Here is a 56,552-nt window from a genome sequence, read left to right on the forward strand (position 1 = left end):
CGCCGCGCGCGAAGGCCAGCGCGAAACCGGTGACGATGGCAGGCGCCAGTCCGGGTAGTAGAACGCGGCTGATGATCTGGAAGCGGTTGGCGCCAAGGGTGGCGGCCACTTCCTCGACCTCCTTGTCGATCTCCTCCATGATTGGCTGGACGGTGCGCACGACGAAAGGCAGGCCGATGAAGATCAGCGCGATGACGATGCCGAGCGGCGTATACGCGACCTTGATGCCGAGCGGCGCCAATAGGCTGCCGACCCAGCCATTCGGCGCGTAGAGCGCGGTCAGCGCGATGTCGGCGACCGCCGTCGGCAGCGCGAAGGGCAGGTCGACCATGGCATCGACGATGCGGCGGCCGGGAAAGCTGTAGCGCACCAGCACCCAGGCGACGATCGTGCCGAAGACGACGTTGACGGCGGCGGCAATGAAGGCGGTACCGAAGCTGATTTTAAGCGCGTTGATGGTACGGCGATCGGTGACGATCGCCCAGAAATCGGTCCAGCCGAGCGCCGCCGATCGCCAGACCAACCCTGAGAGGGGGATGAGGATGATGGCGTGAGGTAGGCAAGCGAGAAGCCGAGCGTCAATCCGAAACCCGGAATGACGCTCGGCTGTCTGAACCGCCACCCCGCCTTGGCGGGTGTCGTCCGGATCTAGATTTTATCTTACTGCGCTGGCTTGTAGATCTGGTCGAATATACCACCGTCGCCGAAATGGTAAGGCTGCGCCTTCGTCCATCCGCCGAAAATTGGATCGTCGATGCTGATCCGCTTGATTTCCGGCAGTTTGGCGAGATCCTCCGCAGGCACCAGGTCGGGCTTCGCCGGACGGTAGTGGTTCTTGGCGATGATCGTCTGGCCTTCCTTGGAATAGAGATAGCCCAGATAGGCTTCGGCAACTTTGCGTGTGCCCTTGGCATCGACATTGGCGTCGACAACGGCGACCGGCGGTTCGGCGAGGATCGAGGTCGGCGGGATGACGATTTCGAACTGATCGGCGCCGAACTCGTCCAGCGCCAGATAGGCCTCGTTTTCCCAGGCGATCAGCACGTCGCCAAGGCCCTTTTGCGCGAAGGTCACGGTAGAGCCACGCGCGCCGGTGTCAAGCACCGGAACATGGGAATAGAGGTTGCCGACGAATTCCTTGGTCTTGGCCTCGTCGCCGCCATCGTTGGTGTTGGCCCAGGCCCAGGCCGCGAGGTAGGCCCACCGGCCACCACCGGAGGTCTTGGGATTGGACGTGATCACCTGGACGCTGTCCTTTGTGAGATCGCCAAAATCGTGAATGCCCTTCGGGTTGCCCTTGCGGACGAGGAGGACGATGGTCGAGGTATAAGGAGCCGAATTGTTCTCGAACTTCGTCCGCCAGTCGGGATTGATCTTCTTCGTTTTCGAGACGATCGCGTCGATGTCGCCTTGCAGCCCCAGCGTCACCACGTCGGCGTCGAGGCCGTCGATCACGGCGCGCGCCTGGGCGCCGGATCCGCCATGCGACTGCTGGACGGTGACGGTCTCGCCCGTCTCGCCCTCCCAGTGAGCGGCGAAGGCCTGGTCGAATTGCTTGTAGAGCTCACGCGTCGGGTCATAGGACACGTTGAGAATGGTGGTATCGGCAAACGCGAAACCGAGCGTGCCGAACTGGACAGATGTGGCGACCAGCGCGCCGAGCAGTTTCCTGAAATGAGGTTTGGTCATTTCCGCCTCCGTTGAACTCGCGCCAAATCTACCGAATTGATAGAATTTAGATGCATTCACTGTTGCCTTTTTTGGCCTAGTGAAGCAATTTTTCGCCTATTTTACTCTAAATGAGGAATTTTTTTCCTCACACAGCGTGACTCGGGATCCTGGGCTCCCGGAGGCGATAATTAGAAACCGCCAGCCCTTCGGCAATGGCCGCGCAGGGTCAACGAGGGTTTCATCCCACGGTGGCCGGCGGAGCTACTCGGCGCCGACGGGAAAGTTGAAGCGTTCTCTTGGAAACGGCTCGTTTTCCAGCGTGAAGTGCCACCATTCGCGGGCATAATTGTTGAAGCCGCCGGCGCGCATCGCCTCGACAAGTCTTTCGCGTTTGCCGCTACTTCACTGGCGAGCGGTCGGTGAGCCGTTTCGCTCGCCGGGTCGAACACTCGAAGCCAGTGCCGAAATCGAGCATATCGACATCGGTCGCGCCGCAGGCCGGTTTCGGCGCGCTCTTGTGGTCGGTCCGCGCGATCGCGACCTCGACTGTCGATCCGCGCGAATGGGTGGACAGTTCGCCGATATAGCCCTTGGCGATGAGATCCTTGGCGCTTGATGTCACGATGGCTGCCCGTATTGACGTCCGCTGCACTCACCAAGGACGACCCCAATTGGACTGCGCATATTACGCACGCATGGCAACACTGCGCCGCGGTTGCTAGGGGGGGAAAGCAGAGTTGAATGGCGAAAGATTGAGGGTCCAATCGTGATGCGGCGGCGCCCAAATTTGCGACAGCGCGCCAACGGGCAAAGACGACCCCGAGCGGAAGTTCGTTCGTCGAGGGCGAATTCACGCCGATGACCCGAACCCACCCTTCCCGGGGCGATTTGGCGGCCCGAAAGCTGACCTTTAGCGGAACCGGCGGTCGTGACCCTGAAGCGACATTCGCATTGAGGTGGACAGCGAGTCTCGTTGACTGGCTGCCGCATCGGCGCATAGTCGTCGACCAGCACGATGCCCCATTTGGGGAACAGTCGTATGAGGGGAGGCAGGCCATGGAAGTCGCCGGTGGCGCTGGTGCCGACGTTCACGTCCCGTATATTCTCGTCCATTCCGATCGCGAGATCAGGCGTCTCAGCCATCAGGCGGGCATCATTAACCCGATCACGCGAAAAATCTTGCTCTCTGCGGGCATGAGCCCCGCGATGCGCGTGCTCGACGTGGGCTGTGGCGCGGGTGACGTTACATTCCTGGTTTCCGAGATGATTGGCAGCGGAGGTCAGGTCATTGGCGCAGATCGGGCTCCAGCGGCCCTGGCGGCGGCGGAGCGGCGCGCGGCGGCGCATCCAATCCAGAATGTCAGCTTCCGTGAAGGCGATCCCGCGGCACTTTCGTTCGACCGACCGTTCGACGCCGTGATCGGCCGCTACGTTCTGATGTTTCAAGCCGATCCTGTGGCCATGCTGCGTGGCGTCGCTCGTCATCTCCGGCCTGGAGGGACCATCGTCTTCCATGAGCCGGATTGGGACGGCTGTCGATCCAGCCCGCCGGCGCCGACCTACGACCACTGCTGTCGATGGATCGTCGAGACGTTCCGGCGCAGCGGTATCGAGACCAATATGGGTATCAAGCTCGATGCGGCATTCCGCGCGGCTGGATTGACCGCGCCCCTCAATGCACATGGAGGCGGTTGTTGGGGGAACTAATGGCGGCTTCGACTGGTCACACCAGACCGCCGAACTCATTGTCACGATGCTGCCGGAAATCCAGAGCCGGGGCGTTGCGACGGCCGCTGAGGTCGATATTGAGACTTTGGAACAGCGCATGCAGCGCGAAATCGAGGCGGGTAGCGTGATCGTGAGCCGCTCGGAAGTGGGCGCCTGGTCGCACGCCTAGAGCTAGCCATGACACTGGGCGGCTGCCTCTCACGAACGACTAAGGCGCATGCCCGCTCTTGGCGCGATCGAGGCGATGCGGACTTCGCCTACTCAGCAGCCGCCAGTGCGGCTTGGTTGGGTGGTTCTCTGCCGTCTGTCTCCTCGAGCGGAACGAGCAGGCAGCGCCATTAACGGACTAAGAGTGGATTCTTAGCCCGCACTTAGGGTCCGTACAGAAATTTTCGAATCGATTAGATTCATTAGGCCGCGGCAATTGGCCGAATCCCGTCAAGGAACTGAAGCAGTTATTGCCATACGGGCCCTTAGTAGCCCCGCTCAAGATTTACGAGATTGGTGATGTCATTGCCCAACTTGATCTGCTCGCACAGACCTGCCACCTGCGCTATGCCCGAATCGACCCAATAGCTTGCCACATGTGGTGTGATGGTCACCTTCGGATGGGCCCATAGCGGACTCGCCTGGTCGAGCGGTTCCGAGGTAAAAACATCGAGGCAGGCGCCTGACAGTTGCCCAGCGTCAATGGCGTGCAGAAGTGCAGCCTCGTCGACGTGTGCTCCGCGTCCGACATTAACGAGGTAGGCGCCGCGCTTCATCAGACGGAAAGTTTCGGAATTAAGTATTCCTCGAGTTTCGGTGGTCAGCGGCAGCGCGCACACGACGAAGTCTCGTTCAGCCAAGGCCTCCTTAAGCGCTGGGGCACCAGCGTAACAGGCCACATCGGCGATTTGCTTAGGGTTGCGGGACCATGCCGCCGTGCGATATCCCAGCTCGGCGAAGAGTCGCGCGGCCCATCCACCGATACGCCCAGCCCCAAGGATAACGATGCGGGTCTCGCTGGTCTTCCGTGGCGCGATCGGGCGCCATCTCTTCTGGGTCTGTTGGAGAGCATATTCAACGACATGGCGTTGCCGGCACAGTACTCTGAGAACAATGTACTGCACAACCTCAGAGGCAAGTTCGCGGGTCGCCAAACGTACGACGCCAACGCCCGCAGGCAGCTCACCCAGTTGCAAGCCGTCTATGCCCGCGCCGAGATAGGCAACTGCACGCAATCGCGTCATACCTTCAAAAAACCTGCGCGGCGTACCCTTATCGATCAGCACCAAGTCAATGTCGCCGGGATCGCCGTGATGGGGCCATAACCGGAAGTCGAGGCCCGAAACGCGCGCCTTGAGAGATCGCGCCCACTCCCCCGCGTCGATATAGTCGGGGTAGTCATTCACCATCAGTAAAGTGAGTGCTTTCACCACTACCTCCTAAACACTCTGTTCGACGTACATCAGCCGGAATGGATCGAAGCGGCTATCCGGGCACGCCAGCCATGCGCATCGCCTCTGCGAAGTGATCACGATCTTCTTGACGACGGAATGGGTTGTTGTCGAGCAGAAGCTGGATGCATCCTTTGGCTGCTTGCTCAACGCCCCCCGGCCTTGCTTTCAGCCTCGCTACTGCTTTTTCCGCCCATAGCTTTGCCTCGGCAAGCCTATCAAGCTTGGCAAGTATAGCTGCGCCGAAAAAAGTCGAATCGATAAAGTAGTCGGGGACTCTGATCCGCGCGGCTAGGGCCTCGGGATACCGCCTTGCGGTAAATAGGGCAGTCGCCTGAAAGGCGATATACCAATCGGGGTATCGTGGATTGAGACGCATTGCCGCTTCGCCGCAGGCAACCGCCTTTTCCCCTTCTCCATACATTGCGAGCATGTAGCTGGCATTGGCGAGGCTGTCGGCATCGTTAGGGTTGAGCATGATGGCGCGATCCACATGTTTCTTCATGCGCTCATAGTCGCCCCGATAGAGGCAAGGCCATGCCAGCGCGATGTGGGCTTGATAATCGGCTTCATCGAGCGCGAGGGCCCGTTTGGCGCAATCAAAGGCCATGTCATAAGCGCCTCTACCTTCTGCCGCAATTAGCAAATCAAGCGCTTCCATCTGGTAGGTCACCGCTAAACCGGAATAGGCGCGCGAAAAGCTTGGGTCTGTGGCAGCAGCCTTTTCGAAGTGTTGGCGCGCTTCAAGATTGTTCTGACCCACCGTCCACAAGAGATGTTTGCCGCGCAACCAATGGTCATAGGCGATGAGGTTTTCAGGGTGCTTACGCTTAGCGCGTTCCAAGGAATCGTCTTCGAGGCCCACCGCCAGCATGCCCACGATCCTCTGGGTTATCTCGTCCTGAACCGCAAACATATCGGCAATTTCTCGATCATAGCGCTCCGCCCAGATGTGGCTGCCGGTCTCAGCGTCGATGAGCTGCGCGGTTATGCGCAGACGATTCCCGGCGCGACGAACGCTTCCCTCGAGTACATAGGTCACGCCCAAGTCGCGTGCCACGTCGGGGATCTTCATCGTCCGTCCCTTGTAGGTGAACGAGGAATTGCGGGCGATGACGGACAGCGACCGAAAGCGCGAAAGTTCGGTAATGATGTCCTCTGTGATGCCGTCGGAGAAGTACTCCTGCTCTGGATCGCCGCTCCTATTGACAAACGGCAAGACGGCGACCCACGGCTTATCGGGTAGCGACAGTGCGCGACGCACCAAGGCAGAGGTATCGGCTGGGCGCACTCGGCAAACGCGCACCAGCTGCTCGATGTTCTTCAGCGCCTGCTCGCCCATATCCTCGAACTGCAGATCGAGCCGGTTGCCCAGGTGGTCACGCACTGTGCCCGACACCGCTATGCCACCGGCCGGGGCGACGCTCTCAAGCCTAGCCGCAATGTTCACTCCGTCTCCGAAGATGTCCTCGCCCTCGACGATGACATCGCCCAGGTTGACCCCGATCCGCAGTCGGATCGCGCGGTCCTCTGGCATGTCGGCGTTGCGCGCCTCCAGCCGCCGCTGGATGTCGACCGCACAGGCAACGGCGTTAACAACGCTGGGGAACTCAGCCAGAACCCCATCGCCGGTCGCCTTGAAAATCCTACCCATGTGTTCGGCGATCTTTGGATCGACCAGCTCGGCTCGCAGCGCCCTCAGCGTAGTCAGCGTGCCCATCTCGTCATGGCCCATGAGCCGGCTGTAACCGACCACATCGGCAGCGAGTATGGCGGCCAAACGGCGCTGCACGGCGCTCTCGACCACGCTCGGACTCCTTCCACGTGTGACGGCTCCGCTTTGGAGCCCAATCAACTACACAATACCAGCGCCTTATGTCAGGGCAATCGGGCGCTCGGATATGACGCCTCCCATCGGCAAGCCATTAGAAGCTACGACACGTACGGGCGGAATGACAGCTTTGGGTCATGGCCGTGAATTGACCCGGAGCAAGCGAGCTTCTGCTTAGGGTCGACTCCGGCCAGTGCGTGAAGGTCGGCTTAGGAGGCGCGACTCGAATGGCGCGAAATGGCGCGTCCCGCTGGTTCGAACATCCGCCCTCGAGAACGCCCTAAATGAGCGTCAAACGACTTGGTTGGGTGTTTTTTGCCTTCCCTCTCGCCGATTGGAACGAGAAAGGAGCGCCAAATCCTGACGTACAGACGAACGGTCGATAAGGTCGCGATCCTGACCCACATTTCCAGTGCTTCTTCAGGCGGCCTTCAGAACTGTCTTTCTGACGAGTGCGATTTTGCACTCATCGATGAAAGCTGGCAAGAAATGGAGCGCAATCCAAGAACTGGCTCCGGCCGCAAGCGCTAGCGGAGAAGCTATCTCAATCCGGCCCGCCGTGCACCTTCGCGGATGGCGACAAGCGCGGGAGGATTGGTGACCGGATAGGTTCTGATGAACCCCTCGACGGTAAAGCCGGGGAATTCGCTCGCCAATCGGGCGGCGATCTTCGCGGCCTGTGGTACTTCGTCGAGCATCGCATGTCCCATCGACTGGAACAACAGGGTGGCCGGCGAATCGGGCGGGCTCTGCTGGAACGCCACGACGCTCTCCCGGTAGCGCCCGACCACGAAATTCGTGCGACCAAGCATGCTGAAGTACCAGAGCGGAGCTAGCGGGTTGAGACGTAGAGCCCTCTGGATCAACACGCAGCCCTGCTGCGGATCACCTGTCACCAGTGCTCGGCTTCCGGCAATCATCGCCAGCGTATCGGCATCGTTTGGAGCGGCGGCCAAAGCGCGATCGAGTTCCTCGGCAGCGGCTCCCAAGTCGCCTCGCGCCGCGCGAATGTCGGCCATGCCCTGACGGGCCATGCTGTCTCCCGGATCGAGCAAAAGAGCTTGTTCCATGCACGAGTACCAGCGTTCCAGCGAGACGGATGGATTACTCGCGTACCAGGCTTCGACGGCGTAAGAAAATCCCAACGTCAACCAGGCTCGCGCCAGCCCCGGATCGAGTTCGACTGCGCGCGACAAGAGACGGATTGCTTCCACGTTCGAGGTGCGGGTGAACACATTGTGCTGTTCGACGCCGAGCAGATAGTAGTCATAGGCACCCAGGCTGGCGGGCGGCTTGCGCCGGATGACATCCCGTCCAAGGTGGGCAAGCTTGCCGCAGCAGCTGACAAGGACATTGACGACGTTCTCGGTGACCATGTCTTGCGTAGCAAACAGATTGTCGGCCGATTGATCGTATCGCGCCGCCCAAAGATCGGCACCACTCCTCACATCGACAAGCTGCACCGAAATGCGGAACTGCTCGCCGGTAGCCTGAAGGCTCCCTTCGAGCAAATAGTCGGCATTCAACTCCCGACCGATGGAGCGCAGATCATCGCGCCTTCCCTTGAACATCAGCATCGTCTGGCGGGCAATCACCGCAAGGGCGGAGTAACGCGCGAGATCGACAATAATATCGGCGGACAAACCGTCGGCCAGCCTTCCCCAACGCTCGTCCGAGCTCAAATTTTCAAAGGGCAGGACCGCGATGACCGGTGGCCCGGAGCCGCCGGGCGACAGACCCTCGAAACGAGCTTGTCCGGACTCTTGCCGGCTCTCACTCGAGAGCAGGCTTGCCAACGCCACTTTGCTGCTAACGCCAAGCTTTCGATAGACCACCGACAGATGGGTTCGAACGGTGGTCGGCGCGATGAACAGCGTCTCGCCGATCTCACGATAGGTCATGCCTTCGGCGAATTTCGCAGCGACCACCCGCTCCCGGTCCGAAAGCCCGGTCAGAGGATTGCCGACTGCGTCAAGCATTGCGTCATTCCGATCCGCGGCGCGTATGGTCGGGAACGTACCGATTTCGCGACACAGCGAAAATACTACAGATGCGACACCAAAAACACTCCATCTGTACGATCCCGCCAAGTCGTTGCCGCTCCTAGCATCCACGGATCCACAACACGTTGCCCGGTTCACTGTCCAGGCCAGGCAAAATGTCAGGAGGCATCCATGAGAAAGTCATCCGCAGTCGCCGGCATGCTGGTGCTGGCTCTTTCGACCGCGCCAAGTCTCTCCGGCGAAACGACGCCAGTGGGAACGCCAATCTCCATAGAAGCGGTAAGGCTTGCCAGCGACCGCGTCTATTCCGATCTCTTGCGCCGTGCCTTTGCGAATGGCTGGCGATACCCACCCGAGCAAATCAAGAGCGGCTTCAAGCGGCATTTCGAGGAAACGAGGCTGCAACTGATCGATCAGGGCTACATCATCGTGTCCGATGTATCGGAAAGTGCTTCGCAGTGACGTTTCTCCGGATCGGGTCTTTGATCACGGCGTGCCTTCATCGGTAATCGCACCCCGCGGCCTTCGTTACTCGTCTTTAGCTGGCGCTGCCGCCAATCCGCCGGACGCGGAGCGAGCGAATGCCACGATTGCCGTCAATCCGTGATGTAGTCGACTATGGCGGCCAGGCGCGCGGCGACGACCGCGCTCATACTGGTCTGTCCCAAAGAGCCGTGCGTGTGATGGCGAGCAAAACGAGATCGAAGATGTGCCGGCGGATGATCTCACGGGCTTCCGCAGAACCGTTGAGTGGATGCTTTTCGAGTGTGCAGAGGTAGCCGCGTAGCAATTGCAGCGCCTCGGATACCCCTGGCGCGCGCTGCATGACCGCACAGTCGAGCCCGGCGCCAAGACACCACTCCATCTGGCAAAACGCCAGGGGCAACGCGAAGTTGCCGACTATCTCATGTCGCACGGCGTCGTCTTGCCAACACCGGCCCCGATCTCAACGAAGTTGGCTTCTGCCGATGTCGAGAAAGGCCGGACCTACGTCACCCGCGCGTGTGACCGTTGCCACAATGCCGAGCCACTGGGAGGGAACAAAACGGGACCGAACTTGTGGAGCGTCGTCGGCCGCGATAAGGCATCCATGGCAAAAATGCGTTACTCCGACGCTTTGCTCGGCTGGAAAGGCGTGTGGAGGTAAGAGGACCTGAACAGATATCTCTTCGGGCCCATGCTCACCACGCCGGGCGTTAAGATGGAGATACCTGGTGTCTCGGACGAGACCGAACGGGTCGACCTGATCGCGTACTTGCGCACACTCGGTGACAAGCCGATGCCGCCACCCTGAATCGATGATCTCTTGCACAAGTACTGCTGCGGACCTGCGTCGGCGGTGATGTCACATAGACGGAGATGGGCTGTGGTTGTGACTTTTGGGAATGATTTCAGGCGATCACGCCGGCAGCAGGTTTCCATTGCGCCATGGCATTCAGGCGGTGAAGATGGATCTGAAAGGGGGCGCGTTTTGAACGGGGCGGGACGAAGAGATTGCGGGCTGCAGAGAAGGTCGAGACGAAACGCTGGAGGCTCCCCGGTGATCGAAAACCTTGCATCATCCGCTCTCGTTTTCGCAGTGGCACATGCGAATTCTCCGCTCTGTTGTTCAAGCCCTTGTGCGACCGGTGCTCGATGTCCATCATGACCTGACGCCGCGCTGCTCCATAGGAGCCGAGCTTGTCGGTGATCATGCGCTTGAGCACCTGGCCCTGCTTCTTCAACAGCCGTATCAGCAAGCGCTTGGCGGCCTTGGTGTTGCGCCGGGTCTGGACGATCTCGTCGAACACATAGCCGTCCTGGTCGACGGCGCGCCATAACCAATGCTTCTTGCCGGCGATCGTGATGGCGACTTCGTCGAGGTGCCAGATATCATTTCAACTGGGCTGCTTGCGGCGCAGGTGCCGGGCGTAGTCCGGCCCGAACTTCCTGCCCCAGCGACGGATCGTCTCGTAGGAAACGACGATGCCGCGCTCGAGCAGCATTTCTTCGACATGACGCAGGCTCAGCGGAAATCGATAATACAGCCACAGCGCGTGGGCAATGATCTCGGGTGGGAACCGATGCCGTTTGTAGCTGATCTGCGAAGTGTTCATCCCCCGCATCTATCGCAGCGATCCCTGACACGCAGTTGCCGTGACAACGCCCCTATGCCTCGCTCGATAGCATATTGCGAGCGGCATAGAGTTCGCCAATGAAGTCGGTGATCAAGGTCGAATTGATGCCGTCCGGCGGGCGCAGGAGTAGCGCGCGGAAATTGACGGCTGGCTCGAATGGCCTGGCCAAAATACCGCCGATCATGCCGTCCGCAATGACGGAGGGATTGACCAAGCCGATTCCCATGCCCTTCGCTGCAAGGATAGCGATGGTCAGGCCGTAGGGCGTTTCGATCAGGATGCGCGGTCGCACCCCATGCGCGGCCAGGATCTTGTCCATCGCGAGCCGCGCCGTATCTTCCGGCGACAATGCCAGGAAGGCCTCGTCGGCGAGATCGGCCGGTGTGATTATCTGCTTCCGCGCCAGCCGGTGGTTCTTCGGCATCACGCAGACGGCGCGCGGTGTGGTGAAGACGCTGTGCAGCACGCCGCTGGTGTCGACCTCGTCGGCCGCGAGCCCGATATCGAAACTGCCAGAGGCGACCAGGTCGCGCACGATATTGGAGGTGCGGACCTGATAGCTGATTCGCACCTGCGGATGCCGGTGCGAGAACGCTACGATGGCGCGCGGCACCAGCCCATGCCCGAGTGCCGACAGGGAGGCGACGCGGATGGTACCGGTGCCGACCTCCTTGATCTGGGCCGCCCGCAGCTTCAGCCGGTCGAGCCCGACCAGGTTGGCTTTCACCTCGGCATGGAACAACTCCCCTTCGCGTGTCGGCACCAGCCTGCCACGAATGCGGTCGAAAAGCCTGAAGCCGAGCTCGGCCTCTAGCTTGGCTAGCGAACGGCTGATGGCCGGCTGCGAGGTGTCGAGCAGCGCGGCCGCCGCGCCGGCGCCGCGCGTGATCATGATCGCGTTGAAGACATCGATGTCGCGCAGGTTCATAGTCAGCCCATATCAAAAGCGAATTAACTTTATCGCTGGGGTCATAGATGGCAATGGGTGAGCCGGCTAAGCTGCGCCTATGAACCGACGCGATGACACTTCACATGTCCATCCTCCCAAGCGCTCCGAGGAACCGTTCCAGGCGGTGGCGATGCCGGTCGAGCGAGCCTCGACCGTGGTCTTTGACGATCTGGAATCGTTCGAGCTTCGCGTCGAGCGTCTGTACGACGGGTTCAGCTACGGACTTTACGGCACACCGACCAGCCGGCAGCTCGAAGATCATATCGCCGTGTTGGAATGCGGATCGCGGGCTCTCGTCCTCCCGTCGGGCATGGCGGCCATGACGCTGGCGACCATGGCTGTCTGCCGTGGCGGCGAAAGCGTTCTGATCCCGGAGACGCTCTATGGCCCGGCGCGCGACATGGCCGAGCGTTTTCTCGGCCCACTCGGGATCGAGGCGGTTTCCTACGATCCACGGCTGGACGCAAGTATCGCGGCCATGATCGACGGCAGAACGCGGCTGGTCTGGGCAGAATCGCCTGGCTCAGCCACCTTCGAAGTTCAGGATGTGCCAGCCATCACGGCCGCGGCCCACAAGGCCGGCGCGCTCGTTGCGGCCGACAACACCTGGGCCTCGCATCTGCTGTTCAAGCCGCTCGCTCATGGCGTCGACATCTCGATGCAGGCGCTTTCCAAACACGCCGGCGGCCACGGCGACCTCTTGATGGGCTCGCTCGCAGTGCATGACCATGCCCTGTTCCGGCGCCTGAAGGATACAGCGCGTTTCCTTGGCTATGGCGTCTCGCCCGAGGATTGCGCGCTGTGCGAGCGTGGCCTGATGACCATGCCGGTGCGCATGCGTCATGCCGACGCCACCGCGCGGAAGATCCTCGCCTGGCTATCGGAACGCCAGGAAGTCGCGCAGATCTTGCATCCCGCGGAGCCTGGCCATCCCGGCCACGCGGTCTGGAAGCGTGACTTCGCCGGATCGGCGGGCGTGTTCTCCTTCGTGCTGCGGCCGGAACTGGCGCCACTGCAATCCGATGTCCTGCGCAGCCTGCGGCTGTTCAGGCTCGGCGCAAGCTGGGGCGGCGTGCATTCGCTGATTGCCGTCAGCGATCCGCGCAAAGGGCGCGCCAGCCTCGATTGGCTGAAGCCCGGCCCGGTCTGGCGCCTGTCGATTGGCCTTGAGGCGCTCGAAGATCTTCTGGCCGACCTTTCCCAGGCCTTCGAACTCTTTGCTGAAGCCCGGCGCAACGGAACCGCCGCGGCCGACGTCAACGCCGCAGAATGACGACAACTCAACGACAAGGGGAATGATTATGAAACATCAAGGTCTGAAATGGCTCACGGGTCTGGCGATAGGATTGGCCAGCCTGACTTCGGGCGCCGTGGACGCCAGCGCGCAGGCGGTTATCAACAAGATCAAGGAACGCGGCTATGTCAGCTGCGGCGCCAGCCAGGGCGTGCCCGGTCTCTCCCGGCCCGACGAGAAGGGGTATTATCGCGGCTTCGATTCCGATATCTGCCGCACTTTCGCGGTCGCCATCCTCGGCGACAAGGAGAAGATCCGTTACGTGCCGCTTAACGCAGGCCAGCGTTTTCCTGCGCTGCAGACCGGAGAGATCGACGTTCTGTCGCGCACATCCACCATCACCTACAGTCGCGATACGGTTGTCCGCTTCGTCTGGATCAATCTCTACGACACGGACGGCATGCTCGTGCGCAAGGCCGACAATATTACCGAGCCCAAACTGCTGGACGGAAAGACCGTTTGCCTGCAAGGCGGTGGCAGCCTGACCGAGAAAGCGATCGAGGAAACCGAGGAAGAGTTCGGGATCGCGATGGAGAAAGTCTATTACGACTCGACCATTCAGGCGCGCGACGCCTTCTTTGGCGGCCGCTGCGATTCATACGTCACCGACGGCACTGCGGCAGCCGGACAGCGTGCTTCGGTGGCCAAGAACCCCGACGACTACGACATCATCAAGGTCGGCAAAGCCGCCGAACCCAATGGCGTCGCGGTCGCCCGCGGCGACGATCAACTCTTCGACGTCGTGCGCTGGACATTGAATGCCCTGTTCTGGGCCGAGGCCAACGGCATCACCTCGCAGAACATCGATGAAAAGCTTGTGTCGGGCAGTCCGGAAGTCAAACGGGTGCTCGGCGAGGAACCCGGCTTCGGCAAGCCGCTCGGATTGGACGATAAGTGGGCCTACAACGTCATCAAGCAAATGGGCAACTACGCCGAGATCTGGGACCGCAATCTCGGCAAGGACAGCCCGCTAAAGGTCGAACGCGGTCTGAACGCGTTGTGGAAGGACGGGGGCCTCAACTATCCTTTCCCCTGGGATTGAGCCGCATGATGGAGGGGAACGGGCCCGGCGCTCCCCTTCCCTGCCAACGCCGCGAACCCTCGAGGTCAACATGCTGAGCGATGCCAAGACCAGATCGATCATCATCCAGTGTGCCCTGGCAGCCGCGGTTGCCGCGTTCGCTGCCCTGCTCGTCAGCACGACCTTCGCCAATCTGAGGGCCCGCGGCATCCCGATCGGCTTCGATTTCCTGACCATGCCATCCAGGATCGTCATCTCCGAAGCGATCCTCACCTATAAGTCGCGGGACCCGTATTACTGGGCGATCGTGACCGGGCTCGCCAATACGGTCTTCATCTCCGCGCTCGTCATCGTCTTTTCATCCGCGCTCGGCCTCGTCGTCGGCATCACCCGGCTGAGCAGCAATCCCCTGGCGGCGGGCACCTGCCGCGTATGGGTGGAGGTTGCACGCAATTCACCGCCGATCGTGCTTCTGATCTTTCTCTACTCGCTGTGGTGGAAGGTGCTGCCGCCGGTCGGCGAAGCGCTCAATCCGCTGCCAGGCGTTTACGCCTCCATGCGCGGCTTTGTGGTGCCGGCAGTCAGCATGGACGTCGCCGCCGCGGGATTGCTCGTCATTGCTCTCGCCCTGGCACTGGCGGCCGCTGGCTGGGCGGCGGCGCGACGAGGATGGTTGCCGCCGCTGACCGCGCCGGCGATCCTCGCGGTTGGCATTGCCGGGCTCTGGCTTGCCGATGCGAAGTTCTCCGTCGACTGGCCGACCTTCACTGGGTCGAACTTCAAAGGCGGCAAGGACCTGACGCCCGAACTCAGCACCATCCTCATCGGGCTGACCATCTACACCACCGGCTTCGTCGCCGAGATCGTGCGTGGCGGCGTGCTTTCGGTCGGCCGCGGTCAGTGGGATGCAGGTCATTCGCTCGGCCTGCCACGCGGCAAAATATTGCGTCTGATCATCATCCCGCAGATGCTGCGGGTGATCGTCCCGCCGCTCAACAGCCAATACATCAACGTCGTCAAGAATTCGACGCTGGCGATCGCGGTCGGCTATCCGGACTTCCTTGCGGTGATGAACACCATCATCAGCAAGTCCAGCCATTCGATCGAGGGCGTCTTCATCATCCTCGGCGTCTATCTCGCCCTCAACCTGAGCCTGTCGAGCGCGGCCAATTGGTACAACCGTCGCATCGCCATCGTGGAGCGCTGAACCATGAAGGCCCTGTCTCTTTCCCTTCCGGCCGAGCCAATGCCAGGACAGATCCGCTTCGGCGCCTTGCGGCGGTCAGCCATGCTCCTGTTCGGCACGCCGCTCAATGCCGTCCTGACGCTGTTGTTCGGCGTTCTGCTCGTCGCCACGGTACCGCCGATGCTGCGCTGGCTAATAATCGACGCCGTGCTGTTCGACCCCAATCCAGGCGCCTGCCGGGTTGCCACCGGAGCCTGCTGGAGCTTCATCTACGCCAAGTCCGGGCAGTTGCTGTTCGGCATCTATCCGCTCGACGAGCGCTGGCGCCCGGCGATCGTCTGCCTGCTCATCCTGGCGCTGCTTGCCTGGTCGGTGCGGCCCGCCAGTTGGGCCCTGCGGCTGCTGGCGCTCTGGGTGGCAGCGTTCGTGCTGATCTTCTGGCTGATGGGCGGCGGCATCGGCCTGACCGAGGTTCCGACCTCGTCCTGGGGCGGCCTGCCGGTGACGCTCATCCTCACCGTCGTTGCCATCGGCGTCGCCTTCCCGGTCGGCATTCTCTTGGCGCTGGCCAGGCGCTCGACTATGCCAGCGATACGCATCGGCGCCGTGGTCCTGATAGAATCGGTGCGCGGACTACCGCTGCTGTCCATCCTGTTCGTGGCGTCGATCATGATGCCGCTGTTCCTGCCCGAGGCCCTGTTGCCCGACAAATTCGTGCGCGCGCTGGTCGCGCTCACCATCTTCGCCGCGGCTTATCTCGCCGAGGTGATCCGCGGCGGCCTGCAGGCCATCCCGAATGGCCAGTACGAGGCTGCGGCAGCGCTCGGCCTGCCCTTCTGGCGCACGCAATATCTCGTCATCCTGCCGCAGGCGATCCGGATGGCGATCCCGGCGCTGGCCAACACCATCATCGTCATGATCAAGAACACCAGCCTTGTCCTGGTCGTCGGTCTCTTCGACCTGATCAGCTCCGGAAAAGCGGCGCTGGCTGACCCGGACTGGCCGTCGCCGGCGGCCGAGACATTCCTGTTCATCGGCGCGATCTTCTTCGCGCTCTCCTTCTCGTTCGCCCGCTTCGCCGACTTCCTGGAGCGGCGCGGCCCGACCGCCCACTAGGAAATGCCTTGATGTTATTGTCCGCCCCAACGCGCGTTCCGTCCATGCCCGATCCCAGCGCTCCGCCCGCTATCCAAATGACCGGCATGAATAAGTGGTACGGAAACTTCCATGTGCTGAAGAATATCAACCTGACCGTCCATCGCGGCGAGAAGCTGGTGATCTGCGGTCCGTCCGGCTCGGGCAAGTCGACGATGATCCGCTGCATCAACCGGCTGGAGGAGCATCAGCAGGGGCAGATCGTCGTCGAAGGCGTCGAACTCAGCAACGATTTGAAGCAGATCGACGTAATCCGCAGTGACATCGGCATGGTGTTCCAGCACTTCAACCTGTTCCCGCATTTGACCATTCTGGAAAACCTGACACTGGCGCCGATCTGGGTGCGCAGGATCCGGCGCGGGCAAGCCGAGCAGACCGCCATGCACTATCTGGAGCGGGTGAAGATCCCGGACCAGGCGCATAAATATCCCGGCCAGTTGTCCGGCGGCCAGCAGCAGCGCGTCGCCATCGCCCGTGCGCTCTGTATGAGCCCGAAGATCATGCTCTTCGACGAACCGACCTCCGCTCTCGATGCTGAAATGGTCAAGGAAGTGCTCGACACCATGGTCGCGCTGGCTGGGGATGGCATGACCATGCTGTGTGTCACGCACGAGATGGGATTTGCCCGCCAGGTCGCCGACCGCGTCGTCTTCATGGACCAGGGCGAGATCGTCGAGATGAACACGCCCTCCGAATTCTTCTCGCATCCGCGTCACCAGCGCAGCAAACTGTTTCTTGCCCAGATCCTGAACTAGCGAACCTCTCCCGCCAGCCCATGCGCCGGCCGGATGGGCAGACGCAAATCAGAAATCCATCCGGGGCCTGGTCAGCGCGCAGCGACCTGCCAGACCGCGACGCCGGCCCAGGATCAGGCCGGCGACGCCTTCGATGCTGCGCGAGATAATGTCGAACAAGCGCGGCCGACTCTCGAAGGAATACACCAGGCGTTCGCGAAACAGGATCGACAGCGCCGCGAGTTCCGGCCATTGGTAGATGTTCGGCCCACAACTTCTGCACGTCGACGATCCGGGCGCCTGGCGGTGGGCGCTCCGGTCCTGTTTCGAAGATAATGCGCCGCCGGCCGGCGCAGGCACAGCTGCCACGTATTGCAGCAGACGGCAGAGGACGAGAACGTCGTCCACAACGCAACTCTCGACTCGAAGTCGTAGCTGCATCATATGGCCTGTTCACCAAGCGGGCTTGGGGGCTAGCACGAAGTCGGGCACCCACTTTGGCACCTCCACTTGCGCGAGCAGTAGTCCGCTTTCCTTCGCAAATGCCATGTGGCAAGACGGATGGATGGTGGCGGACAGCGAACATAAAAGCATCTCTGCGAGAGCGTTGGGCATCGCATTATCAGCTGCTGCCCTCGTGCCGCATTTCACAACCCCAGCCTTTGCCCATGCTTCCGAGCGCGGCTATGTCATGCTCCTGCCGACCGGATATTATGTCGTGGGCGGGGCGGTGGCCGTAGCCGCGAGTTTTCTGGTTCTGGCTGTCCTCCCGCCCAGGCTGCTCGAACGCATTTCGGCATCCCGCCTGCCAATTGGTCAATTCGGCGACGCCGCGCGCATTTGGATCAGCACGCTCGCCTTCGCGGTTCTCGCCATACTCGTGGCGGCGGGAATTCTCGGCAGCCGAGATCCGCTGTCGAATCCACTTCCGCTAACGGTGTGGACGCTGGTCTGGGTCGGACTGACATTGCTTCAGGGCGTATTCGGCAATGTTTGGTCGTGGACAAACCCGTGGTACGGGCCGTGGCGCATTTTCTCCAGCGTCTTCCCGGCATTCCGCGATCGCACAATGCCACAAGGACTGGCTTACTGGCCGGCGTTGATTTTGTTTGCAAGCTTCGCCTGGTTCGAGCTGATCTATCCGGCGCCCGAAGATCCGGCGCGGCTTGCGTTCGCTCTCATGGCCTACTGGCTCTCGACCTTCGTCTGCATGATCATCTTCGGCTACGAAGGCTGGAGCCGGCGCGGCGAGTTTCTGTCCGCGTTCTTCCGCATGGTGTCACACTTCGCCATCGTCGAAACGACGCCGGACCACCCAAGCGGGGGGCGCGCCCTCTCACTCTGCTGGCCTGGAGCGAAATTGTGGAGCGCGCAAGCCTTACCGGCGAGCGGTATGCTCTTTCTGTTGCTGACGTTGAGCTCGGTGTCCTTCGACGGTCTGTCGAAGACCTTCTCTTGGCTGGGCGCGAATGGTGTCAATCCGCTCGAATTTCCGGGGCGCTCGGCATTAGTTGGAATCAACAGCGCCGGTCTTGTGCTGATGTTTATCGCACTTGTCGCGGTGTTCTTCGCCGCAGTGTTTGTCGGTGAGCGGTTGGCCGGGAGCATCTCTTTCGGAAAAGCGGTCGGGCTCCTTGTCTGGTCGATCGTCCCGATCGCGCTCGCCTATCATTTTTCCCACTATCTGACGGCCCTCCTGGTGAACGGCCAGAATGCGCTCGTCGCTATTTCGGATCCGTTTGATCGGGGATGGAACCTATTCGGCACGGCGCACATGAATGTCGGGGCGGGAGTGATCATGGGCTCCGATGCAGCGTGGATCATCTGGAACTTTCAGGCGGCGGCGATCATCGGCGGCCATATACTTGCCGTTCTGGTCGCGCATGGGCTGGCGTTCCGTTTGCATCCGGCGCGCAGCCGCGCGGCGCTCAGCCAATTTCCGCTGACCGTTTTTATGGTCGGATATACGGTTTTCGGGCTGTGGCTGCTGTCCACGCCGACGGCCGTCTGACGGCCGCAAGCCACGTATCGGAGGCGTTGGTCGACAGACCTCACGGCGGTGTATCGCGACCTCAAGGACATGCGTCGAACAAAGCCGGTGGTTGGTGAATTGGCAACGCCGGCAGCACAACTGACTGCTTCACAGTTCTTCGGCCTGATATCTAATAAGCCGACGGGACGCCCTCGGTGGCCAGACGCCGGAAGATCTGGTCGACTTGTTGCGGCGGCGGCGCCGCCGTCGAGCCACCAGATCAGCACCGACAGAAAGGCACCCACGACGAACTGGACGATCAGTTCGTTCGGCACGACATCGAGGCGCGGAAACTCCTCGATGTAGCTCATGCCGTCGACAAGCATCTGGCCCCATTCCGGCGTCGGCGGTGCAACGCCCAGGCCGAGAAAGCTGAGCGTCGCGATGGCCAGCACGAGGGCGCCGGCATCGGCGCTGGCGGGGTCCTCACCCCGAAACGCGAAGATGAGGATCGTCAAAAGGTGCCGATCAGCCCCAGCCCGGCCATCCACCAGATGTGCCAGATCAGGGCGAAACCAATGACGACGGCAAAGAAGGCGTTGACGACCCCGACTGGACTGTTCTTCGGTACTTCGATCGGCTCGTACGGGCGCGGTGGCACCGGTTGAGCTTGCTGTGCGTTGGCGCGTTGCTTCGCGACCCAGTAGCTGTCGCGCTCGGCCACATGCGGCAAGACGGCAAAGTTCCAAGCCGGCGGCGGCGAGGCCGTGGACCATTCCAGTGTGCGACCGTCCCAGGGACCGCCGGTGACACGAAGCATCTCGCGGTCGCGGATCGAAACAACCAACTGCACGATCTGGCAGACGATGCCGCCCAGAATGATAACGGCTTATTCGACCACTCGCAACCAGTTTGACCTGCCAACCATGTCTCACGAGCAATGGCAGGCACTTAAGCCAACGCTACAAGAAGCGGAATAATAACCGGCAAGAGGTTCCTCTCGGCCCGCCTGAGTAACCAGGGCTGCCGACAGAGCGCTTTCCCACTCACTGCCGGCCCGGTACCGGAAGGAAGGAGCGCAAATCTCTGCTTCGCCACCAGAATGCGCAACGCATCAGGTCCCGCACGCTCAGCTAGATCTGACGTTTAATCATGCGGCCGAGACCCGCTTCGCGAATAGGTCGCCGGCGAACCTGCACGCCGCCTTGTGCATTGAGCTTACTTCTTGCGACACAGGCTCAGCCTCCGCACAAGCTTCCACTGAAAGGGGACACCGCGTCCTGAAGAAACAGCCGGAGGGCGGATTCGTCGGACTTGGGATTTCGCCCGTGATCAACGGAGGGTTGCGCCGACGTTCGGTGGCAGGATCAGCCTCGGGGACAGACGCGAGAAGGAGTTGGGTGTAGGGATGGCTCGGATTCCGGTAGACCTCTTCCGAGCTACCGCTTTCCACCACCTTGCCGAGATACATCACGTAGACCCGGCTCGCCGCCTGCCGGACAAGCGCGAGGTCATGCGCGATGAAGAGGCAGGACACGCCGAGCTTCTCTCTGAGGTCGAGGAATAGGTTCATGACCTGCGCCCGTATAGACAAGTCTAGCGCGCTGACCGGTTCGTCGCAGATTAAAACCCGCGGCTCTACGGCCAGCGAGCGCGCGATCGCGATGCGTTGCCTCTGGCCGCCTGAGAGTTCACGGGTGAATCTGTCCCGGACCGTCGTCGCCAGACCGACTTGGTTGAGGAGCTCAGCGATCCTCCCCTCGCGTTCCGTTTGCGAACGCAAACCTGCAATTATGAGGGCTTCGTTTATGGCTTCGCCCACAGTTTGGCGATCATTCAGCGATGCATAGGGGTCCTGGAACACGTACTGAACTGCCCGACGCGCTTCCCGCAGACGGCGTCCACTCAAGGAGCCGAGGTCGATGCCATCAAAAACGACACGTCCGGATTGGGGTTTTTCCAAGCCGACGATCGAACGGCCGAGCGTGGACTTGCCGCAGCCAGACTCCCCCACCAAGCCGACGATCTCGCCTTGATTGAGGTGGATTGAGACGTCGTTTACCGCTTTGATCGTTTGGCCACGTTTGGCGCTTGGAAAGCTGGTGACCAGATGCTCGACTTCGAGTACCGCGCTCATTATGCGCACTCCTTCGCCCGAATATTCAGAACGGGACAGGCGGCTGACACACCCGGAACTGCCGTCGGCAAGAACGGCGGTCGCCGCTCGCCGCAGGCATCCACAGCGCATCCGCAGCGGGGCATGAAAGCGCACCCTGTGATCGGCGCGCCAAGGATGGGCGGAACGCCCGGCAATCCACGGAAACGCGATCCGATTGCGTCCTGTTTCCTCGGAATTGCCTCGATGAGGCCCATCGTATAGGGATGCTGCGGCTGAGAGAGTACACGCTCGGTCGGTCCGGTTTCGACGTGGCGCCCCGCGTACATCACCATTACGCGGTCGGCCGCGCCCGCCACGACACCCATGTCATGCGTGATCAAGATCATGGCCATGTCCATTCTGGACTGGATTTCCTTCAGCAGTCGGAGGATTTGCGCCTGGACCGTCACGTCGAGCGCGGTGGTCGGCTCGTCGGCTACGAGAAGTGTCGGCTCGGCGGCAATGGCGATTGCGATCATGACACGCTGTTGGAGACCGCCCGAAAGCTCATGGGGATACTGCTTGAGGCGTATTTCGGGGTCGGACATCCCGACCATCTTGATAAGTTCAAGCGCCCGGGTTTCCGCAGCTCTTGCGGTCATGCCGAGGTGAAGCTCGGCTACTTCGGCTATCTGCCGTCCGACCCGGCGGGCGGGATTGAGCGCGCTCATCGGGTCCTGGAAAATGAAGCCAATGGATTTTCCGCGCAGGCTGCGAAGCGTTTCATTGTCCGATCCGACGAGCTGGCGGCTGTCGAACAAAATGGTGCCCGATATATCCGCCTGGACGCCCACGGGCATCAGGCCGAGAGGCGCAAAGCAGGTGACCGTTTTGCCGCTACCGCTTTCTCCCACAATCGCGAGGGTCTCTCGGCGGCTCAGTTCATAGGCTACTCCGTCGACTGGGCGGACCACGGTATGCGCCGTCAGCAGGTCTATGGTCAGATCTTTGACGCGGAGTATCGGTTCAGAACTCATGGCCGTGCCTCCTTGGCCCAGAATGCGGTTACCCGGCGGCGGGCCGCGAGCATCCGGGAGGTCAGCGGCTTCGGAACTCTGTTGAGGGCGACCGCTTCACCGAGGATGTTGAATCCGATCACAGCTAAAGTCAGGGTCAGTCCCGGCAGGATGACCTGGCGCGGATCGGACTCGAGATATGGAAGCGCGTCGACCAACATCTGTCCCCATTCAGGCGTCGGCGGCTGGATGCCCAGCCCGAGGAAGCTCAACGTTGCGATTGCGAGCGCGACTGCTCCGGCGTCGGCCGTGGCATATACGAGCACCGCCCCGATCGTCGTGGGAAGAAGATGGACAAAGTAAATGCGAACGGGACTTGCGCCCAATACTCTTAGGGCCTCCATGTGGGGCTTGTTCATGGTGTTGACAGCCACGGCCCGGCTAATGCGGGCGCTACCCGGCCACCAGGCGAGCGCGAGCGCGAGGATCATGTTCCAGTAGCTGACTCCGGCAATGCCGATCACCGCAAGTGAGACGATGAGGCTGGGGATTGCCTGGCCGACGTCAACGATGCGCATCAGCAGTTCGTCCGTCCAGCCCCGCCGGTATCCGGCAATCGTGCCGATGGCGATGCCGATGGCGTGCGCGCACACAAGGACGAGACAGACTCCGACCAGCGACGTCCGAGCCGCCACAATCAACCTGCTCAATGTATCGCGCCCGAGATGGTCGACTCCGAAGGGATGGGCGAGCGTCGGGCCCTGGCCAGCGATCAGCAGGTCTTGCGCATTGGGATCATGTGGCGCGATGTAGGGTGCGAGCAGTCCCAACAGAACGAACGCGCCGATAGTAAATACCGCCGAGCGCGGGAAGGCGCCAATGGCCTTCAGGAGTGGTCTGACTGGCTGCATGTTCAGCTCCTTTGAAGTCTAAGGCGCGGATCGGTCAGCGTAATGCAGATGTCGACCACGACGTTCAGGATGATGAAGAACGTGATGAAGACCAGAAGGCAGGCCTGCACGACCATGAAGTCGCGGAATCTCACCCCGGTCAGGAAGAGGTCGCCGATGCCCTGCCAAGCGAACAGAGGTTCGACAACGACCGCGCCCACGACCATCGTCCCGATCTGCGTTCCCAAGGCGTTCAAGTACGTCGGCGCGATGTTCGGGATCGCGTCGCGAACCAGAATACTCGTCCTTGACAGTCCTTTGCTCATGGCCGTTAGGACATAGGGTTTGGCCATCGCCGCCTCGAAGCCAACTCGGACGACGCGGCTCAGAACTGCTGCGGGAAGAAATCCCAGAGTGAGCCATGGAAGCACCCAACTGACGGGTCCGGCAAACCCGAAGGTCGGAAAGACGTGCCACGTGACCGAAAAGGCGTAGACCAGCAGTGCTCCGACGAAGAAGGACGGAGTCGAAGCGCCCAGAAGAGCGCTCCCTCGGGTGACCACGTCTGGCGCCCTATGTGCCCAGAGCGCGCCTACGAAGCCGACGAACAGGCTCAGCAAGAAAGCCACGACCGCTCCGCCCGCAACGAGGGTGGCGGTCGCGGCAAGGCGGCTCTTGAGGGACGCGCCGACCGCCTCGCCCGTCTTGTAGGAAATGCCGAAGTCGCCGTGGATCGCTCCGTTCAGCCAGAAGCCGTAGCGTTCGAGAAGCGGCTTGTTGAGCCCCAATTCCTCCTCGACCTTGGCGATATCGGCTTTGGTGGCCGTCGGCGTCCGCAGCTCGGCGATGAGTATCGCCACGTTGCCCGGAGCGGATACCACGAGCGCGAAGCATAGAACGGACGCCAGAAACAGCAACAAGACTGCGTTGCGGGCCCTTTTAGCGATTAGGCGAACACGGCCGTATCCTACTCCGCCAGTGTGATATTCTCGTAGGGCATGTCGTACTCGGTCGCGGGGCTCTGGAAGCCCTTCACCCGAGCGGCATGCGCCCATATGCCCGGAACGAAGAGCAGCGGCGCGATGGCGTCGTTGTCGTGCAGCCAGTCATAGACCTTCTGTAGAGCTGCTTCCATCTCGCCTTCGGGCGCGGACATCGCGGCGAGCACCAACGGATCGAGGTGCTCGGGGTCGATGAAGAGCTTGCCGTCCACGCCGTTGTCATAGGTGGATAGGAACAGGCCCACCACAGTCCCGAAAGGTTCGTATGGCGCGCCGAACGTCTGGAAGAAAGCGAGATCGAACTTGCGCTCCGGAATGTCGCTGTGCCGCGACGCATGATCCACCGAGCGGATCGTGAGCGTGACGCCAATCTCCTGGAGCTCGGACTGGATCACTTCCGCGACGGATCGGGACCCCGGTACTTGCTCCTCGCTAACGACCAGTTCAATGGCAAGGTCCTTGCCGTCCTTCTGCCTGACAGGCCCCCCGACCCAGCCTGCCTCCTCGAGCAGCGACTTTGCGGTCTCGGTATCCCGCCTAGGCACATCGAAGCGCTTCCCCGAATACGGAACGGTTTCGGAGAACAGGTTGCCAGTGGAGGTCGCCAGACCGCGGTAAAGCACTTGCGAGATCGCAGCCCGGTCGATGCCGAGGTTGATCGCCTTGCGGACTTTCGGGTCCCTCAGCGCTTCGACGCGGGAAGTGTTGAAGGCCATAATCATTGTGGTGGTGCCGGGATGGATGACGACGTCGATGCCCGCTCCCTTCAGCGTCTCTGCTTCCGTTGCGGTCAAAGGCGACACAAACGCTCCGCCGATCAGATCCACGTCGCCCGCGCGCAACGCTGCCATGCGGCCGCGCGAGTCCGGAAGGACTTTTACCTCAAGATATTTGAAAGAGGGTTTGTCACCCCAGTAGGCGTCGAAGCGCTCGAAGGCACTGCCCTCATTCCCGGCAGTCGCTTGATGCCACGGTCCCGTGCCGACGGGTGCCTTATAGCTACCGTCCCCAGAGACCGACTTGGGGCTGAGGAGCCTGACTGGCCGGACGTAAGCGAACTCCTGGAGCAGGCCGAGGACCGGTTCCTTGAACCGGACGTTGACGTGATCGTCGTCGACGATGTCCGTTCCGGCGTAAAGCCGGGACGAATTCATCCAGTTGTTCGCTTCGAGTCCGATCCACCTCTTCAGGTTCCATTCCACCGCCGCGGCGTCGAACGGAGTGCCGTCGTGGAAAGTCACGCCCTTGCGCAACGTGAGCTTAAGCAGCCTGCCCCCGTCTTCGACCGACCATTCGGTCGCCAGCCCTGGCTCGATCTTACCGTCATGGCCGTATTTAACCAGCGGCTCGAAAACGAGGTCCTGAACGCCCCACAGGCTGGTGTATTTGTGAGGATTGATATCCCCGGCGGGCTTGGCGATCGCGATGCGAAGCGTGTCCTTAACCTCTGATGCCGCAACGATTGACGGCAGGATGGAGGATAGCGCCGAAACTCCCAGCAGTTTTGAGACGTCCGCCAGCAAGGAGCGCCTATCTATTCGCATGAATTCGTTGTTGTTGTTCATTGTCATTCCCCTTTTTGTGTTCACTCACAGCATTGATTGCCGGATGTTTTCTTTGCCGAACCGCTCGTCGTCGATCCGTGCTTGGATTTGGGCCAACATTTTCTCGAGATCGGCCATGAGATCGTCGTGCGATTCCAACCCCACGCTGAACCGCAGAAGGAGGTCCTGCCCACTCCAGGTCGTCGCGGAGCGGTTGCTCTTCACGGGCATGGGGGCAACGAGGCTGCGTGTCCCACCCCACGAGGCGCCGATGGCGATCGTCTCTAGCGTATTGAGCGCCTCCGGCACGTGCGGCAGTGCTTCGGGAACCAATTCCACGCTGAACACTCCGCTCGCGCCGAGGAAGTCGCGCTTCCAGAATTCGTGCCCGGGACAAGACGGCAGGGCGGGGTAGAGCACACGCTCGACGGCTGGGTGGCCGCGGAACCAGTTGATCATCGCCGTCGCGCCGTCGTGCGCGTGTTTCATTCGCACGCCAAGAGTCTCCATGCCCCGCAACACCAAAGAGGCGTCGTCGGGGGAAACACCGATCCCGGCGCGCCCCATAGTCGCCTTGAGCGCGTTGAAAAGCTGCTCGGAAGCCACCGTGATCGACCCCATCAGCACGTCGGAATGGCCCGAGATATATTTGGTGAGCGCTTCGGTCACGATGTCGGCCCCATGTACGAGGGGCTTGAAGTTAAGAGGGGTCGCCCAGGTGTTGTCGAATCCGACGAGCGCGCCGTGCCGATGCGCGATCTCGGCAATCCGCGGCAGATCCTGGACTTCCATGGTCGTCGAACCGGGGGACTCGCACCACACCAGTTTCGTGTTCCCGTCGATCCGACGTTCGAGCCCCTCGGGCGAAGTGGGATCGTAGTACTCCGCTCGGACGCCAAACTTTGCCAGATCGGTGTTCACAAAATCACGGACCGGGGGATAGGCCGTGTCCGCCACCAGTACCTTGTCTCCGGCATTGAGGACGGCGAGCATTGCGATTGCGTTTGCGGCCTGGCCCGATGGCGCGAGAAGCGTCCGGTGACCCTGCTCGAGCTGAGTGATCTTTTGCTCCAGTGTACGCGTCGTCGGGGTGCCGTAGAGGCCGTAGGAATAGCCGTCAGGCCCTCGCTGGCCGCGAGTGGCGTAGGCTGCGGCATCCGCGAATACGATCGTCGAAGCCCGATGGACGGCTGCACCCAGAGCCTCGAAGCCGTCTGTTTTGACTTTGGGGGTCACAACGCATTGGGTGAGATCGTTCATGCTTGCTCCTCATGTGTTCGAGACAGTTACAGCATGACAAAACCTATTCCGTCCAATATCAAGATCGGGATGTGCTATTCTCTCAGGTTATAGGTGCGCCATGAATCTTCGCCAGATCGAGGTCTTCCACGCCGTGATGACGATTGGAACCGCCTCACGCGCCGCGGAGATACTACGCATCTCACAACCTGCGGTGAGCAAGGCCGTCCAAGAACTGGAGCGCGACATCGGTTTCGCGCTCTTCCACCGCATCAAAGGACGGATGTCGCCGACGGCAGAAGGCAACCTGTTTTTCAGGGAAGTGGAGACCTCATTCTCCGGCCTCATCCATTTGAAAGGGGCCGCGGCGCGGATTCGCGACTTCGGTTCGGGGGAAATCCGGATCGCAAGTCTCTCCGCATTAAGTACGAATGTAATGCCAAAGGCATTAAAGGCATTTCAACACCGTCACCCTGACGTTGCGATCACCTTTCAGGCAAGGCTATCCTCGGAAGTCAAAGAACTCGTCGCCTCCGGCCAGTTCGACGTCGGCCTGGCGGCGGACGAGATCGATCTTGCGGGCGTCGAAGCCCACCCATTCCGGAACTACCGGGTCGCGATCGCCATGCCCAAGGGCCATCCGCTAGAGGGGAGGGAAGTGATCCGTCCCGCCGATCTCCATGGGCAGGCCTTCATCGCGTTGGCTCCGGAGGACACTACGAGACGGGAAGCAGAGGCCATCTTCGCTGATCACGGCATCAAGCCCAAAGTGGTTCTAGAAACCCCCTATTCCACCACCATCTGCTCGATGGTCAATGCGGGGCTTGGATGCGGAATGGTCAATCCTTTGACTGCCCTTCCCTATCTCAACGGAAACCTCAGCCTCCGTCCATTTCTCCCGGGAATCTCCTTCCGAACCCTTCTGTTGTTGCCACCCAACCGACGTCCATCGAGAGTAGTTAGCGAGTTTATCGAGCAGCTGATGCGTATCGCATTGGAAATTGATGGGGCTGTCCAAACTTGACTTCACTTTCGTGAACGTCGGCTTCTGGGCCCCATGCCGTCACCCGCCAGGCCGCAATTAGGATAGCGCGCCTCGCTCAGCCGCAGCAGCGAAATTGGAACTGGGAGTTCGATGAGTGTGGGGAAGGCGGTAGCGCTCTCCCGCTGCCATCACTGCAGCGCTAGGCGCTGTTCCTGGTTTACGATTTGGCAGGTTGAGAAGCTCCGCCAGTGCACCGCGAACTTTCAGCTCAACCTGTCCCCTACCCTCCATCGGAATGATCTCGATCCCTGTGACCAGTGAGCGGATGATCCTCGCCGCCTCGTGCCGCTCACACTCGTCGGATTGCAACGCGTCCTGGAGCTCGGATACTTGCCGACGGTAAATCGTTACCGCAGCCGGATGAAACTCCACAATGCTTTCCGCGGCCGCCATCGCCTGAAGCTCTCGGGCTAGATTCTCCTTTTCGCGCTCGAGGTCCAGTAGCTTCGATTTCATGCTGGTCGTCGCGACACCGTCAGCGATGGCATCGACGATGTTAGCGATCTGCCTGTCGATGCCGGCATGCCGCCTTTCGACTTCCCTTTGCCGCTCGCGGTTCATGGCGTTCAGTCGCTTATGCTCAGCATGATATTCAGCAAGGAAGCCCGCAATGGCATCTGGCGCCAGCAAGCGCCGCTGGATGCCTTCCAGCACACGCTTCTCACGCTCGCCAACACGGATCGTCCTGTTATTGGCACAAGTGCCTTTCTCACGGTGCGCGGCACAAGCAAGCTGGTCTCTGTTCTTCACCGTATACGAAGCGCCACAGCAGCCGCACCGCACAAGCCCCGAGAACATGTGCTTCGGCCGTCGGCGGTGATGGAGTTTCATGCCTCCATAAAGCTTCTTGCGGACTTGCACCGCATCCCACAGCTCATCGTCGATGATACGCAGATGCGGTACTTCGACGACCTGCCAAGTTTCCGGCAGATTCGGCCGCGAGATGCGCTTCCCAGTCTCGGGATCCTTGCGCATTTGAAGACGATTGAAGACGAGCAGCCCGATATAGGCTTCGTTGTAGAGAAAGCCGCTTCTCCGCTTGAGATTGCCATTGATGGTCGAGGCGCCCCACGCACCCCCAAAGGGTGATGGGATACCTTCCTTGTTGAGGCTTCCAGCTATCGTACGTGCCGATTGACCAGCCGCGAACTCCCGAAAAATCCGACGCACGACCTTGGCTTGATCCTCATCGATCTCGCGCCGACCGCGGATCGGTTCGCCGCGTTTCATCGAGCTTTTTGACCACGCGATAGCCGTAGGAGAGGCCGCCGGCGTTGTAGCCGTTCAATATGCGGCCGCTTTGGCCCCGCCTGATCTTGGCGGCAAGATCGCGCAGGAACAACGCGTTCATAGTTCCTTTGAGGCCCACGTGCAGTTCGTCTACGGCACCCTCAGAGAGAGTGACGATCCTGACACCGGCAAAGCGCAGTCGCTTGAAGAGGCCGGCTACGTCTTCCTGGTCGCGTGACAGGCGATCGAGTGCCTCGGCTAGAACGATCTCGAATTGCCCGCTTTGAGCATCGGCTAGAAGCCGCTGGATGTCTGGTCGACGGATGATGCTTGCACCGGATACGGCGGCGTCGGCATAGGTCCCAACGACAGTCCACCTCTCCCTGGCCGCGCGCTCTCGGCAAAGCCGCAGCTGATCCTCGATAGAGGCTTCGCGCTGGTTATCGGATGAGTAACGAGCGTACAGCGCGACACGGGTCATGAACCGCTCCTCTTCCTCTCGTTGCTATTGTCCGCCGCCGTCCCCATCCTCCCCTTCTGACGGTGTTTTCTCAAGAGGATGAACTTTGTTGCCGTTGGCCGCCTGCAATTCCTCGAATGCTCCCGAGCAACCCGCCGACCCAACAAGCGGGCGATCGACAGGACGGCTCGTTCAGCCATGTCTCGTGCCGACATGTCAGCCCTGTAGTCGTGGCTTGCACTGTCGTTCCCAGGTTTGGCCTCGTCCACCATGGCATGCCCGCTCTTCTGTGTAGATCGAGGGCATTGAGCGGCGTGATGGATCAGCAAGACAAGTTCAGTTGTCGCGCCGTCGTAGTGTGGCGTGCAAATACTTAAGCGCTGCGATTTGGAATACCGAAGGCAGACTAAATTGCCAAAAGCTCGGCCCCCTTGCAATATCGCACGCGATATCCAATATGTCTGCATGAGACTGCTTCTCGATACGGCGACCATGGTGGCTGGGATCCGAAGTGACGCTGGCGCCTCGCGCCAACTGTTGGTCGCAGCTTTGGAACGCCGGCTGACGCTCATCGCTTCGGTGACGTTGATGATCGAGTACCAGGCGGTGATGACAAGGCCCGAGCACCTTGGGGCCTCCGGCCTGTCGGCCGAGGATGTGAACGCGTTGCTAGATGCCGTGGCGGCCGTCGCCGAGCCGGTTCGCCTTCTCTTCCTCTGGCGACCCGCCGTGCGCGACCCGGACGACGACATGGTGCTGGAAGCTGCGGTAAACGGACGGGCGGACGCTATAGTGACGTTCAACCTACGCGACTTCGGCAAAGTGGCCGAGCGCTTCGGTATCTTGGTCCTGTCGCCGGGCGAGGCGCTGAGACGATTGGAGGGAAAGACATGAGGAGAAGCAATTTCGCGCTGCGGCTTCAGCTCTCGCTTCTCGATGAGGCGCGCAAGGTGGCGGAGAGCGAGGGCGTGCCGCTCAACCAGTTCATTAACGTGGCAGTCGCCGAGAAGCTTTCGGCGCTGCGCACGGAAAGCTACTTTCAGGAACGCGCTGCCCGTGCCGACATCCCCAAGGCGCTGCACATCCTGAAGCGGGCCGGCAAAGGGAAGGCGCCAATCAAGGGCGACGAACTGCCGGAGTAACCCAGCCTGAGGGGTGGAGCGGTATCGTTCGTATCGCAGCCTTGCCTGCGTCCGAAGCGGCCGCCGGGCCGAAGACTGCCAGTCAAGGCTGGCGCAGCACGCGCCACAGCGATGCGGCTCTGGCCTTGACGGGCTGGCTTCGGTCCGGCGTTCTCTCGACAAGCGGGCAGTTCTCTTGCCGGACATAATCTCCCCATCTATCGGGAAGAGTCTGGACGAGCCTTGCCGGACGCTGCTTCCGCCACGGCATTGGGCGAACCCGCTTGAAGATGGGCGAATACCCGAAACCAGAATCGATACTCCTGTGTCCGCCCGTCGCAACGCGCCGACACGGCGCCCCAGGCGATTGCGGTTGCGGCTGTCTTTCCTCACAGGGCTGTCGCTGCCTCTGCAGCTTCAGGCCACGGTCCATTTGTGCACGGCGGCATCGCGGTTGAAGGCATCCAGCAGATCGGGATCGCTCACCGCCGGATGGTGAGATGCCGCAAGAGTGCTCTGTGCTGGCAATTCCTGGCGGTTGAAGGGTGACGTGAGGCAGACGCTTCGCGCAAGTTGAGGGGTTCTCGGCTGAAGCCGGAAGTTGGGTTGGATGGGCTTCATAGCTCGCCTCCTTCTTCGTCTTTCAGGCGCGGAAACAGCAGCCAGCCCGCCGCTTGCCAAGCTTGCGACGCTGCTCGCCGCGAATGAACTGTTCCGGCATCGTCTGCTCGGCGATGAGCACCAGATCGCTGAGCGCCGAGCGGATTTGCGGCCAAGGGAACACGGAGCATTCCTCCCAGGCTTCGCCCTCGCGCAACACGGCATCGAGCTTGCCTGCCACACCGGCGAGAGTCGTAGCGGGGGTCGTTGAGAACGCTTCCAGCAGATCCTGTGCCCGGTCGCCAGCCTCGCACTCGGCCTTGAGCGCGGCGGTGTAACCAGCCTCCTCGGCAGCTGCATCCCAGCGAGCCTGATGTGCCGCAAAATCAGCTTCGGCCTTCTCGCGGAGAGCTGCCATATCCGGCCCCTCGCCGAGCACTTCATTGAGCGCCTCGATCGAGTGGACCGCCACGTCCTCACCCTCGGGCACGCAGACGGTCGCACAAGGAAAGCCGACGCTCGAGACAAGCCTCGCCTCCAGGCGCTGCTGCTTGCGGCAAAGCCGCTCGGTCAGCTTGTGGGCGGTCTCCCATTCCCGCCAAAGCGCCAGCGCAGGGTCGGGGAGCATACTCGTTGCCGCTGTGTTGCCGACAAGCGCACTTTTCTCAAGCACCAAAGCGGTGGACGTGATCATCCCTCCCGCAAGCACTCGCCTGCGGGTGACGAAAGCCAGAGTCATGCTATTGTCGGAATCAGCCACGATCCGAGCTCCTATCAGCTTGGGTTGTGGTCAGGCTGCTGAGGGTGGTTGCACACCAACAGCAGCCGCTTTCAAGCGAAAAAATCGTATCAGCGGTACGATATTGAAAAAGCGGCTACAACAAGAATCGTATCACGGTTACGAAATGGATGCAGTTCAGTGCAAAATGGCACGTGTCGCGTTGGGCTGGGGAACTCGAGAGTTAGCCCTAAAGGCAAACGTATCTCCCGATACCATCGCGCGGTTGGAAAGAGGCGAACAGCTAAAGAATTCAACCCTCGCCGAAATTCGTGCAGTCTTCGAAGCGGCCGGGATCGAATTCATTCCAGAGAACGGTGGCGGCGCTGGTGTTCGCTTGTCACAGCGTTCCGCTGGCGAATGACAATCGGCTTTTTTGAGCCGCCGCACATGTGCGGCTAGCGGCCCAAATGGGCGCTTCAGCGCCAACAGGCGAACCAAGACGTACGTCCGCAATGGGCCTGATCCCGGACCTTCGCACCGAACTCTCACATGTCCGCTCGCGTGCTGGGTACCCTAGCAGCGGACGGTCTGCTCGGCCCCATTTCTGCCCCCTCGGACCGCGTGGGTAGTGGGAGAAATACGGCCCGATTCCATTCATCCGCTCCCGGCTGTCGCAAAAGTTATATAGCGCAAACGATGACATAGGGGTTCTCAGTTTCATCCTGTCGGGTGCAGCATTGCACAGTTCGCTTGCCGACAACTATTCCTGCTGGAATTGACAGGGCCAATCTTCAGGCCTCGTCAAGCCAGAAGGCAACTCGGTCCGGGCGTCTCCGCAAGCCATGTTGAGCTGCCACTGGGACAGACCCGCCGAATTGGAAAGATCGACGCCCTCGATACGGGTCAGAAAGAAAAAGGCGCGGTCAAAGTCTATCGGCGCGGTGAACGTCGCTCCTCGGAAGTCCGCCCGTGCGAGATTGGCAAACGAGAAGCGGCTGCCGCTGATATCGGCGTCATGGAACTGCGCACGCCCCAATTCTGCCTTTGTGAAATCAACATTGGTCAGATTGGCGCCCTGGAAATTTGAGCGCTGTATTTCCGCGCTCGCAAACACAGCGCCCTGCGCGTCCATACGGCTGAAGTCGGTCCTGTAGGCCTCGATTCTGTCGAACCGGGCGCCTTTGGCGGTCGAGTCGGCCAGGGAAGCACGCACAAGCGTTGCCTTCTCAAGATTTGCCTCAAGGAGATTGCTGTTCCTGAGGTCGGTCGAAGTGAAATCAACACCGAACAGGTTCGCCCCGCTCAGGTCCTGTCCTTCTAGCATGAGAAGCTTCTTGTCACACTCGTGCCAATTGACGCCAGGCGTCGCGGCTGCCTGGCAATTGTGAGCAGCAGTGGCGTTCTGCCAAGCAAACACCGTGCAAACCGCTAGAACCAAGCCGGATGCGCCGTAAGCTCTGGTTCGCCTCAAAGTCATTGTTGCTCGACCTCTGCTACTCGCCGACACTCAACCTTACCACATCTGCTGACACTCGAGCCACGGTGACCACCGCCGTCACAGTTAGCGCATTTCTCATATTCAAGCTTTGATGTTGATCAACCGATCAACCCGCGCGTAGGGCGCGATTTGCGAGCGCCTCCCCATATCATCGGCGGTCCAGCAGAGATTCATTTGTCACAGGCCAGGCGCTTCATTCCGCAGGTATGCTTGACTAAGCCGAGGAGAGCGGTCGTTAGGATGGCGCGGTCGCGTGCCAAGATTGGCCTCCGCTCTGGACGTTTGTGTCGCTAATGAGGAGCCTGCTCGGGTGCTGATCGCCACCGCCGGCGTCCGCTGCCGACAAGCGTGAATCCGCTTGGTTCCGCACCGATCGGTACTTCCCGACGGCGAGGTTGACCCCGCACGGGGTGCTCGTCGCGTATCCTGATTCCGCTGTCGCATGAACCCCACGACTTCGCTTAGCGAGGCCGAAGTTGATCTCTGCCATCTACCAGGTCGAACCATCAACCCCGTATATTTGTGTCGTAAGCTGACGTGCCGCGAATACCCCGTTTTCGGTAGGCGGGCTTTATGGCGGGCGCCCAACCTATTCTTGTATTTTTATTGATGTAAACAATGACTTATGGCGGTGAGGGAGGATTCGAACTCCGCGCTTGGAAGAGCGTCCTTCTCGTCTTCACCGTGCAGGCCGGTTACTCTGGGCGGCAGAGTGCCCTTCCGCGCTTCGTTTCCGATATCAGCGCCGGCAACTGACCAAGGCATAGCGGGCTCGTAACGATAAGGACGGTTCTCGCTATTTGAGGACCGCAACGGGTTGGCGAGTCTAGTCTGAGCGATCAAGCCCGCGCTCTGGACGAGGTCCCATCCTCACAGAATGTTCGCCCACCGGGCCAAACGTGACGCAACGGAACGGATGGTTCACCCGTAAGGTCTTGGGGAGATTGCGAAAGGAGACCAGCATATGACCTGCGAACGAGACGTCGGCACGTTCGAAGAGCCCGTGACCGTTTTGCTGTCCTCCGGCAAAGTCAGTGTTTCGAGCACCCGCGAAGCCGCCGAAATGCTGCTTTACCACTGGCCCATTGGAGAAACCGGGCGCCGCATCCAGGCTCGCATGGCGTGCATGAAGGTGCTCGGCGGCGGCAGCGCACCGGAGATAGCGCGCGTGGCATTTCTCAACGCCGCCAAGGAAGCGAAAATCCTGACTGCTTGACATCTCGTCAACGCGTGCCCCACCACTGTCCATCGTGCATCACTCTTGCAGCGGCCATTACATTTGTGCAAACATCGTGCGTCGATCATGCGGAGACGCCGAATGCTTGCGCGAGAAGGCTGGAGCCGCGGAGCTGCACTCTACGTCGACCCGCGAGTTGACGCGCTCTGTGGCGAATTCCACGTAGAGATCGTCCCCAAGGGCCGCTATCCGAAAGAAGGCCAGACGCGCGCCGTCGGCTCCATCCGCCGGCTGATCGACAATCATGGCGCTGAGCATGCACGGTTGGTCCTGTGTGTTCTGGCTGAGGGCCGCGGCGAACCACGCGCTCACCGAAGAAAGCAGCCTGACGGTCGTCTCTGACTTGCTGCTGGCCGGTCCGGACCTGGTGGAGCAGGGCATGGCCGCCGTGCTCGAGATTTTCGACGCGATCCCGCTCGGCGCATACATGGCGATCGTCAATGAGCTGCGCGGCCGCGTTCATCAGGGGCATGCGCTAGCTGGGATCCTTACCGGCGCCTCCGGGAGAGCTCGCTAACGCAAAGGAGACTATTCGGTCCCGGATGGCCAAGGCGGACGCCAGCGAGGCTGAAAAGGGCCGGCAGGGCTTCACCAAGCGCCAGCGCAGCCGCGAGGAACTGATCGCATTCGGCAAGAGGATGCTCGCGGTCAAGGCGTCAGTGCCTCATGGCGAGTTCGGACCATGGCTGCGCGATCAGCCTATCACGTACGATTTGGCTTTGCAGGCGATGCGGCTGGCCCGCGGCTGCTGACTAGAAGCGATCGGCCGAACCAAAGAAGAGGCGCTCCCTTGTTTCGCGCCGTATCCCCATCTAGCCTGCACTATTGTCAGTTGAGGTGACGGGTATGAAACAGAATCAGGTTGGCATTCAGCGATCATTCGCAAGCAACGCATTGGCCATCGTATCGAGCATATCTCTGGCAGGGTGCACTACAGTCTCAAATAGCGGTGCGGACGGTCGACGCCGCCGTCCGGCACCTATACGGATATTGTCGTTGTGACGGTCACCTTTTGAGATAGGCGCATGGAGCCGGCGCTTGCTGGGGATTGCTCAGGCCCGGCACGATGCTCCGCCCGACCCCCTACTCGTGCCGGGCACACTCCTCCGGCTCGTTAGTCACTGCTCTCAAGCGGCTCCCCTATCTCGAAGACGCTCCCGCGTGCTGAGCAGGCGGTTGATCAATTGACAAGCAGCGTGTGATCGTAAGGTTTCGCCAGCAGTGGTCCTCCATCGCACCAGCCTCCCGCATCGGCTGCGGCGTCCGATACCCTGACGTGAGGATCACCTTCACGCAAGGAGATCGGTGGGCGTATCCGGGCGGGCGCGTTGCGCAAGTCTATCAACTTTCGGAAGGCTCCTGAAGTCCTGGCGCTTACATCGTCGTTCCCGAAGGTCTGCATTCCGGCGTGTAACCAAACGTCGGCAACTGGCGCTCCTTGTCCTGCTGGTGCAAGCGTTTCCCCACCCCCGCACCGTACTGCGGTCGGATTCAGGCATCTTGCCGGAACTCACGATAATCGTCATCCTTGCCAGCCCGACGGCCAGCGTTCCGACCGGTCGTCACGGAGTGCCCGCCCTTGCAAGAAGACGACGCCGGAAACGCATTCCAAGAGGCGATCCTCGCTTCGGTGGTTCGCTCATCGCTCGACTGCGTGATCGTCACGGACGAAGCCGGATTGGTTGTGGAATTCAACCCGGCGGCCGAGGAGACCTTCGGCTATTCGCGCGCTGAAGCGGTCGGCAGACAGATCTCGGAGCTCATCGTCCCGCCGCATCTGCGCAAGGCGCACGCAGATGGGCTTGCGGCCTATCTTGCGGGTGGCGTCCCGCTGTTGCTTGGGCGTCGCACAGAGCAGACTGCCATGCGAGCGAACGGCACCGAGTTTCCGGTGGAACTCACGATCACCGAAGCCCGGAGCGGCAAACGTCGCTTCTTCACGGCGAGCTTGCGCGACCTGTCGCAGCGCCAGGCTGCCGACGCCGCTCTGCGTGCCAGCGAAGCCCGATTGGCGGCGTTTATGAAGCATGCTCCCGTAGGCATGTACCTGAAGGATACCGACGGTCGCTATCTGGTCGCCAATCCGGAAATGGGAAAGGTCTTCGGCCGGCCGGCCGAGAGCGCAATCGGATTAAGCGCGGCCGACATTTTCGGGCCCCAGGAAGCCGCGATGATCGCGGAAAACGATCGCCGCGTCCTGGAATCAGGACAGGCGATTGCAATTGAGGAATTCCTAAGCAACGCGGCCGACTATGCCTGGAGCCTTGTCGTCCGCTTTCCCGTTCTGGGAGCCGATCAGCAGCAGGCGCGCATCGGCGGCTTCGATATCGACATAACCGAGCAGAAGCGCGCAGCCGAGCGCCTGCAGCAAAGCGAGCGGCGCTTCCGAGACCTCACTCACTATCATCCGGTTCCGGTCGTTTTCATAGACTCGCGAACGAGGCAGCTGATTAACGCCAATCCCGCCTTCCGCGAGATCATGGGTATAGGCCCGGATGACGAGGACAGCTTCCGGCAGCACCGCTGGTTCGCCACACGGGAAGACTATCGGCGCCTCAAAACCCTGTCACGTCAGCAGCCGCGCGCCGACGGCGTGGAGGCTCAACTTCGGCGACTGGACGGCTCCGCGTTTCCCGTGTCGCTGAGTTGGCGCCACATCGAGATGGACGAGCGACCGGTGATCGTCGGCAGCATTCTTGATCTCACCGCAACCAAGGCGGCTGAAGCCGAACTGGCGCGGTCGCGTGAGGCATTGGCTCAGAGCGAGCGGCTCAACGCACTTGGTTCGCTGCTTGCCGGCGTTTCGCACGAACTCAACAACCCCTTGGCGGTCGTCGTCGCGCAGGCCCAGTTGCTGGAAGAATTTCTAGGCGGAACCGCCCACGCACAGCGGGCCGGCAAGATCAGACTCGCCGCCGAGCGCTGCGCACGCATCGTGAAGACCTTCCTGGCAATGGCGCGACAACGCCAGCCGGAGCGCCGCAGTACCAACATCAACGATCTGATCCGCGCAGTTCTCGATATCGCCGGCTACGGTTTGCGCACGGCGGGCATCGAGGTGCAATGCCGGCTCGCCGAGGGCCTGCCGCCTCTGGAAGTCGACCCTGACCAGATGCATCAGGTGTTCTACAACCTGATTGTCAACGCGCAACACGCCCTGCAGGAGATACCCGCACCGCGGCGGATCGAGATCGAAACGTCGCTTGAAGGCAATGACCTCCAGATCGTGATCGCCGACAATGGCCCCGGTGTGCCCGCCGAGATCCGGAATCGCATTTTCGATCCGTTTTTTACCACCAAGGCTCAGGGTGCCGGCACCGGGATCGGGCTCGCTTTCTCGCTCAGCGTGGTGCAGTCGCACAATGGACGGCTGGCCCTGCTTGACCGTGCGGACGGCGCGCATCTCCGGTTGCTGTTGCCGGTGGAGGCCTGCACTTCGTCAGATTCAGTCGAAGGTGTTGCGGCGCACTCGGTCGCGGGCATCGGTTGCACCGCCCTTGTGGTCGATGACGAGCGGGAGGTTGGAGAAACGATGGCAGAACTACTAGAGGCTGAAGGTTTTGCCGTCAGGATTGTCGAGGACGGCGCCGGCGCCAAGGCAGCGCTGATGAGTGCTGTTTTCGATGTGATCTTTTGCGATCTGCGGATGCCGAACATCGACGGCCCCGCCTTGTTCGACTGGGCCTGTCAGGCAACCCCGGGCATAGCGGAGCGATTCGTTTTCGTTACCGGCGACACGCTCGGCGGCGCTGCGGCGCGCTTCGTTGAACGGGCCGGTCGACCAGTTGTCGAGAAGCCGTTTTCGCGCGATTCTATCCGCCGGGCACTAAGCTCGTTGGCAGACGTTCCGCGCTAGCCAACGACCCTCTTTGCGCGCTGGCGCCTTCGGACAACACCGCAGCGTCAGCGAACACGCATCGCAGTCCAGCTTGCTCGCGCAATACCGCATAAAACCTTTTTCTTCGACACTGCGTTGGCGCATGGGCTCGGATTATATCGCGATGGAGCGTCCTCCGTCTCAATCGGGTCGACTCAAGCCGTAGCGCGAAGGTCAGGTTTGGAGAAGCGCCGGGAATGGCAGCTCCTGGCGCTACCCGGGCGGCGGGCGATTCAGCTGCTCTGAAGGCCGAGGTGAGCGTCAAAGGGCCGACTCGGGTCAGTGCTTGCCTTAGAAGTTCTCCGAACGAAGGGCAGAGAAGGGTCGGAACGTTGCCATTCGTCTCATCGATGGGAACGAGCAAGTGGCGCCAATTCCCGACCTTGGCAGTCAACGTTGCGAGTGTCGTGATCCGACCCCCAAAGCGGTCGTCACATAGTGCGGCGAGCAGGGTGAATTCTACGGCTATGTCAGGAATGCCCTGGCTGCTAACAAAGTACTGTCAGGAGCAGTGTGCGATAAGGCTTGTCGGGGCCTTCTGGGGGTGAGACGATGACGAGCTAGCCCTACGTTCGTTCCAGCGATGCAGCGAACCAGTTGCTGGCAACACAGCAAACGCATCATAGGAGGGTGATCATGGCGGACTTTCCGGTCAATCCGCTGAAGCTGGCGCTGGTCAACATTGACTTGCAGAACGTGTTCGTCGAGGGGACGCCGGCTGCGGCTCCCGATGGCCCGGAGGTGGTGGCCCGGGTCAACAAGCTCGCGGCCGTCTGTCGCCAGGCAGGCGTGCTGGTCATCCACACCGCCCACGTCATCCGGCCCGACGGTTCGAACGCGGGAGTGATGGGCGAACTTATCCCGCCTACCCACGAGGGGATGCTCGCCGAAGGCTCGTTCCCCGCCGCGTTCCACAAGGACCTGAAGATCGAGCCGAGCGACATCGTGCTGAAGAAGCCTCGCTACGGCGCCTTCCACGGCACCGACCTTGAGGTCACCTTGCGCTCGCGGGGCATCGACAGCGTGATCATCACCGGCATCGCCACCAATGTCTGCGCCGAAACCACCGCCCGCGAAGCCGCCGTGCGCGACTTCCGGGTCTTCTTTCTTAGCGACGGTACCTCCACCGCCGGTATCGATGGCGTCCCCCGGGACGTTCTGGTGCGGACGACCTGCGCAGTACTAGGCCTGGCCTTCGCCCAAGTGCTCACTGTCGATCAGATGATCGACAAGATCAAGCTGGCTTCATCGGCCGTCTCGGAGCGAGTGACGGCTCCCCACCCAACCGCGACGTAGAACGCTTCGTGGCTGTGCAGCAGAGCCGAATCCTTCGGGCGGTTCGGTCGTGTGGGGAACGGAAGCCCAGGGCTGGCACGGGGAACAGCCGCATTGCGGACAGAGCGGACGTCGGCCAGCCGATCCCGAACCTATGCCGTGCGGACCGCAAGATGGTTCTTCGGAACCCAGCCGGTCCGGCCTTCCGCGCGGCATAGAACCCTCCTCGACGCCGTCACGATCTGTCCCCGCTTACATGTGAGTTCCATGGCCGAGTAGTCTTCTCCTGCGACGTGCTTGCCGTTGATCGTTTTCACCAGGCTGTCCGGTATCCACCCTTCCTTGCCAGCCGGGCTTTTTGCCCAAAGCCAAATGTGGCCATCCCAAATATCTGGCGACCGCTCAGTTCAATCGTTTCACCGGCACTAAGAACTACCGGCGCATGATACGTCGCCGTCCAGTCTTCTGTGACCTCATATTGCATCGCCTGAGCGCTCAACCCTTCTCATCAAGGCCATATCCGTGTGGGCAGTGCTACCAAACAGTTGAGGCGGAGCAAAGGCTGCAAAGCGCTCAATCGAGCCGTTCATCATCCCGGACGCCAATGACAGCAACGGGTCAGATCGCGTCATGCGACGTTCCCAACTGGATGACGGCAAAGGGTCGAACTCGGTCGTTCAGAGTGATTGGGTTTTGGCGGCTAGAGCGGCCCGGCATGAGGTGGTCCGGACTGTGAACGAGGGGTGTCGGCAGAGCGCGTCTCATAGGGGGCCCACAAGCCAGTGCCACCCCCCGCCGACAAACCCCGGCGGGCGGGTGCCTCGGGGACACGATGGTAGATTGCCAATGCGTTCGCGCGTGTGGCCTTAAGTCGCAAACTATTGGCTTCAGAAGCAGGACGTCGGGCTTCATTGACGGTGCTACCAACACCATATGGTGATCCATAGCCCTCCAAAACGAGACAAGCTCGCCCCGACGGGTCGCACTGCGGCCGTCAGCCGGCAATTGCCATGAACTAGGAAACCATCATGCCTGAAAATATCAGATTAACTTCGAGAGATGTCCCCCTCATTCAGCTAGGCCTCTATCAGTGCCGCTTCCCGGTGAGCGAAGACCCGTCAGTACCCGGCGGTTATCGTTTTTGTGCTGGGCCAACTTCGCCGGATCGCGTCTACTGCGATCACCACCACAATATTGTGACCGCCGTGGACCCTCGTCGAGCCCGTTCGGGTCTTCACCTCGCTCAACGACGCGCCGCGTAAATCTGGCTGGCGGCGGCCTCCCGGCCAGGCGCTATGCGCTCCAAGGCCTTGGCTACGTCCGTCGGCTCGGTCTGGCCCATCCTCCCTTATGCCGTCTTCGCCGATGTATCCCCCGTCGCCCGATTGAGAACGACGACTTCTCGCCGAAGCGATCGCTTCGGAATGCCGTCGTAGTCCGACCAGAAGCTCCGTGTGCTTTTGTAGAGGTCGAGGGTCCAATCCAACGTCTCCGACGGTGATCGTGACCAGGTCGCAACCCCGCAACTTGCTGTCGATCGCGAGATTGAACAGTCAATCTGGTATGCGGTGGGCATGTCGAGGGATGGATGAGTAGCAGTCAACAACGGGCGCCGATTGGCCCGTGCCGAAAAGTCCTGCCAATGCTGCTGCTTCCGCTTCGATGTCGAGCATGCGATATTGTACCTGTCTGAAGCGCGCCGCGAAAGTGGTGTCCGCTTTGGGTCATTCCTTCGCCTCCAGCAGGATTCGGTACTCGGGCGGCGCCTTCAGCAAGGAGTCGATAGCGCCACTTGCCAACCTCAGCACCTCTAAGCGCGAACGTCTGGTGTGATGCCCGATGCGCGAGTTCGTAGGGCATCTCGCTGTTACATCGCGGTGACAAAAGCACCGCCACGGTGGCATCAATCGGTTACGCAGGGCAGGAAATATCTCCGGCCTTCTGGGAGTGGCGTGTCAGCGTCTCTACAGGCTGCGTGGGCGTGTCGTCGCTTGGCTGTTAGCGCGGCGACTGGAACGCTCCACGCCTCGCAAGCGGGATAGCGAAATCTCGTGAAGGCAAGGTCGAGCTGCGTTCTGCGTTCTGAATCGTCGACGGGCGGCGACTGGGAGAGATGGATACCATGCACACGGGGAGTCAGGAAGTTGGCAGGACATGGACGCGGGGCGGCCCGCGTGCAGGCGCTTGGCTGAGTGGTGCAATGGCCACGCAGCGCCACCTCGCAGCGATCCTGGCTTGCGACGTGGTCGGCTATTCGCGCCTGACGGAGCGGGACGAGCGCGGCACGCTCGAGCGGCTGAAGACGTACCGCAAGGACCTCCTCGAACCGCTGGTCTCTGAGCACCGGGGTCGGATCGTCAAGCTCACCGGCGACGGCATGTTGTGTGAGTTCGCGAGCGTCGTCAACGCGGTGGCCTCGGCGATGGCGATCCAGCAGGCCCTGGCAGAACACGAGGCGGAGATGCCCGAGGAAGAGCGGATTCGCTTGCGCATCGGCGTCAATCTCGGCGACGTGGTCTGCGAGGAGGACGGCGACCTCTACGGCGACGGGGTCAACATCGCCGCCCGCCTCGAAAGCATCGCCGATCCCGGCACCGTGGTCGTCTCGGGCACCGCGTACGACCACCTTCAGGGCAAGCTCGACTGCGGCTTCACGCCGCTCGGCAACCTGCGCCTCAAGAACATCGAGCGGCCTGTGCGCGCCTACCGCGTCGAGAGCGACGCCAGCGCCTCGGTGGCTGCACCGCCTCCCTTGCCCGAGAAACCCTCGATCGCGGTTCTGCCTTTCACAAACATGAGCGGCGATCCCGACCAGGAATACTTCGCCGACGGGCTGGTGGAGGACATCATCACGGGATTGAGCCGGGTGAACTCCTTCTTCGTGATCGCCCGCAACTCGTCGTTCACCTACAAGGGCCGGGCGGTTGACCTGCGCCAGGTCGGGCGCGAGCTGGGCGTCCGCTACGTGCTAGAAGGCAGCATCCGCAGAGCAGGATCGCGGGTGCGCATCAGTGGGCAGTTGGTGGACGCGATCAGCGGGCACCATGTCTGGACCAACCGCTTCGAGGGCGACGTGAGCGACATCTTCGACCTGCAGGACAAAGTGACCGAGAGCGTCGTCGGCGCAGTCGAACCGAGCATCCGGCTGCAAGAGATCAAACAGGCGCGCATGAAGCCGACCGAGTACATCAGCGCCTACGACCTCTACCTTCGCGCGCTGCCGCGCTTCTACAGCATGACGCGCGAAGGCTTTGCCGACGTGCGCCGGCTCACCAACGAGGCGCTCAGCATCGACCCTGGCTTCATCCTGGCGAAGGCACTCGGCGCCTATATCCGCAGCCTATCCGTGAGCCAGTGCTGGCACGAGCCGGACGATACCCGAGTCGCCGCGCGCATGGCGCGCGAGGTACTGGCGGAAGCGCGCGACGACCCCACGAGCCTACGCTTCGCCGCGCAGGTGCTCGCCTACAGCGCGAAGGACTACGAGGTGGCGCTGGGCGCGATCGAGCGATCCCTGATGCTCAACCCCAATTCGGCGCAGGGCCATACGGGCAGCGGCTGGGTGAACGCACATTCCAGCCGCCCGCTCGTCGCCATCGAGCACTTTCACAGGGCAATGCGGCTGAGCCCGGTCGACCCCGAAAAGGGCATCGCGCTCTCCGACATCGGGATGAGCTACCTGATGCTCGAGCGCTACGAGGAAGCGCTGGCATGGGGAGAACGTGCGCTGCACGAGATGCCTAACTACGGCTCCTCGCACCGGGTGGTGATCATGGCGCTGATCAAACTCAACCGGCTGGACGAAGCGCAGGCGGCGGCGCGGCGGCTTATGAAGGCGTTCCCGACCTACACGCTCACCCTGCAGAGACAGATCAACCCGTGGCTGGACGAGGTGTTCGCCGAGCGTTACGTCGAGGCGCTGGGCATCTCCGGCGTGCCGGAGTGATCGTCGCGGTTGCAATGCCCGGCGAGGCGACGTTCCCTTGACCCCTTCGCTTCTGGAAGGACAGTTCTCTGGCCGGCTTGTCTGAGGACTGAGCGCGTAGAGCAGCCGTGAACAGCCGGCAAGCTCTCCGTTGGGTTCGCGTCGAACTTCCGGTTTCCAGCCCACTGCGACATTCCGACAAAGGCGCTCGTCTCTCCCTTTAGGAGAGCATGACTTTTCCCGCCACCGGCGCTAGCTGCTGCCGTGGTCCCTCACGACTTGGCTGAGGTAGAGCACTGGCCAGGCGCAGCTGGTCGGGGTTGCGCAGCCTGGTCGGGTGCGGTTGAGTTCAAGGGCAAATCCGGCAACGACAACCAGCCGTCGTGACCGACGGCGCCGCGCCTGCTTCCACAGGGCGGCGGCCGCCAGCCCAGCCGGGTCAGGGTTAGTAGTGAAAAGAGGGGGGAAAGGGCGGCTCTGCCCCCTCTCCCCTGCAAGGGGAAAATCGGTCTCCCCGTCCTTCCTCCGCGCGGCCAGGGCCGCGCTCTGTGCAGGATCGACGCGGATCCACATACGCGGATCGGCGCCGACCCCCGGCTTCGCCTTCGGGCGGGTGATCCCCGTCCGATTTGTCGTCTTGCCCCCTCTCCGCCGCTGTTCCGCACGAGCTCGGGAGCAGGAGCGGGGCTCCTGCCCCTTCGGGCAGGATTTCGCTTCGCGGGAAAAAGGGAAATCAGGAGAAAGCATCATGACCGAGACCATAACCATTTCATTGAACAAGCTGGACGTAGACCCGAAGAACGTCCGCAAAACCTATAGCGCCGAGGGTATCGCGGCGCTGGCAGCGAGCAACAGGGCCGATGGCTACAGGCTGCTGCAAAACCTTGTCGTCATGAAGGGCGACAAGAAGGGCCGCTATTTCGTGAGCGCTGGCGGGCGACGCCGCGCAGCACTCAATCTGCTGGCCGAGAAGGGAGAGATCGCGAAGGATTCCCCGTTGAATGCAAGGAGCGAGCGGGAGGGGACGCGAAGGCGACCAGTCTTGCCGAAAACGTCTTGCGCGAGGACATGCACTCGGTCGACCAGTACGAGGCGTTCCGCGATCTGGCGGACGAAGGCAAGTCGGTCCCCGACATTGCCGCACGGTTCGGCGCGGCCGAAACGATTGTGCGCCGCTGCCTTGCCCTTGGTCGCGTGTCGCCGCGCCTCTTGGAAGCCTACCGCAACGAGGACATGACCTTTGAGCAGCTTTCGGCCTTCACGATCAGCGACGATCACGAGGCGCAGGAACGGGTGTGGAATGAACTGCCGGCGTGGAACCGTTACGCGCAAAACATTCGTTCCGCGCTTGCTGGCGGGGCGTTCGGGCAAGCGACAAGAGGGTCAAATTTCCTGGGTGGGCTGGACGCCTACGAGGCGGCAGGCGGGAGCGTCAGGCGCGATCTGTTCGATGACAAGGAAGGCGAGGCGGTTTCGCCGTCGATGTCGTGAAGCTGGACGCCCTTGTCGCAGCCAAGCTTGAAAGCGCTGCCCGTCGCGGCTGTCTGCACCTTCCATTAGGCCGTTTCGAGCCGGCTGAACCGAACCGGGATGAGTTTCCGGGTCCCGAGCTGCCCTGCCGCATCCTTGTCGATGACAGTCAGAAACTGTGCTTCTTCAGATCCCAAAGGCAGAACCAGGCGTCCCCCCGGCTTGAGTTGCTTCAGTAAAGCCGGGGGGGTCTGCTCAGCCGCCGCCGTGACCAGGATCTTGTCGAATGGGGCGTGCTCGGGCCAGCCACGAGACCCGTCTCCGACACGAATGCCGACATTGGCTAAGCCGAGGCCCTGCAGGAGAGCCTTCGCATGGATTGCGAATTCCTCGATGATTTCGACGCTCCAAACTTGCCCGGCGAGCTCCGCAAGAATTGCGGTTTGATAGCCCAGGCCGGTGCCGATCTCGAGCACCGCCTCGTGCGGTTGCGGCGCAAGGAGATCGGTCATGAGAGCGACGATGAACGGCTGCGAGACGGTTTTATCGAAGCCGATCGGCAGGGGCATGTCCTGGTAGGCATAAGCTGCAACCGAGGCTGGAACGAAGAGATGCCGCGGCACTCGCCGCATCGCTGCCATCACCCGCTCATCGAGCGCCGCCTTGCCGAGTTCTTCGCTTGCAAGGTCGGTATGGATTGCAATCATCTCGACCATGTGCCTGCGTAGGATCGCCAGATGCTCTTCGTTCATTGGCTTCATGACAGTCGGGCTTTTCCTCAACCAGGCTTGATGCCACAGTAGTCTTATATCCCGTTCAGTCACAGAAACGCCCGCCATCGTTTCCAGTTGCGGGTGCCCAACGGCAAGTGGAGGTGATTTGGGCGTTGCGTTTTGGTCGTTATCGACCACGGCGCGTTCGCAGAAACGAACTCAGACGAACGCACGACTGTTGAGGTGAGGGAAGATGCCGAGTGCAGCCCTCATCGGCAAGCGTTTCGATGAATTCGCCATCCGTTCCAGGCGGAACGCGGGCAACGACGTTTGAGGTGCGCCTCACAATATTGGAAAGCACCCTTCGCGCCTTGCCTGGGCCGATGTTGCGCTGCATGTGCTGATAGACGGCCAGCAGCAGGACGATATCGTATTTCGGCAGAAGGATATTGCCGAGGCGCCGGCTGCCAAGATTTAGGCGATCGAACCGGGCATGTACCGGGGAGCCCCTCAATAACATTTTTGCCGTTTCGATATGAGGTTTGGCAATGTCGATCCCATGGATCGAACTGGGTCTTAGCTTGGATATCTCATAGGCGACGACACCCATGTTGCAGCCAATATCGAGAATTTCCTTGTCGGCACAAAGTGGCAAGCGAGCCGAACAGCCAGTCGCTAATGCCCTTGAGGTCGTGGTTCCCGCCAAGGTTGTACCGGGCCGAACCTCGTTGCGGACAGAAAGACTCTCGGCGAGCACGCCGTCGAACGTCATCGCCGAGAGCTGGTTTTGCCAACGTCGAAGACGGCGATATTCGCGCCGTCCGCCTCCTGCCCGTCATGCATTGGGTCAGATCAGACCGTATTGGCGAGCCTTGTTGCGCAGGAAAGGCAAGCCATTGCCCATCACTTCGGCCTCGTCCTTCGCGACCGGCCGCCAGACGGAGAGGCCATAGGAGACTTCCGGCGGCATGTTGATGAAGCTTTCCATGGCAAGTCCGCCCTTGAAGCCGATCGCCGCGAGCGTTGCGTAGATCTCGTCCCAGGGGCAGTTGCCGGTGCCCGGGGTGCCGCGATCGCTCTCTGACAAGTGAATGTATTTCAGGTGCTCACGAGCGGCCAGAATACCATTGGCGGCCCCCTTCTCCTCGATGTTCATGTGATAGGTGTCGAGATGGACAAAGATGTTGTCGGCGCCGACTTTCTCGAGCATCCAGACGGCCTGCGCCCCGGTATTTATCAGGTGGTTCTCGTAGCGGTTCACCGCCTCGATTCCGAGCTCTATGCCGCGCGTCTTGGCGTGCTTGGCGGCGACGGTCAGCACATGCGCGATGTTGTCGTATTCCTTGTCGGTGGGTGGCACGCCGGTGCGTTCACCGATACCACCGAAAATCACACCGGAAAGCGCCAGAGCGCCCATCTCTGCAGTCTTGTCGATGGCCACTTTGAGATGTTCGATGGCGGCATCCGGCCGCACCGAGGCCCAGGCCCGCTCCGGCAAGCCAAGCGAGCAAACAGCTGGAAGATTGTGCTTTTCGAGCAAGGCGCGCGTATGCGCGGCATCGACCGCCGGCGCGTTCAGAAGCGCGATCTCGATAAAGTCCATGCCGTATTTGACGGAAGCGGCGATCGCCTTCTCTGCGCCCGCCCGGTCCCAGTTCATCGTCCACATCGAGGTGTGGACCCCAAAACCATGCATCTAACTCACCCTTTGTTTGTGTTTAGGAACTTTAGGCGCCCAGCAAGCCAGCGCAGGATCATCACGGTGATCATCAAAATGCCCCAGACCGCCGTCGCCAGATGCTGGTTGGCGCCCATCAGATTGAGTCCCGAGGACAGAAGCTGGAGCACCACGAGCGCGACGAAGACAGGGATCACGCGACCGAAGCCGCCGAACGGATTGACCCCGCCAAGAAAGCAGGCAAGCACAGTGATCAGCAGGTAGGACTCGCCGTGGCCGACACGCACCGAATTGAAGCGCGCCAGCATGATGATACCGGCGACCGCGCACATCGCACCGGACAGTGTGTAGACCAGAACCTGCACCTTGCGTGTATTAATGCCGGAGTAGCGCGTGGCCTCGATGTTGGAGCCGATCATATAGGTGTTGAAGCCTAGCTTCATGCGTGTCAGCAGGAGCTGCCAGATCAGCACACAGGTGATGAAAATGAGCAACGGAACCGGGATACCAAGAATCGAACCGTAGCCGATCGGCGCCAGGAAGCTGGGAAAGCCGGACACGTCGCCGCCATGCGTCAGGAACTCACCGAGACCGCGCAGGAAAATCATCATCGACAGCGAGACCAGGATCGGGTGAGCCTTGGTGTTGGCGATGACGAGCCCCATGATCAGTCCACTAAGTGCTCCGACCGCAAGGGCAAGGATCGCGCCAAGGACAAAGGCACCGATGCCCGCGTCGACGCCGCCCTGGCTTTGAAGGATCCAAGCGAGCGTCAGCCCGGCGATGTTGGCGGTGAAGGTGATGGCCAGGTTCAGGCCGCCGGTCAGGATCGGGAGCAGCATGGCGAGTGTGAGCAGGCCGAGCTCCGGCAGCTGGTAGGCGACGGAGCCAAAAGTGGCCCGGGAAAGGAAGTTCGGTGCGGCAATGCCGAACACGATCATGACTACCACGAACGCAGCAAGCGGACCTGCCAGTTCGGGGCCAAGCAAGTTGCGGACGCGTTCAATCACAGCCGTCATGAAGGCACCCGCCGGCTTTTCAGGAACGGCAGCAGGCGTTCGATGCTGGTGTTCGACAGGGTAATGGCGGCTAGGATGATGGTGCCGACGATCATCTTGAACGCGAAAGGCGACACGCCCATCAAATTAAGTCCGTTCTGGGTGATCGAGACCAACAGAACGCCAAGAATGCAGCCGAGCACGCTGCCTTTGCCGCCGCCAAGCCGTGCACCGCCAAGGACCACGGCTGCCAGGACGTCGAGTTCGCGCCCATATAGGGCGTTAGGCACGACTTCCTGCGCGTAATGCGCTTGGACGAGACCGGCGATGCCTGCCATCAGGCCAAGCCAGCCGAAGGCGATAAATTGCATGGCCCCAACATTGATGCCGAAGCGGCGCGCGCCTTCCGGATTGTCGCCAAAAGCGTAGAGTTGGCGACCAGTGGTCGTGCGCGTGATCAGCCCCCAGGTAGCGAATACGCACATGGCCATAATGAGCACGGGTAGGGTGATCTCCGCCCAGGTGCCGTCAGCCATCTCGCGCTCGAACAGCACCACGCGGGTGGTGAGCCAGTCCGGCAGATTGTAGATCGAAACGCCGCCTGTGAAGAACATCAGCAAGCCGAAAAAAATGTTGAAGGTCGAAATCGTGGCGACGATCGAGATGATCCTGAACCTGTGGATCAGGAAAGCATTGATGCAGCCCAACGTGACGCCCAATGCGCCAGCGATGGTGAGGCCGACAATCCAATTCCCGCCGCCGATCCAGCCAAGGACTATTGCCGTCAGATATTGCACCACGGAGGCGGCAACCGCGAAGGAGATGTCAATGCCGCCGGCAATCAGCACGACGAGCAGACCGACGGCGAAGATGATGTTGACCGAACTTGTGTTCAGGAGGTCAAACGCATTGCCGAGGGTGAAGAACCGGTCTGTCGCAAACGACAGAAAGGCGCAGATGACCGCGATCACGGCGAGCAAAGCCAGCTCTGTTGCATGAGAGCGGACAAACCTACGCATAGACCGCCTCTTCGATCGCCTGGAGGGACGTGGCGCCGGGAATATATTCGCTGACAACGCGCCCCTGAGCCATGTGCAGCACACGGTCCGCGTTGAAATAGACTTCCGGTACCTCGTCCGAGATCAGGATAATCGACAGGCCGCTGTCGGCCAGCTTGGAAACGATATTGAATATGCCGGCACGCGCGCCAACATCAACACCGACCGTCGGTCCGTCGAGGATCAGCAGTTTCGGTTGAGTGGCCAGCCATTTTGCAATGGCGACACGTTGCTGATTTCCCCCCGACAGGGTCGAAACCGCGTCTTCCTGCATTCCGATCCTAACGCCGAGATCCCTTATCCAGCTACTGACCAGGGACCTTTTGCGATCGCTCGAAATGAAACCGCCCGAAAGAACCTTGTCCAGCGAGGCAATGACAATGTTGTCGGCAATTGATTGGGGCTGAATGAGGCCGAGCGACAGCCGGTCTTCCGAAAGATAGGCGACGCCGGCGGCGATCGCGTCACGGTTGGAACCGAAGCGAACGGGCCTGCCATCCAGCACAACAGAGCCGGACCTCGGCTTGCGCATGCCGAACAAGGTCAACGCCAGCTCGGTGCGCCCTGCCCCAAGCAGGCCGGTGACGCCGAGCGTCTCGCCGCGCCGGACCGTCAATGACACATCCTCGAATTCACCGGGCCGCGACAGCCCTTTAACCTCAAGCATGACCGGGCTCGTGCTCAAATCGCGATGCAGGACGGAATAGTCGAAGGTCTTACCGGTCATCAGCTCGGTGATGCGCGATTGGGTCAGACCTTTGGTCGGATACACGCCAACCAAGGCGCCGTCGCGCAGCACCGTCACACGGCTGGAGATTTCGAGAACCTCCGCCAGGCGATGACTGACGAACACAACGGCAACGCCCGACGCCGACAGATTGCGCACAATGTCCAGCAGATAGTCGGTTTCAGATTGGGTGAGCGAGGCCGTCGGCTCGTCCATGAAGACAAGCTTCGCTTCGCCGACGAGCGCGCGCGCTATAGCTACGATCTGCCGCTGTGCGATTGGAAAATTGTGGAGTGCGAGATCGACATCGAGGGTAACACCAAGACGTTGCAAGGCGTTGGTCGCGACACGCCGCATTTCGGCATAGTTCACCAGTCGCGGCCAGCGGCCGATGACAGTCTGGAACGCGATGTTCTCGGCGACGGTCATCTCGGGGAACAGGGCGAGGTCCTGCCAGATGACCTGAATTCCGCCGGCCTGCGCCGTCACCGGTGACATATGGGCGTAGCTCTGGCCGTCATAGTCGATCTCGGCGCCGGCCTCGGGCCTGTACACGCCAGTGATGACCTTGATCAGCGTGCTCTTGCCTGAACCGTTCTCGCCGGCGAGGCAATGCACCTCGCCCGGCAGAACCTCGAAGCTGACATTCTTCAGCGCCTTGACGCCGCCAAACGTCATGTTGACATTTCGGAGCGATAGCAGCGGCCGTGACGCGGAGCCATCGGGTGCCTGATCAGCCATCGAGTTGAACCTGGATCTAATCGCGTTGACACATCCTCAGCCGGGCCGGCTCGAGGCCAGCCCGGCTGCCACAGCCTTGCGAGGCTTTACAGGCCCATCGCCGCAAGGCCGTCGACAGTGTCCTTGTTGATCGGGACCAGCTGATCGACGATGATGTTATGGTTTTCGAAGTCGGGCTTGACTGTCCCTAGCCCTTCGATCGTATCGCCATCCTTGACTTCTTTGCCCTTCATGAGCTGGTCGGCCAGCGTGACGAAAACCTCACCCGCCTGCTTCGGATTCCACATGAAGCCGCCGGAGATCGCGTCGCTCTTGATGAGCTTCTGTCCCTGCCCCGGCGAGAATGGGCCGAGCACGAATATCTGGCCCACCTTCCGGCGCTCTTCGATTGCGCGGCCAGCGCCGATCGGGCCTTGGCTGCCGAAGGCAAGGAAGCCTTTCAAGCCGGGATTGGCGGAAATCAGGTCAAGTGCAGTGCTGCGGCTCTTGTCCACATCCTCGGCGACGCCATAACGATCGCCGACAAGCTTCATGTCCGGATGGTTCTTCTTCAGATACGCGATTGCCGCATCGGCCCAGGCATTGTGCAGCGGCACCGTCAGCGAACCAACGAAGACTGCATATTCACCTTTGCCGCCCATCTTGTCCGCCAAGAGCTTGGCATGAGCCTCGCCGAAGCCGGTCGCGGACGCGAGTTCGAAATCCCAGTCGGCGCCCTTCTGGCCGGGCGATTCATGCGTGATCACGATGATGCCGGCGTCCTTCGCCTTCTGCAGGACAGGTTCAAGCACCTTCGCGTCATTCGGCACGACACCTATGACCTTGACGCCCTGTGCGATCAGATCCTCGATGGCGCGAACTTGCAGTGCCGGATCGGCACTAGTCGGGCCAACCATGAATGCGTCGACGCCGAGCTTCTGGCCGCGCTCCTTGATCCCCGCCTCCATTGCGTTGAACCAGGGAATGCCGCCGATCTTGACGACGACGCCGACTTTGCCGGCCTGCTGAGCCATGGCAGCGATTGATCCGCCAACCATAAGGGTCGCGGCGAGCGCCGCGATCATGATTTTTTTCATCTGTACTCCTCCCATAGCGTTCCCAAAGGGAACATACGTCCGCCACCGATTTGTGCTTGCACAATCGATGGTGCAAAAACTATCTTGCATCAAGATGCGCTCGTCAAGGGAGATATTGCTCCAGCGGGATATTGCTCTAAAGAGACCCTCCGGAGGGCCACATGGATCAGCAGGTCAAGAAGAAGGCGACGATCTATGATCTGTCCGTGCTATCGGGCAGTTCGCCGTCGACCGTGAGCGCGGTGCTGAATGGCACTTGGCGCAAGCGCCGCATCAAAGAAAGCACGGCGGAAACAATTCTCAGCCTCGCCGAACGCCACCAGTACACCACCAATCTGCAGGCGCGAGGCTTGCGACGGTCGCGATCGGGCCTGGTCGGCCTGATGCTGCCCATCCACGACAATCGCTACTTCTCCTCCATGGCGCAGACATTTGAGGGACATGTGCGCAGCCGCGGTCAATGCCCGGTCGTGGTCAGTGCCAGCCGCGACCCGGAAGAGGAACGGCGGACCGCGGAGACGCTGATTTCCTACTCAATCGACCAGCTCTTCATCGTCGGCGCCACCGATCCGGACGGCGTGCACGAGGTCTGCGAGGCGGCGGGACTGAGGCATGTCAACATCGACCTACCGGGAGCAAAGGCGCATTCGGTGATCAGCGACAACTATGAGGGCGCGCGGATGCTGACGGAGGCAATCATCCGCCAATTCGGCAATGATGACCCCCTGCGGCCGGACGAGCTGTTTCTGTTTGGCGGCCGCAACGACCACGCAAGCCGCGAACGCATCGCCGCTTTCCATGCGACCAAAAAGGCACTGTTGGGCGCCGACCCTGATGACGGAGTACAGTCCTCCGGCTATTCGCCCGACATAACGTTGCGTGCCTTCGAGGCATTTTGCCAACGCCGTGGCAAGCTGCCGCGCGCATTGTTCATCAATTCGTCGATCAATATGGAGGGTCTGCTGCGTTTCATGGCGGGCCGGCCGGCGGAGATGTTTAGCGAGCTTGTCGTCGGTTGCTACGACTATGACCCATTCGCCTCTTTCCTGCCCTTCCCCGTAATCATGGTGCGGCAGAATTTTGAGGCGATGATTGCGAAAGCGTTCGAACTGATCAATGAACCGCCGACGGCCCCGCAGATTTTCCTGATTGCGCCGGAGTTGATCCAACCGAGGTCCGCTTTGAAAGGGCCGCTCGACACGCTGAAGGATATAGCGTGAGCGCCCCGAGAACGGGTCTTTGCACAGCTCCCCGCACGCAGGTATCAAGACCCGAGACGTGTAGCGTCGTTATGGAAACCAGCGGCGGTTCGTACCTCACAGGGGTGCGCGGCTTTGCCTGTTCATGACGTGTGCACGGCTCTGATCTGAACCGGTCGGATGCAGCCGGCGTCGATCCCGTCGGGCAGGGCTCCGGGAACTGTCCTGTCCCTTGACAGTGGAAACCTGATTTCGGGCCAGTCCAACTGGCGGTTACTAGACGTATGGCCAACTCATGCGCCTAAGTTTGTCTACGGCTCGCGCGCACCTGGCAAGCCCGCCCACCCAAGTCCCCGCTTGGTGCAACAGCGCCCGTCCGGCCCCGCCGCACCCAACCGTGCGGCGGGCTTTTTTCCGCGGTGGAACACCGGCGCGCAGGGAAGTTCGGCAAAGGCAGCAAACCCTTCGCCTCACAGTATTGCTGCGGGATCGCTTGTCCTGTCGCCCACGTGTCGATCGACGAGGTCATATCGACCGACAACGCTCGCTAGGGCTTCCCGATGATGGGAGTCATGCTTGGTCCTTTCTCGGCAGAGAGCCGGCCACAAGCCGAAGGCGTTCATAAAGAACAGCCTCGTCGAACTCGCCGTCCGAGAAGAGTGCCATTGCGGTCATGCTCAGGCGCTCCGCTTGCTGGCTACTAACCGAGATACCGGCCTCGGCGCAGACACGATGAAAGACCACTGTTTCAACAAGGCCAAATCGCCAGGATAATATGCCACTCATTGAGACAGGCCCATGGCAGCTGCTTCGACGATCGCCTCGGTTGCTCTTCGTCGGATGCGACCAAACAAGGCGCAGCCTGCCTAATTTGCTTCAGTGCCGTTTTCATCGAAACTGTGTCGCCATACTCGGCCCTATTTAGAAATGCAGCGATGCTCCTAGAACTGGAGTCCCCTTTGCGCATTGCTCATCCAATCCATCCCCAAAGACACGCCCCGTTGGGACTATTCCCGATTGGCTTCAATTGGATGTAACAAACGTACGGTTGCTCCACCGTTGCTTAGCCGCTCAGTCCGGAATATTGGCGAAAATTTATTCGGCCTGCGTCTTAATGCGATGGCTGTATTTGGAGTGCGGGTGCATGCTACGGAGCTCTGGCCTTGGCCGGCTGTCCTTTATCGAATTCCAAATGCCCACATTGGTCGAGAAGCCACCCAGGACCTTGCAGGCCTTCAACCTCCCACACCTACGGCAAGGGTGGTCCTGTTCTAAGCGCTCGTTCGACGAACCTCGGCAGATCATCGTCGGTAGCGGGCCTACCTCTTCCGAGGCGGCGCCACGTCCTCGAGTCCAACATTTGCGAGTAGAGCGTCAGAGCCTCATAGCGAAGCCAGATGCCACGTCCGTCCAGCTCAGCGTCGTGAACAACAATGTCTCGCTATATGGGGACTATGACTTTGACGTCGCTATTGGCCTGGTCGAGACGGACGCGAACGGCGCCATCAGGTATGAAGATGGCGGCAGGCACCGTGCACGAGTTCGCTATACTATCCGGCATATGTGAGCGTAGGTGCGCGAAAATATCCCATGGAGATGCCTCTGCACCGGTCCAGTATGCTGCCGTGGTCTTCGGCGGCCTGATGGCGGGGCTGGCAGCGCGTTTCTTTCTGTCGGCCAAGCGGCGCGTTTCGTGCCGGACATGACCAACCGACGCGGCTGGCTGGCGATCATCATCGTCATCGCCGGCCTGTGGCGGCCCTACCCGATTTTGGTAGCGGCACTAGTGTTTTCCTTCCTCGATGCGCTGCAATTGCAAATCCAAGGCATCGGCATAGCCATTCCCTACCAATCTATGTTGATGATGCCCTATGTTGCGGCGATCATCGCGCTGATGATCCGTCGCTCGCGGGCCAGCGCCCCGGCCATGCTCGCGTGCCGTACGCACGGGAATAGGGCAGCGCTGTCCGAAGTCGCTGCTCGCTTTCAGTATTCCCGACCAGCACGGCTGCCGACATCGAGCGCGTCCAAGCTTGTCTGGAGGCGATGAAAGCGAAGCTTGCCGGCTTGATATTTGCGGGGAATAGGGTTTGTTGCGGAATAATGAATTATTTGCCTGCTTGGCAATAAACAGTTCATCCATTTCAACGTGCGCCATTAGACAAGAGGAAAACTCGATGACCGTTTCTCCAGACCAAAACGACCAGGCTGATCTCGTACGAATTACCGCCGACATCGTTTCCGCCTATGTTTCGAACAATCCTCTGCCGGTCGGCGAGTTGTCGAAGCTGATCGGGGACACCCATGCCGCTTTGCAAGGGGTCGGCAAGCCCGTGGCTCCGGCCGCAGTCAAACTGGAGCCCGCGGTGTCGATTAAGATATCGGTGACACCTGATTTCATCATCTGCCTGGAAGACGGGAAAAAGTTCAAATCTTTGAAGCGGCATATCAGAACGCATTACAATCTGAGCCCTGACCAATACCGTCAGAAATGGAACCTGCCCTCGGATTATCCGATGGTGGCGCCGAACTACGCGGCTACCCGCTCGGCCCTGGCGAAATCGATAGGCCTGGGGCGCAAGGCAGCAGTGCCAGCAATAGCTGCGGCAGAAAAACCAAAACGAGCTGTTCGCACCGCGGCAGCGACAACCGCAATCAAGTCGCCGGTGAGGAAGGCGCGCAAGGCACCCGTTAAAGCTTAGAGTGCTGCACCCGACGTATGTGCTAGTCAGCAGCGGACCTGAACATGGCGAAGCCCCGCCTTTTGCGGCGGTGCTCCGTTTGGGCGGATGACTCTGCGGTGGGGCGGGACCAGATGAGGGAGAACTCGCCCTCGGTCCCGGTTTCGACCAGGCTCGCATAGATCGGAGCGGGGAAGCTCGGATCATCGAGCTTGACCGAGTGATAGTCGCGGCCCGCGCGCGAGGTCTTCTTCCATGCGGCGCCGAACTCGGTAGCGCCGGCGAAGATGCGGAAGCATTTCTCATTCGACTTCGACCGGGGTGAACCTCACCG

The 56,552-nt window shown here is 61.0% G+C and carries 52 protein-coding genes and 5 pseudogenes; 24 read left to right on the forward strand and 33 right to left on the reverse strand.

The genetic code is table 11. The annotated features are described in order from the left end of the window. The 4 genes and pseudogenes from cysT to NKI70_RS24980 form a co-directional block, all read right to left on the reverse strand. Positions 1-648: pseudogene (gene cysT, locus NKI70_RS24965) on the reverse strand (sulfate ABC transporter permease subunit CysT); the annotation flags it as partial. 12 nt (positions 649-660) lie between these two features. Then, positions 661-1,689 carry a sulfate ABC transporter substrate-binding protein gene (locus NKI70_RS24970; protein WP_023722473.1) on the reverse strand — a complete coding sequence of 343 codons (1,029 nt, stop codon included), beginning with the start codon at positions 1,687-1,689 and terminating at the stop codon, positions 661-663. A gap of 243 nt (positions 1,690-1,932) precedes the next feature. Further along, positions 1,933-2,040, reverse strand: a complete 108-nt coding sequence (locus NKI70_RS24975) for a M15 family metallopeptidase (RefSeq protein WP_023722474.1) — start codon at positions 2,038-2,040, stop codon at positions 1,933-1,935. Between the two features lie 28 nt (positions 2,041-2,068). After that, on the reverse strand, positions 2,069-2,293 hold the full coding sequence (locus NKI70_RS24980) for a M15 family metallopeptidase domain-containing protein (protein WP_352579813.1): 225 nt from the start codon (positions 2,291-2,293) through the stop codon (positions 2,069-2,071). Positions 2,294-2,727: 434 nt separating this feature from the next. On the opposite strand from NKI70_RS24980, the gene NKI70_RS24985 reads away from it, so the two are divergent. Both NKI70_RS24985 and NKI70_RS24990 read left to right on the forward strand, forming a co-directional pair. Further along, positions 2,728-3,378, forward strand: coding sequence for a class I SAM-dependent methyltransferase (locus tag NKI70_RS24985; RefSeq protein ID WP_352692746.1), 651 nt, complete (start codon positions 2,728-2,730; stop codon positions 3,376-3,378). Then, positions 3,347-3,568 carry a hypothetical protein gene (locus NKI70_RS24990; protein ID WP_352692747.1) on the forward strand — a complete coding sequence of 74 codons (222 nt, stop codon included), beginning with the start codon at positions 3,347-3,349 and terminating at the stop codon, positions 3,566-3,568. The genes NKI70_RS24985 and NKI70_RS24990 overlap by 32 nt, the downstream gene beginning before the upstream one ends. A gap of 304 nt (positions 3,569-3,872) precedes the next feature. On the opposite strand, the gene NKI70_RS24995 is transcribed toward NKI70_RS24990, so the two are convergent. The 3 genes from NKI70_RS24995 to NKI70_RS25005 form a co-directional block, all read right to left on the reverse strand. After that, positions 3,873-4,817, reverse strand: coding sequence for an NAD(P)-dependent oxidoreductase (locus NKI70_RS24995; RefSeq protein WP_352457236.1), 945 nt, complete (start codon positions 4,815-4,817; stop codon positions 3,873-3,875). A 55-nt stretch (positions 4,818-4,872) separates the two neighbouring features. Continuing rightward, positions 4,873-6,645: an adenylate/guanylate cyclase domain-containing protein gene (locus NKI70_RS25000; RefSeq protein WP_352725058.1), complete on the reverse strand. Its 1,773-nt coding sequence runs from the start codon at positions 6,643-6,645 to the stop codon at positions 4,873-4,875. Between the two features lie 563 nt (positions 6,646-7,208). Next, positions 7,209-8,648, reverse strand: a complete 1,440-nt coding sequence (locus NKI70_RS25005) for a LuxR C-terminal-related transcriptional regulator (protein ID WP_352725060.1) — start codon at positions 8,646-8,648, stop codon at positions 7,209-7,211. A gap of 195 nt (positions 8,649-8,843) precedes the next feature. On the opposite strand from NKI70_RS25005, the gene NKI70_RS25010 reads away from it, so the two are divergent. Beyond that, the gene (locus NKI70_RS25010; protein ID WP_352725062.1) at positions 8,844-9,134 is read left to right on the forward strand and encodes a hypothetical protein; all 291 of its coding nucleotides are present in this window, start codon (positions 8,844-8,846) and stop codon (positions 9,132-9,134) included. Between the two features lie 187 nt (positions 9,135-9,321). On the opposite strand, the gene NKI70_RS25015 is transcribed toward NKI70_RS25010, so the two are convergent. The 3 genes and pseudogenes from NKI70_RS25015 to NKI70_RS25025 form a co-directional block, all read right to left on the reverse strand. Beyond that, positions 9,322-9,588, reverse strand: a complete 267-nt coding sequence (locus tag NKI70_RS25015) for a hypothetical protein (RefSeq protein WP_352725063.1) — start codon at positions 9,586-9,588, stop codon at positions 9,322-9,324. A 475-nt stretch (positions 9,589-10,063) separates the two neighbouring features. Continuing rightward, positions 10,064-10,768, reverse strand: a pseudogene (locus NKI70_RS25020) (IS6 family transposase). A 52-nt stretch (positions 10,769-10,820) separates the two neighbouring features. Then, complete coding sequence (locus NKI70_RS25025; protein ID WP_352725065.1) at positions 10,821-11,717, reverse strand: LysR family transcriptional regulator; 897 nt, start codon at positions 11,715-11,717, stop codon at positions 10,821-10,823. A gap of 79 nt (positions 11,718-11,796) precedes the next feature. Between NKI70_RS25025 and NKI70_RS25030 the strand changes: the two genes are divergently transcribed. The 5 genes from NKI70_RS25030 to NKI70_RS25050 all read left to right on the forward strand — a co-directional run bounded on the left by NKI70_RS25030 (position 11,797) and on the right by NKI70_RS25050 (position 17,149). Continuing rightward, positions 11,797-13,011: a trans-sulfuration enzyme family protein gene (locus NKI70_RS25030; protein ID WP_352725067.1), complete on the forward strand. Its 1,215-nt coding sequence runs from the start codon at positions 11,797-11,799 to the stop codon at positions 13,009-13,011. A 28-nt stretch (positions 13,012-13,039) separates the two neighbouring features. Beyond that, on the forward strand, positions 13,040-14,074 hold the full coding sequence (locus NKI70_RS25035) for a transporter substrate-binding domain-containing protein (RefSeq protein WP_352725069.1): 1,035 nt from the start codon (positions 13,040-13,042) through the stop codon (positions 14,072-14,074). Positions 14,075-14,144: 70 nt separating this feature from the next. Beyond that, positions 14,145-15,260: an amino acid ABC transporter permease gene (locus NKI70_RS25040; protein ID WP_352725071.1), complete on the forward strand. Its 1,116-nt coding sequence runs from the start codon at positions 14,145-14,147 to the stop codon at positions 15,258-15,260. A 3-nt stretch (positions 15,261-15,263) separates the two neighbouring features. Continuing rightward, positions 15,264-16,355: an amino acid ABC transporter permease gene (locus NKI70_RS25045; protein ID WP_352725073.1), complete on the forward strand. Its 1,092-nt coding sequence runs from the start codon at positions 15,264-15,266 to the stop codon at positions 16,353-16,355. Positions 16,356-16,399: 44 nt separating this feature from the next. After that, positions 16,400-17,149, forward strand: a complete 750-nt coding sequence (locus NKI70_RS25050) for an amino acid ABC transporter ATP-binding protein (protein ID WP_502894626.1) — start codon at positions 16,400-16,402, stop codon at positions 17,147-17,149. Positions 17,150-17,197: 48 nt separating this feature from the next. On the opposite strand, the gene NKI70_RS25055 is transcribed toward NKI70_RS25050, so the two are convergent. Beyond that, complete coding sequence (locus NKI70_RS25055; RefSeq protein ID WP_352453299.1) at positions 17,198-17,536, reverse strand: hypothetical protein; 339 nt, start codon at positions 17,534-17,536, stop codon at positions 17,198-17,200. A gap of 283 nt (positions 17,537-17,819) precedes the next feature. Between NKI70_RS25055 and NKI70_RS25060 the strand changes: the two genes are divergently transcribed. Then, complete coding sequence (locus tag NKI70_RS25060) at positions 17,820-19,139, forward strand: hypothetical protein (protein WP_352725133.1); 1,320 nt, start codon at positions 17,820-17,822, stop codon at positions 19,137-19,139. A gap of 475 nt (positions 19,140-19,614) precedes the next feature. Here the strand turns inward: NKI70_RS25060 and NKI70_RS25070 are convergent, their stop codons facing one another. From NKI70_RS25070 to NKI70_RS25100, 7 genes are all read right to left on the reverse strand, one after another. Then, positions 19,615-19,947, reverse strand: a complete 333-nt coding sequence (locus NKI70_RS25070) for a hypothetical protein (RefSeq protein ID WP_352725077.1) — start codon at positions 19,945-19,947, stop codon at positions 19,615-19,617. Positions 19,948-20,250: 303 nt separating this feature from the next. Continuing rightward, the gene (locus tag NKI70_RS25075) at positions 20,251-21,237 is read right to left on the reverse strand and encodes an ABC transporter ATP-binding protein (RefSeq protein WP_352453304.1); all 987 of its coding nucleotides are present in this window, start codon (positions 21,235-21,237) and stop codon (positions 20,251-20,253) included. After that, a complete protein-coding gene (locus NKI70_RS25080; RefSeq protein ID WP_352725079.1) occupies positions 21,237-22,235 on the reverse strand; it encodes an ABC transporter ATP-binding protein in 999 nt (332 codons plus the stop codon). Before NKI70_RS25080 ends, NKI70_RS25075 begins: the two co-directional genes overlap by 1 nt. Continuing rightward, positions 22,232-23,125 (reverse strand): ABC transporter permease, encoded by an 894-nt coding sequence (locus tag NKI70_RS25085; protein WP_023680719.1) that lies wholly within the window; start codon positions 23,123-23,125, stop codon positions 22,232-22,234. Before NKI70_RS25085 ends, NKI70_RS25080 begins: the two co-directional genes overlap by 4 nt. A gap of 2 nt (positions 23,126-23,127) precedes the next feature. Then, a complete protein-coding gene (locus tag NKI70_RS25090) occupies positions 23,128-24,051 on the reverse strand; it encodes an ABC transporter permease (RefSeq protein WP_352725135.1) in 924 nt (307 codons plus the stop codon). Positions 24,052-24,071: 20 nt separating this feature from the next. Beyond that, positions 24,072-25,670 carry an ABC transporter substrate-binding protein gene (locus NKI70_RS25095; protein WP_352725081.1) on the reverse strand — a complete coding sequence of 533 codons (1,599 nt, stop codon included), beginning with the start codon at positions 25,668-25,670 and terminating at the stop codon, positions 24,072-24,074. 24 nt (positions 25,671-25,694) lie between these two features. Beyond that, positions 25,695-26,909 (reverse strand): trans-sulfuration enzyme family protein, encoded by a 1,215-nt coding sequence (locus NKI70_RS25100; protein WP_352725083.1) that lies wholly within the window; start codon positions 26,907-26,909, stop codon positions 25,695-25,697. A 100-nt stretch (positions 26,910-27,009) separates the two neighbouring features. Between NKI70_RS25100 and NKI70_RS25105 the strand changes: the two genes are divergently transcribed. After that, the gene (locus tag NKI70_RS25105) at positions 27,010-27,912 is read left to right on the forward strand and encodes a LysR substrate-binding domain-containing protein (protein ID WP_352692767.1); all 903 of its coding nucleotides are present in this window, start codon (positions 27,010-27,012) and stop codon (positions 27,910-27,912) included. Between the two features lie 57 nt (positions 27,913-27,969). On the opposite strand, the gene NKI70_RS25110 is transcribed toward NKI70_RS25105, so the two are convergent. Beyond that, on the reverse strand, positions 27,970-29,163 hold the full coding sequence (locus NKI70_RS25110; protein WP_352725085.1) for a recombinase family protein: 1,194 nt from the start codon (positions 29,161-29,163) through the stop codon (positions 27,970-27,972). Further along, entirely contained in the window at positions 29,120-29,644 is a 525-nt protein-coding gene (locus tag NKI70_RS25115) for a recombinase family protein (protein ID WP_352692769.1), read from the reverse strand. Before NKI70_RS25115 ends, NKI70_RS25110 begins: the two co-directional genes overlap by 44 nt. A gap of 444 nt (positions 29,645-30,088) precedes the next feature. Here NKI70_RS25115 and NKI70_RS25120 point away from each other — a divergent pair, with 444 nt between their 5' ends. Together NKI70_RS25120 and NKI70_RS25125 are read left to right on the forward strand one after the other, a co-directional pair. Then, the gene (locus NKI70_RS25120) at positions 30,089-30,517 is read left to right on the forward strand and encodes a putative toxin-antitoxin system toxin component, PIN family (protein ID WP_352725086.1); all 429 of its coding nucleotides are present in this window, start codon (positions 30,089-30,091) and stop codon (positions 30,515-30,517) included. Then, a complete protein-coding gene (locus tag NKI70_RS25125; protein WP_352474558.1) occupies positions 30,514-30,765 on the forward strand; it encodes a toxin-antitoxin system HicB family antitoxin in 252 nt (83 codons plus the stop codon). Before NKI70_RS25120 ends, NKI70_RS25125 begins: the two co-directional genes overlap by 4 nt. A 197-nt stretch (positions 30,766-30,962) precedes the next feature. On the opposite strand, the pseudogene NKI70_RS34040 reads toward NKI70_RS25125, so the two are convergent. The 3 genes and pseudogenes from NKI70_RS34040 to NKI70_RS25135 form a co-directional block, all read right to left on the reverse strand. Beyond that, a pseudogene (locus tag NKI70_RS34040) lies at positions 30,963-31,121 on the reverse strand (Y4oE-related protein); the annotation flags it as partial. Between the two features lie 40 nt (positions 31,122-31,161). Beyond that, the gene (locus NKI70_RS25130) at positions 31,162-31,365 is read right to left on the reverse strand and encodes a hypothetical protein (protein ID WP_352453311.1); all 204 of its coding nucleotides are present in this window, start codon (positions 31,363-31,365) and stop codon (positions 31,162-31,164) included. A gap of 22 nt (positions 31,366-31,387) precedes the next feature. After that, the gene (locus tag NKI70_RS25135; protein WP_352725088.1) at positions 31,388-31,972 is read right to left on the reverse strand and encodes a hypothetical protein; all 585 of its coding nucleotides are present in this window, start codon (positions 31,970-31,972) and stop codon (positions 31,388-31,390) included. 277 nt (positions 31,973-32,249) lie between these two features. On the opposite strand from NKI70_RS25135, the gene NKI70_RS25140 reads away from it, so the two are divergent. Continuing rightward, positions 32,250-32,486, forward strand: coding sequence for a helix-turn-helix domain-containing protein (locus tag NKI70_RS25140; RefSeq protein WP_352725137.1), 237 nt, complete (start codon positions 32,250-32,252; stop codon positions 32,484-32,486). Between the two features lie 339 nt (positions 32,487-32,825). On the opposite strand, the gene NKI70_RS25145 is transcribed toward NKI70_RS25140, so the two are convergent. Continuing rightward, positions 32,826-33,542: a pentapeptide repeat-containing protein gene (locus NKI70_RS25145; protein WP_502894625.1), complete on the reverse strand. Its 717-nt coding sequence runs from the start codon at positions 33,540-33,542 to the stop codon at positions 32,826-32,828. Between the two features lie 985 nt (positions 33,543-34,527). On the opposite strand from NKI70_RS25145, the gene NKI70_RS25150 reads away from it, so the two are divergent. The 5 genes from NKI70_RS25150 (at position 34,528) to NKI70_RS25170 (ending at position 39,973) form a co-directional block, all read left to right on the forward strand. Next, on the forward strand, positions 34,528-34,779 hold the full coding sequence (locus tag NKI70_RS25150; protein ID WP_352692774.1) for a DUF982 domain-containing protein: 252 nt from the start codon (positions 34,528-34,530) through the stop codon (positions 34,777-34,779). A 265-nt stretch (positions 34,780-35,044) separates the two neighbouring features. Continuing rightward, positions 35,045-35,317 (forward strand): hypothetical protein, encoded by a 273-nt coding sequence (locus NKI70_RS25155; RefSeq protein ID WP_352692775.1) that lies wholly within the window; start codon positions 35,045-35,047, stop codon positions 35,315-35,317. Between the two features lie 25 nt (positions 35,318-35,342). Beyond that, positions 35,343-35,552: a hypothetical protein gene (locus NKI70_RS25160; RefSeq protein ID WP_352692776.1), complete on the forward strand. Its 210-nt coding sequence runs from the start codon at positions 35,343-35,345 to the stop codon at positions 35,550-35,552. An 827-nt stretch (positions 35,553-36,379) separates the two neighbouring features. After that, a complete protein-coding gene (locus tag NKI70_RS25165; protein WP_352692777.1) occupies positions 36,380-38,656 on the forward strand; it encodes a hybrid sensor histidine kinase/response regulator in 2,277 nt (758 codons plus the stop codon). A 657-nt stretch (positions 38,657-39,313) separates the two neighbouring features. Further along, positions 39,314-39,973, forward strand: a complete 660-nt coding sequence (locus NKI70_RS25170) for a cysteine hydrolase family protein (RefSeq protein ID WP_352692779.1) — start codon at positions 39,314-39,316, stop codon at positions 39,971-39,973. 131 nt (positions 39,974-40,104) lie between these two features. Here the strand turns inward: NKI70_RS25170 and NKI70_RS25175 are convergent, their stop codons facing one another. Next, entirely contained in the window at positions 40,105-40,221 is a 117-nt protein-coding gene (locus tag NKI70_RS25175) for an SH3 domain-containing protein (protein ID WP_352692850.1), read from the reverse strand. A gap of 1,931 nt (positions 40,222-42,152) precedes the next feature. On the opposite strand from NKI70_RS25175, the gene NKI70_RS25190 reads away from it, so the two are divergent. The 3 genes and pseudogenes from NKI70_RS25190 to NKI70_RS25200 all read left to right on the forward strand — a co-directional run bounded on the left by NKI70_RS25190 (position 42,153) and on the right by NKI70_RS25200 (position 45,368). After that, positions 42,153-43,898 (forward strand): adenylate/guanylate cyclase domain-containing protein, encoded by a 1,746-nt coding sequence (locus NKI70_RS25190; RefSeq protein WP_352725091.1) that lies wholly within the window; start codon positions 42,153-42,155, stop codon positions 43,896-43,898. A gap of 727 nt (positions 43,899-44,625) precedes the next feature. After that, a pseudogene (locus tag NKI70_RS25195) lies at positions 44,626-44,787 on the forward strand (hypothetical protein); the annotation flags it as partial. Between the two features lie 146 nt (positions 44,788-44,933). Beyond that, positions 44,934-45,368 (forward strand): ParB/RepB/Spo0J family partition protein, encoded by a 435-nt coding sequence (locus NKI70_RS25200; protein ID WP_352692856.1) that lies wholly within the window; start codon positions 44,934-44,936, stop codon positions 45,366-45,368. 65 nt (positions 45,369-45,433) lie between these two features. On the opposite strand, the gene NKI70_RS25205 is transcribed toward NKI70_RS25200, so the two are convergent. The 7 genes from NKI70_RS25205 to NKI70_RS25235 all read right to left on the reverse strand — a co-directional run bounded on the left by NKI70_RS25205 (position 45,434) and on the right by NKI70_RS25235 (position 52,338). Then, positions 45,434-46,108: a protein-L-isoaspartate(D-aspartate) O-methyltransferase gene (locus tag NKI70_RS25205; protein ID WP_352453098.1), complete on the reverse strand. Its 675-nt coding sequence runs from the start codon at positions 46,106-46,108 to the stop codon at positions 45,434-45,436. Between the two features lie 139 nt (positions 46,109-46,247). Beyond that, positions 46,248-46,832 carry a class I SAM-dependent methyltransferase gene (locus NKI70_RS25210; protein ID WP_352725093.1) on the reverse strand — a complete coding sequence of 195 codons (585 nt, stop codon included), beginning with the start codon at positions 46,830-46,832 and terminating at the stop codon, positions 46,248-46,250. Between the two features lie 75 nt (positions 46,833-46,907). Then, entirely contained in the window at positions 46,908-47,756 is an 849-nt protein-coding gene (locus tag NKI70_RS25215; RefSeq protein WP_352453096.1) for a sugar phosphate isomerase/epimerase family protein, read from the reverse strand. Between the two features lie 5 nt (positions 47,757-47,761). Next, a complete protein-coding gene (locus NKI70_RS25220; protein ID WP_352725095.1) occupies positions 47,762-48,757 on the reverse strand; it encodes an ABC transporter permease in 996 nt (331 codons plus the stop codon). Next, positions 48,754-49,755 (reverse strand): ABC transporter permease, encoded by a 1,002-nt coding sequence (locus NKI70_RS25225; RefSeq protein WP_352692789.1) that lies wholly within the window; start codon positions 49,753-49,755, stop codon positions 48,754-48,756. Before NKI70_RS25225 ends, NKI70_RS25220 begins: the two co-directional genes overlap by 4 nt. Further along, a complete protein-coding gene (locus NKI70_RS25230) occupies positions 49,748-51,262 on the reverse strand; it encodes a sugar ABC transporter ATP-binding protein (RefSeq protein ID WP_352692791.1) in 1,515 nt (504 codons plus the stop codon). The genes NKI70_RS25225 and NKI70_RS25230 overlap by 8 nt, the downstream gene beginning before the upstream one ends. An 86-nt stretch (positions 51,263-51,348) precedes the next feature. Next, positions 51,349-52,338 (reverse strand): autoinducer 2 ABC transporter substrate-binding protein, encoded by a 990-nt coding sequence (locus NKI70_RS25235; RefSeq protein WP_352692793.1) that lies wholly within the window; start codon positions 52,336-52,338, stop codon positions 51,349-51,351. 161 nt (positions 52,339-52,499) lie between these two features. Between NKI70_RS25235 and NKI70_RS25240 the strand changes: the two genes are divergently transcribed. The 3 genes from NKI70_RS25240 (at position 52,500) to NKI70_RS25250 (ending at position 56,239) form a co-directional block, all read left to right on the forward strand. Next, complete coding sequence (locus tag NKI70_RS25240; RefSeq protein ID WP_352692795.1) at positions 52,500-53,558, forward strand: LacI family DNA-binding transcriptional regulator; 1,059 nt, start codon at positions 52,500-52,502, stop codon at positions 53,556-53,558. Positions 53,559-55,230: 1,672 nt separating this feature from the next. Next, a complete protein-coding gene (locus NKI70_RS25245) occupies positions 55,231-55,587 on the forward strand; it encodes an ABC transporter permease family protein (RefSeq protein ID WP_352692797.1) in 357 nt (118 codons plus the stop codon). Positions 55,588-55,714: 127 nt separating this feature from the next. Beyond that, positions 55,715-56,239: a Ros/MucR family transcriptional regulator gene (locus NKI70_RS25250; protein WP_352692799.1), complete on the forward strand. Its 525-nt coding sequence runs from the start codon at positions 55,715-55,717 to the stop codon at positions 56,237-56,239. Between the two features lie 91 nt (positions 56,240-56,330). Here NKI70_RS25250 and NKI70_RS25255 read toward each other — a convergent pair. Beyond that, positions 56,331-56,513: pseudogene (locus NKI70_RS25255) on the reverse strand (DUF736 domain-containing protein); the annotation flags it as partial. Positions 56,514-56,552: the final 39 nt, after the last annotated feature.

The sequence above is a fragment of the Mesorhizobium sp. M0500 genome (assembly GCF_040321165.1).
GTDB lineage: Bacteria > Pseudomonadota > Alphaproteobacteria > Rhizobiales > Rhizobiaceae > Mesorhizobium.

Coding starts and splice junctions, on each gene's coding strand:
- NKI70_RS24970 (WP_023722473.1), bottom strand. CDS start 1,689: ATGACCAAACCTCATTTCAGGAAACTGCTCGGCGCGCTGGTCGCCACA.
- NKI70_RS24975 (WP_023722474.1), bottom strand. CDS start 2,040: ATGCGCGCCGGCGGCTTCAACAATTATGCCCGCGAATGGTGGCACTTC.
- NKI70_RS24985 (WP_352692746.1), top strand. CDS start 2,728: ATGGAAGTCGCCGGTGGCGCTGGTGCCGACGTTCACGTCCCGTATATT.
- NKI70_RS24990 (WP_352692747.1), top strand. CDS start 3,347: ATGCACATGGAGGCGGTTGTTGGGGGAACTAATGGCGGCTTCGACTGG.
- NKI70_RS25005 (WP_352725060.1), bottom strand. CDS start 8,648: ATGCTTGACGCAGTCGGCAATCCTCTGACCGGGCTTTCGGACCGGGAG.
- NKI70_RS25010 (WP_352725062.1), top strand. CDS start 8,844: ATGAGAAAGTCATCCGCAGTCGCCGGCATGCTGGTGCTGGCTCTTTCG.
- NKI70_RS25025 (WP_352725065.1), bottom strand. CDS start 11,717: ATGAACCTGCGCGACATCGATGTCTTCAACGCGATCATGATCACGCGC.
- NKI70_RS25030 (WP_352725067.1), top strand. CDS start 11,797: ATGAACCGACGCGATGACACTTCACATGTCCATCCTCCCAAGCGCTCC.
- NKI70_RS25035 (WP_352725069.1), top strand. CDS start 13,040: ATGAAACATCAAGGTCTGAAATGGCTCACGGGTCTGGCGATAGGATTG.
- NKI70_RS25040 (WP_352725071.1), top strand. CDS start 14,145: ATGCTGAGCGATGCCAAGACCAGATCGATCATCATCCAGTGTGCCCTG.
- NKI70_RS25045 (WP_352725073.1), top strand. CDS start 15,264: ATGAAGGCCCTGTCTCTTTCCCTTCCGGCCGAGCCAATGCCAGGACAG.
- NKI70_RS25050 (WP_502894626.1), top strand. CDS start 16,400: ATGCCCGATCCCAGCGCTCCGCCCGCTATCCAAATGACCGGCATGAAT.
- NKI70_RS25060 (WP_352725133.1), top strand. CDS start 17,820: ATGCTCCTGCCGACCGGATATTATGTCGTGGGCGGGGCGGTGGCCGTA.
- NKI70_RS25075 (WP_352453304.1), bottom strand. CDS start 21,237: ATGAGCGCGGTACTCGAAGTCGAGCATCTGGTCACCAGCTTTCCAAGC.
- NKI70_RS25080 (WP_352725079.1), bottom strand. CDS start 22,235: ATGAGTTCTGAACCGATACTCCGCGTCAAAGATCTGACCATAGACCTG.
- NKI70_RS25085 (WP_023680719.1), bottom strand. CDS start 23,125: ATGCAGCCAGTCAGACCACTCCTGAAGGCCATTGGCGCCTTCCCGCGC.
- NKI70_RS25095 (WP_352725081.1), bottom strand. CDS start 25,670: ATGAACAACAACAACGAATTCATGCGAATAGATAGGCGCTCCTTGCTG.
- NKI70_RS25100 (WP_352725083.1), bottom strand. CDS start 26,909: ATGAACGATCTCACCCAATGCGTTGTGACCCCCAAAGTCAAAACAGAC.
- NKI70_RS25105 (WP_352692767.1), top strand. CDS start 27,010: ATGAATCTTCGCCAGATCGAGGTCTTCCACGCCGTGATGACGATTGGA.
- NKI70_RS25110 (WP_352725085.1), bottom strand. CDS start 29,163: ATGAAACGCGGCGAACCGATCCGCGGTCGGCGCGAGATCGATGAGGAT.
- NKI70_RS25115 (WP_352692769.1), bottom strand. CDS start 29,644: ATGACCCGTGTCGCGCTGTACGCTCGTTACTCATCCGATAACCAGCGC.
- NKI70_RS25120 (WP_352725086.1), top strand. CDS start 30,089: ATGAGACTGCTTCTCGATACGGCGACCATGGTGGCTGGGATCCGAAGT.
- NKI70_RS25125 (WP_352474558.1), top strand. CDS start 30,514: ATGAGGAGAAGCAATTTCGCGCTGCGGCTTCAGCTCTCGCTTCTCGAT.
- NKI70_RS25130 (WP_352453311.1), bottom strand. CDS start 31,365: ATGAAGCCCATCCAACCCAACTTCCGGCTTCAGCCGAGAACCCCTCAA.
- NKI70_RS25135 (WP_352725088.1), bottom strand. CDS start 31,972: ATGCTCCCCGACCCTGCGCTGGCGCTTTGGCGGGAATGGGAGACCGCC.
- NKI70_RS25140 (WP_352725137.1), top strand. CDS start 32,250: ATGGATGCAGTTCAGTGCAAAATGGCACGTGTCGCGTTGGGCTGGGGA.
- NKI70_RS25145 (WP_502894625.1), bottom strand. CDS start 33,542: ATGACTTTGAGGCGAACCAGAGCTTACGGCGCATCCGGCTTGGTTCTA.
- NKI70_RS25150 (WP_352692774.1), top strand. CDS start 34,528: ATGACCTGCGAACGAGACGTCGGCACGTTCGAAGAGCCCGTGACCGTT.
- NKI70_RS25155 (WP_352692775.1), top strand. CDS start 35,045: ATGGCGCTGAGCATGCACGGTTGGTCCTGTGTGTTCTGGCTGAGGGCC.
- NKI70_RS25160 (WP_352692776.1), top strand. CDS start 35,343: ATGGCCAAGGCGGACGCCAGCGAGGCTGAAAAGGGCCGGCAGGGCTTC.
- NKI70_RS25170 (WP_352692779.1), top strand. CDS start 39,314: ATGGCGGACTTTCCGGTCAATCCGCTGAAGCTGGCGCTGGTCAACATT.
- NKI70_RS25175 (WP_352692850.1), bottom strand. CDS start 40,221: ATGGAACTCACATGTAAGCGGGGACAGATCGTGACGGCGTCGAGGAGG.
- NKI70_RS25190 (WP_352725091.1), top strand. CDS start 42,153: ATGGCCACGCAGCGCCACCTCGCAGCGATCCTGGCTTGCGACGTGGTC.
- NKI70_RS25205 (WP_352453098.1), bottom strand. CDS start 46,108: ATGAAGCCAATGAACGAAGAGCATCTGGCGATCCTACGCAGGCACATG.
- NKI70_RS25210 (WP_352725093.1), bottom strand. CDS start 46,832: ATGACGTTCGACGGCGTGCTCGCCGAGAGTCTTTCTGTCCGCAACGAG.
- NKI70_RS25215 (WP_352453096.1), bottom strand. CDS start 47,756: ATGCATGGTTTTGGGGTCCACACCTCGATGTGGACGATGAACTGGGAC.
- NKI70_RS25220 (WP_352725095.1), bottom strand. CDS start 48,757: ATGACGGCTGTGATTGAACGCGTCCGCAACTTGCTTGGCCCCGAACTG.
- NKI70_RS25225 (WP_352692789.1), bottom strand. CDS start 49,755: ATGCGTAGGTTTGTCCGCTCTCATGCAACAGAGCTGGCTTTGCTCGCC.
- NKI70_RS25230 (WP_352692791.1), bottom strand. CDS start 51,262: ATGGCTGATCAGGCACCCGATGGCTCCGCGTCACGGCCGCTGCTATCG.
- NKI70_RS25235 (WP_352692793.1), bottom strand. CDS start 52,338: ATGAAAAAAATCATGATCGCGGCGCTCGCCGCGACCCTTATGGTTGGC.
- NKI70_RS25240 (WP_352692795.1), top strand. CDS start 52,500: ATGGATCAGCAGGTCAAGAAGAAGGCGACGATCTATGATCTGTCCGTG.
- NKI70_RS25250 (WP_352692799.1), top strand. CDS start 55,715: ATGACCGTTTCTCCAGACCAAAACGACCAGGCTGATCTCGTACGAATT.